This window comes from Martinezella calliandrae (assembly GCF_030272695.1).
In the GTDB taxonomy this organism is placed as follows: Bacteria; Pseudomonadota; Alphaproteobacteria; order Rhizobiales; family Rhizobiaceae; genus Rhizobium; species Rhizobium calliandrae.
In genome coordinates, this window is sequence record NZ_JARFYN010000052.1 from 1 (window position 1) to 46,015 (window position 46,015).

A 46,015-nucleotide genomic window follows, 5' to 3' on the forward strand; every position below is an offset into this window, starting at 1 on the left:
GCCCTTCCGCAGTTGCGCTTCTCTTCGCTCGCCATGACCAGCTCACGGTGGGACTTCCACCCACAAGAATGCGCCCATGCTGGACGCACCAACAAAAAACCGGGCGGCCTAGGCCACCCGGTCTAAATTATTTCACATGCCGAGCTGGAACCTTATTCTTCGGTTCTGCCTTCGTCGCTGTTCGACACCTCGGCGTCGCCCATTTGAGCATCGTCCTCAGCGCCATTGTCGACCGCGTCATCCTCGCCCTCCGGCTCGCTGATGCGCTCGACCGAAACCACCTTTTCGTCCTTGGCGGTCGAGAAGATGGTAACGCCCTTGGTGGCGCGGCTGGCGATACGGATGCCGCCGACCGGAACGCGGATCAATTGACCACCATCCGATACCAGCATGAGCTGATCGCCTTCGTCGACCGGGAAGGCGGCGACAAGTTCGCCGATCTCGCTGGTCTTCGACGTATCGGTGGCACGGATACCCTTGCCCCCACGGCCGGAGATACGGAAATCGTAGGAGGACGAGCGCTTGCCGAAGCCCTTTTCAGAGACTGTCAGCACGAATTGCTCCAGCGCCTTCAGTTCCTCATAGCGTTCATCGCTAAGCTGTCCTTCTTCGGTGACTTCCTCTCCGACCAGCGCGATCTCCTCGTCCTCGCCAGTGGTCGAGCGACGGTCGCTGGCGGCACGCTTGAGATAGGCGGCGCGTTCCCAAGGCTCGGCATCGACGTGGTTGACAATGGTCATCGAAATGATGCTGTCGCCCGGCGCCAGTGTGATGCCGCGAACGCCGATGGAATTGCGGCCGGCAAAGACGCGGACGTCAGAAACCGGGAAGCGGATGCACTGGCCGAGCGCCGTCGTCAAAAGCACGTCGTCATGTTCGGTGCAGGTCTCGACTGAGAGGATTTCGTCGCCCTCTTCCTCGAGCTTCATGGCGATCTTGCCGTTGCGGTTGACCTGTACGAAGTCCGAGAGCTTGTTGCGGCGCACGGTGCCGCGCGTCGTCGAGAACATGACGTCGAGATTGTCCCAGGTGTCCTCGTCCTCGGGCAACGGCATGATGGTGGTGATGCGCTCGCCGGGCTCCAGCGGCAGCATGTTGATCAGTGCCTTGCCGCGTGACTGCGGCGTGCCGATCGGCAGGCGCCAGACCTTCTCCTTGTAGACGATGCCGTGCGACGAGAAGAACAGAACAGGCGTATGCGTGTTGAGAACAAATAGCCGGGTAACAAAATCCTCGTCACGCGTCGTCATTCCGGAGCGGCCCTTGCCGCCGCGGCGCTGGGCGCGATAGGTGGTCAAAGGCACGCGCTTGATGTAGCCGAGATGCGAAACGGTAACGACCATGTCCTCGCGGGCGATTAGGTCCTCGTCGTCCATCTCCAGACCGCCATCGACGATTTCGGTGCGGCGCGGAGTGCCGAACTCATCGCGAACAGCGATAAGTTCTTCTTTTACAATGGCTTGAATACGGACACGCGATGAGAGGATCTCGAGATAGTCCTTGATTTCCGCGCCGATCTTGTTGAGCTCGTCGCCGATTTCATCGCGGCCAAGGGCCGTCAAACGGGCAAGACGCAGCTCGAGAATGGCGCGCGCCTGTTCTTCTGAAAGATTGTAAGTGCCGTCTTCGTTGATACGGTGGCGAGGATCGTCAATTAGCCGGATAAGGGACTCAACATCTTCCGCCGGCCACCGGCGGGTCATCAGCTCTTCGCGCGCCGACTGCGGATCGGGCGCCCGACGGATGACACGGATCACTTCATCAATATTGGCAACCGCAATCGCGAGGCCGACCAAGACGTGGGCGCGTTCGCGCGCCTTGCGCAGCAGATATTTGGTGCGGCGGCTGACCACGTCTTCGCGGAAGGAGACGAAGGCCCTCAGCATGTCGAGAAGGGTCAACTGCTCCGGCTTGCCGCCGTTTAGCGCCACCACGTTGGCGCCGAAAGAAGTCTGCAGCGGCGTGTAGCGATAAAGCTGATTGAGGATGACTTCGGCATTGGCGTCGCGCTTCAGCTCGATCACCACGCGGTAGCCCTGGCGGTCGGACTCGTCGCGCAGGTCGGAGATGCCTTCGACGCGCTTTTCGCGCACGAGCTCGGCCATCTTCTCGATCATCGACGCCTTGTTCACCTGATAAGGAATCTCGGTGATGATGATCTGTTCGCGGTCGCCACGCATCGGTTCAATCGTCGCGACGCCGCGCATGACGATGGAACCGCGTCCCGTCTCGTAGGCAGAGCGGATGCCGGCACGGCCGAGAATCTTCGCGCCGGTCGGGAAATCCGGACCCGGGATGATCTGCATGATCTCCGGCAGTTCGATCGCCGGATTATCGATCAGCGCGATGCAGCCGTCGATGACTTCAGAAAGGTTATGCGGCGGAATGTTCGTCGCCATGCCGACGGCGATGCCGCCAGAACCGTTGACCAGCAAGTTCGGGAACTTCGCAGGCACGACGACGGGTTCGCTCAACGTGCCGTCATAATTCTCGCGGAAATCGACGGTTTCCTTGTCGAGATCGTCGAGTAACGAATGCGCCACCTTCTGCAGGCGGCATTCCGTATAACGTTCAGCCGCCGGCGGATCGCCGTCGACGGAGCCGAAATTGCCCTGGCCGTCGATCAGCGGCAGGCGAAGCGACCAGGGCTGCGCCATGCGGGCGAGCGCATCATAAATCGCAAGGTTGCCGTGCGGGTGGTATTTACCCATCACGTCACCGGTGACGCGGGCGCATTTCACATATTTCTTATTCCAGTCGATCCCGAGTTCCGACATGCCATACAAAATGCGCCGATGGACGGGCTTGAGACCATCGCGAACATCGGGAAGCGCGCGGCTGACGATCACGCTCATGGCGTAATCGAGATACGACCGCTGCATTTCCTCCATGATGGAAATCGGCTCGATGCCTGGCGGGAGCTTCCCGCCGCCGGGTGGTGTTTGCTCAGTCAAAACAGATCACGATCTCTTTTAGAATCACTGCGGAATTTATAGCCGAAAGGCCCAGCCAGCGCCAATTTTGACCGGTGCTTTTGAACAGGCTTTTGCCCTCTTAACCCGCCAAATCGAACATTTCCGTGGCAGAACGCCTCAGTCGCGCCGCATTGTGCTTTGCGAAACGTCATTCCTCGCATATCAATGGGCAAACAACAAATAGAAACATGTGCCGGGGATCATATGGCGAGCGCGGACACGCTGATCAATGCCTTCACAACGCTGCTCGTCACGGTCGATCCACCAGGTCTTGCTCCACTTTTCATCGGACTTACAACCGGCATGAACCGGGCTCAACGCCACCAAGTGGCATTGCGCGGCTCGCTGATCGCCTTCTTCATTCTGGCGGCCTTTGCCCTGTTCGGCGCCAGCGTGCTCGGCATCCTCGGCATTTCCATCGGCGCCTTCCGCATCGCTGGCGGCCTGCTGCTCTTCTGGATCGCTTTCGAGATGGTCTTCGAGAGGCGGCAGGACAGGAAAGAAAAGACGACGGAAGTCGCAATAACCAAGGATCATATCCAGAATATCGCGGTATTTCCCTTGGCTCTGCCGCTGATCGCCGGACCGGGCGCCATCTCAGCAACCATCCTGTTGGCCGGTTCGCTGCAGACCACGTTCGACCGAGCTCAATTGATCCTCGTCATCGCCGTCAATCTTGGGCTGGTCTTCGCCGCTTTGACGATCTCGGACAGGCTCGATCGCATGCTCGGAGCAACCGGCCGCGCCATCCTGACGCGACTGCTTGGCGTCATCCTCGCCGCACTCGCTGCTCAATTCGTCGTGGACGGTGCTCGGGCAGCCCTCAAAGTCGCATAAAAAAGGCCCGCCAGGAAAGGCGGGCCGTTCAGCCCCATTCGGCATGGCCAACCGATCAAGGTGGCGCGATCAAAACGGGATATCGTCGTCCAGATCACGCGAGAAATTGCCGCCGCCGCCACTTGCGGCGCCGCCACGGCTACCACCGGCACTGCGGCCAGAAGATTGCGACGAAGGCTGACCGTAGTCGTCACCGCCAAAGTCGCCGCCATAACCACCACCAAAGTCGCCACCGCGTCCACCGCGACCGCCTTCGACCGCGCCGCCGCCTTCACCGCGGCCATCCAGCATGGTCAGCGTCGAATTGAAGCCCTGCAGCACGACCTCGGTCGAATAACGATCCTGGCCGTTCTGGTCCTGCCATTTGCGCGTCTGGAGCGCGCCCTCGATATAGACCTTGGCGCCCTTCTTCAGATATTGCTCGGCGACCTTGCAGAGACCTTCGTTAAAGATCACCACGCGGTGCCATTCCGTCTTTTCCCGGCGCTCGCCGGAATTGCGGTCGCGCCAGGTTTCCGACGTTGCAATGTTGAGGTTGGCGATCGGACGGCCGTCCTGCGTACGGCGGATTTCCGGGTCCGCCCCGAGATTTCCAACCAGAATTACCTTGTTCACACTGCCGGCCATGTTACCTACCCTGCTTGCCGCCGATCGACGGCTCTGAAACTCTATCCACGCACCTTAGACCATTGCCACTATCAGGCGCTATTTAAGCGGCACCATCTGCGGCGGTCATCCACAGACATTATATGACATGCAGCCTTGACCCAAAGGCAAATTTGTTCTTTCTTTGTTCTAATTCACCTCTATGATCCTGTCAACCGAATCGAAAACCTGGCGCTCCCTTTGTTTTCAGCCTCGACTCACGGGCGGTCATCACTAAATAAGGGCAGACACCAAGGGACCAACAGACGACGATGAGCGAACTGAAGACTATTTCCATACGTGGCGCGCGCGAGCACAATCTCAAGGGCATCGATCTCGATCTGCCGCGCAACAAGCTGATCGTCATGACCGGCCTCTCAGGCTCCGGCAAGTCCTCGCTCGCCTTCGACACGATCTATGCCGAAGGACAGCGCCGCTATGTCGAGAGCCTGTCTGCCTATGCGCGGCAGTTCCTGGAGATGATGCAGAAGCCTGACGTCGATCAGATCGACGGCCTGTCGCCGGCGATTTCGATCGAGCAGAAGACTACCTCGCGCAATCCGCGCTCGACGGTCGGCACCGTCACCGAAATCTACGACTATATGCGCCTGCTCTTTGCTCGCGTCGGCGTGCCTTATTCGCCGACCACGGGCCTGCCGATCGAAAGCCAGACGGTCAGCCAGATGGTCGACCGCGTGCTCACCTTCGGCGAAGGCACCCGGCTCTATATCCTGGCGCCGCTCGTGCGCGGCCGGAAGGGCGAGTATAAGAAAGAACTGGCGGAGCTCATGAAAAAGGGCTTCCAACGCGTCAAGGTCGACGGTCAGTTCTACGAGATCGCCGATGTCCCCGCACTCGACAAGAAATACAAGCACGATATCGACGTCGTGGTCGACCGTATCGTCGTCCGGCCCGACGTCTCGGCGCGCCTGGCGGACAGCTTCGAAACGTCGCTGCGCCTTGCCGATGGCCTCGCTGTCGCGGAATTTGCCGACAAACCCCTGCCGCCGGAGGAAACCGCGGCCGGCGGCTCGGCCAATAAGTCGTTGAACGAGACGCATGAACGCGTTCTGTTTTCGGAAAAGTTCGCCTGCCCGGTCTCCGGCTTCACCATTCCGGAAATAGAGCCGCGGCTGTTCTCGTTCAACAATCCCTTCGGCGCCTGCCCGGCCTGCGACGGCCTCGGTTCGCTGCAAAAGATCGATCCTGCCCTGATCGTGCCGGAACCGGAGCGGACGCTGCGCGACGGCGCCATCGCGCCCTGGGCCAAGTCGACATCGCCCTACTACAATCAGACGTTGGAAGCGCTCGGCAAGCATTACGGCTTCAAGCTTGGCAGCCGCTGGAGCGAATTGTCCGAGATGGCCAAGGATGTCATCCTTAACGGCACCGAGGACAAGATCGAGTTTCATTACGCCGATGGCGCCCGGTCCTACACGACGCATAAGAATTTCGAAGGCATCGTACCGAACCTCGAACGCCGCTGGAAGGAAACGGACTCCGCCTGGGCGCGCGAGGAGATCGAGCGCTTCATGTCGGCGGCCCCCTGCCCGGCCTGCAACGGCTATCGCCTAAAGCCGGAAGCGCTGGCGGTAAAGATCAACAAGCTGCACATCAGCCAGGCGGCGGAAATGTCGATCCGCGTTGCCCGCGACTGGTTTGAAGCGCTACCTGAGACGTTCACTGACAAGCAGAACGAGATCGCCGTGCGTATCCTCAAGGAGATCCGCGACCGCCTACGTTTCCTCAATGATGTCGGCCTCGAATATTTGAGCCTGTCGCGCAATTCCGGAACCTTGTCCGGCGGCGAAAGCCAGCGCATTCGCTTGGCCTCGCAGATCGGCTCGGGCCTGACGGGCGTGCTCTATGTTCTCGACGAACCGTCGATCGGTCTGCATCAACGCGACAATGCCCGCCTGCTGGAAACGCTGAAACATCTGCGCGACATCGGCAACACGGTGATCGTCGTCGAACATGACGAGGATGCGATCCTTTCGGCGGATGATGTCGTCGACATCGGTCCCGCCGCCGGCGTGCATGGTGGCCAGGTAGTGGCACACGGCACGCCGCAGGACATCATGGCCAATCCGAAGTCGCTGACCGGCAAATATCTCTCCGGCGAGCTCGGCGTGCCGGTTCCAGACGAGCGCCGCAAGGTCAAGAAGGGCAAGGAGATCAAGGTCATCGGCGCGAGAGGCAATAACCTCAAGAACGTGACGGCCTCGATCCCGCTCGGCGTCTTTACCGCGGTCACCGGCGTTTCCGGCGGCGGAAAGTCGACGTTCCTGATCGAGACGCTCTATAAATCGGCCGCCCGCCGCGTCATGGGCGCGCGCGAAATCCCGGCCGATCATGATCGCATCGATGGCTTCGAATATATCGACAAGGTGATCGACATCGACCAGTCGCCGATCGGCCGGACACCGCGATCGAACCCGGCAACTTATACGGGCGCCTTCACGCCGATCCGCGATTGGTTCGCCGGCCTGCCGGAAGCCAAGGCGCGCGGCTATCAGCCCGGTCGCTTCTCCTTCAACGTCAAGGGTGGGCGCTGCGAAGCCTGCCAGGGCGACGGCGTCATCAAGATCGAAATGCACTTCCTGCCAGACGTCTACGTCACCTGTGACGTCTGCCACGGCAAGCGTTACAACAGGGAAACTCTGGACGTCACCTTCAAGACCAAGTCGATTGCCGATGTGCTCGACATGACAGTCGAAGAGGGCGTCGATTTCTTCGCCGCCGTTCCCGCCGTGCGCGACAAGCTGCAGTCCCTGAAAGATGTCGGTCTCGGCTATATCAAGGTCGGCCAGCAGGCCAATACGCTTTCGGGTGGCGAAGCGCAGCGCGTCAAGCTAGCCAAGGAGTTGTCGAAGCGATCGACCGGTCGCACGCTCTATATCCTCGACGAGCCAACCACCGGCCTGCATTTCCACGACGTCGCTAAACTCCTGGAAATGCTGCACGAACTGGTCAACCAGGGCAATTCGGTTGTTGTCATTGAACACAATCTCGAGGTCATCAAGACCTCCGACTGGATTCTCGACTTCGGTCCTGAAGGTGGCGACGGTGGCGGGGAAATCGTCGCCGTGGGCACGCCCGAGACGATCGTCAAGGAGAAGCGCTCCTATACCGGTCAGTTCTTGAAGGAATTGCTGCAGCGGCGGCCGATGAAAAAGGTGGCGGCGGCGGAGTGATCTAGCCGGGCCAATCAATGGAGGAGAGAATGACCACCAAAGGCACGATCCGAACCGGCATCGGCGGCTGGACCTTCGAGCCTTGGCGCGGGACATTCTATCCCGACAAGCTGAAGCAGAAGGACGAGCTCAATTTCGCCAGCCGCAAGCTGAAGGTGATCGAGGTCAACGGCACTTATTACAGCACGCAAAAGCCGGAGGTTTTCGCCAAATGGGCCGCCGATGTGCCGGATGGTTTCATCTTCTCCCTCAAAGCGACGCGTTTCGTCACCAACCGGCGCGTGCTCTCCGAGGCAGGCGAATCGATGCAGCGTTTTCTCGGATCCGGCATCAGCGAATTGGGCCCCCACCTCGGGCCGCTACTTTGGCAGTTCGCGCCGACCAAGAAATTCGATGCGGATGATTTCGAGGCGTTCCTGAAATTGCTGCCGGACAAACAGGATGGCTTGGCACTGAAGCATGTCGTCGAGGTCAGGCACGATACGTTCAAAGTGCCGGAATTCATCGCTTTGCTCGCCAGGTACAATGTCGCGCCGGTTTGCGCCGAACATTTCGAATATCCGATGATCGCCGATGTGACCGCCAATTTCGTCTATGCCCGCCTGCAGAAGGGTTCCGACGATATCAAGACCTGCTATCCGCCGAAGGAATTGCAGGCCTGGGCGAAGCGGTTGGAAACATGGGCCGAGGGCGGGATACCCGATGATTTGCCGTTGATCGATCCTCTTCGCAAGGTCAGGACCGAGCCGCGTGACGTCTTTGCCTTCATGATCCATGAGGGCAAGGTCAATGCGCCGCATGGCGCGATCGCGCTGCAGGAAGAGGTGGCGAAATAGCTGTTCCTAGAAGGGCGTGACGTGGGCGACGAGGTCTTCAGCCGTCAGCCCTTTTCCCGCCCGCTGCCCGGCCACGCCATGCAGCCAGACAGCGGCTGCCGCGGCTTCGAATGCGGGGGTCCCTTGCGCCAGAAGTCCGCCGATGACGCCGGCAAGCACATCACCTGAGCCGGCGGTGGCAAGCCATGACGGGGCATTGGCGTTGATCAGCGCCCGGCCGTCGGGTGCGGCAATGACGCTATCAGCGCCCTTATAGACGATGGCGGCATGAGCCCTGGCTGCCGCCGCCCTCGCCTTCTCGACCTTGCCCAACCTATTGTCCGCAGCGATATCGGGGAAAAGACGGGCGAACTCACCCTCATGCGGCGTCAACACCAGACGCGTCGGACCATCCGCAAAAGCATCGAATAAAGGCTGCGGATCATCGCGAAACGAAGTGATGCCGTCAGCATCAAGCACCAGATGGCGTTGACCGAGAGCCAACACAAATTGACGAGCCTTCTCGCCCGCGCCGAAGCCGGGACCGAGGACGAAGGTCGAGAGGCGCTGATCGGCGAGCCAGGCGCGCAAGGCGGTCTCGTCATCGACTGCATGCAGCATGATCGCCGTCAATAGGCCGGCATTGACGGCCAGTGCCTGTTCCGGCGAGGCGATGGTGACGAGCCCCGCCCCCGCCTTCAGTCCCGCCATCGCCGCCATGCGCGCCGCGCCCGTCGCGCTCGCGCCGCCGGAAAAGACCACGAGATGGCCACGCTTGTATTTGTGGGTGTCCGTGTCAGCCACAGGCAGGTCCGCCTGCCATTGCGCCGGCGTATTTTCGGCGGTCATGCCGTTTGCCTGCGCGCGGACAATGCGCGCGGGAATGCCGATATCGAAAACCTCCAGGATGCCGCAAAGGTCCCGCCCCGGCATCAAAAGATGTCCGGGCTTGCGGGTCATGAACGTGACCGTGCGTACGGCGCGGAAAGCGGCGCCGAGAACCTGGCCGCTACGACCATCAAGGCCGGAGGGCAAGTCGACGGCGATGACGGGAAGACCGGCTTGCGAAACCTTTGAGATGATTGCCGCGACTTCATCGGGGACGTGACGGGAAAGGCCGGCGCCGAAAATCGCGTCGATGACGATATCCCCAGGACGCGGCAAATAGTGCGCCGTTGTCTCGCCAACGACCGGACAATCCGCGAAGGCGCGAGCTGCATCGCCTTTCAGCTTTTTGGGATCGCCGAGATGAAAGAGCCCGACCTCTGCTCCGCTTTGCTCAAGTGCACGCGCCGCGACATAACCATCGCCGCCATTGTTGCCGGGACCGCAGAGAACGACATATCGCAAGGCCCCGGGGAAGTGCCGGAGAGCGCTCGCGGCCACCGCCTGGCCCGCCTTTTCCATGAGACCATAGGAAGAGATAGCCGACGCTGCCGCCGCTCGATCGACGGCAGCCATGTCATCGGGTGAAAGAAGCAGATCGGCGAGCGGTAACAACATGACGGACCTATTGAATGCGAAACCTGCCTGAAAAACAACCATCATTGCGCGGCTGAATTTGATTAATTTTTATGCATTTGCACAATATTGACCCACAAAGATTTAAATTATTGCGGAGGCATGGCTGTGAGGAATACAGCACTTTTTTCCAGAATTTCGCAAATCGCAGCCATCTCAGTGCGAAATCGCTTTCATTTTTCCGAAAAATCCTCATCAATCCGAGTTCTCGGCGTCAATTCGCTGAGATTTTTTACGGCAGGCCCCTGTGAACTGGCATGATACGTGCATCAGGTTGGTCAAGCGGGAGTAGTCCTGCTGTAACGGGAGAAGCGGAGAGACATTTTCTCATGAAAAAGATCGAAGCGATCATTAAGCCTTTCAAGCTCGACGAAGTGAAGGAAGCCCTTCAGGAAGTCGGCCTGCAAGGCATCACTGTCACGGAAGCGAAGGGCTTCGGTCGTCAGAAGGGCCACACAGAGCTCTACCGTGGTGCCGAATACGTCGTTGACTTCCTGCCCAAGGTTAAGGTCGAAGTCGTATTGGCCGACGAAAATGCGGAAGCGGTGATCGACGCTATCCGCAAGGCCGCGCAGACCGGCCGTATCGGCGACGGAAAGATTTTCGTCTCCAATGTGGAAGAGGTCATCCGAATCCGCACTGGGGAAACAGGTATAGACGCAATCTAATCGGCCCGGCCTTTTCTGGCCGCGGCCCATAATCGTCATCTAAGTCAAGGGAAAAAATTTTAATGACGACCGCAAGCGAAATTCTCAAACAAATCAAGGATAACGACGTCAAGTTCGTTGACCTGCGGTTCACGGATCCCAAGGGCAAGCTGCAGCATGTCACCATGGACATCGCCTGCGTCGACGAAGACATGTTCGCAGATGGCGTCATGTTCGACGGCTCCTCGATTGCGGGTTGGAAGGCCATCAACGAATCCGACATGGTGCTGATGCCCGATACCGATACGGTTCACATGGATCCGTTCTTCGCGCAGTCCACCATGGTCATCCTCTGCGACATCCTCGACCCAATCTCCGGCGAAGCCTATAACCGCGACCCGCGCGGTACCGCCAAGAAGGCAGAAGCCTATCTCAAGGCATCCGGCATCGGCGACTCGGCCTTCTTCGGTCCGGAAGCTGAATTCTTCGTCTTCGACGACGTCAAGTACAAGGCCGATCCCTACAATACCGGTTTCAAGCTCGACTCCAGCGAATTGCCGTCGAACGACGATACCGACTATGAAACCGGCAACCTCGGCCACCGTCCGCGCATCAAGGGCGGCTACTTCCCGGTTCCGCCGGTCGACAGCGCCCAGGACATGCGGTCGGAAATGCTGACGGTTCTCGCCGAAATGGGCGTCGTCGTCGAAAAGCATCACCACGAAGTCGCCGCCGCTCAGCACGAACTCGGCATCAAGTTCGATACGCTGGTGCGCAACGCCGACAAGATGCAGATCTACAAGTACGTCGTTCACCAGGTTGCCAATGCCTACGGCAAGACGGCGACCTTCATGCCGAAGCCGATTTTCGGCGACAACGGCTCGGGCATGCACGTTCACCAGTCGATCTGGAAGGGCGGCAAGCCGACCTTCGCGGGCGATGAATATGCAGGCCTCTCCGAGAACTGCCTCTATTACATCGGCGGCATCATCAAGCATGCCAAGGCGATCAACGCCTTCACCAACCCGTCGACGAACTCCTACAAGCGTCTTGTGCCTGGCTATGAGGCTCCGGTCCTGCTCGCCTACTCGGCTCGCAACCGCTCCGCCTCCTGCCGCATTCCGTTCGGCAGCAACCCGAAGGCAAAGCGCGTCGAAGTTCGCTTCCCGGACCCGGTCGCCAATCCATATCTCGCCTTTGCCGCAATGCTGATGGCCGGCCTCGACGGCATCAAGAACAAGATCCATCCGGGCAAGGCCATGGACAAGGATCTGTACGACCTGCCGCCGAAGGAGCTGAAGAAGATCCCGACGGTTTGCGGCTCGCTGCGCGAAGCGCTCGAAAGCCTGGACAAGGACCGTAAGTTCCTGACCGCCGGCGGCGTCTTTGACGACGACCAGATCGATGCCTTCATCGAGTTGAAGATGCAGGAAGTCATGCGCTTCGAAATGACACCGCATCCGGTCGAATACGATATGTACTACTCGGCATAAGAACCGAGGTGAAAGCCCCGGTTACGCCGGGGCTTTTGTTTACTGGCAAGCGTGAGGCAGACGCATTTCGGTCACGGCTGCCTTGCTGGACGTCACAATTCGTGTGTCGCGGAATCGAACAAAACTGGGCCCGCGGCGTTGATCGAATGTGACGGTTAGATGAAGGAATCGGGGCAAAATCCTTGATATCGGTGGTGAAACCCACCACATGATTGCTTGAAAGGAAGTCGCCATGAAACAACGAACTGCAAAATTCAATATCGGCGACGTAGTGCGGCACCGGATGTTTCCCTTCCGTGGTGTCATCTTCGACGTCGACCCGGAATTCGCCAACACCGAAGAGTGGTGGAATTCCATCCCGGTGGAAGTGCGGCCGAGCAAGGACCAGCCCTTCTATCACCTTCTCGCCGAAAACGACGAGACTGAATACGTCGCATACGTGTCCGAGCAGAATCTGATCAGCGACGAGAGTGGCGTGCCGCTTCGCAACCCCCAGATCGCTCAGATCTTCGATAAAGCCCCCACAGGCGAGTTCAAGCCCAAGATGAGCTTCGCCCACTAGGCGCAAATTATATGTAGGTTTTTCGAAAGGGAAGACGCCCCAACGTCTTCCCTTTCGTGTTTGTGGACATAAGGCAACAAAAAAGCCCAGCGCAAAGCCGGGCCTTTTCATGAAATCCTGAATGCGTCTAAGCTTACTGCTGCTTGGCGGCCTTCTGAGCGTCTTCCAGCTTCTTGCGGGCTTCTTCAGCCTTTTTCTGCATGCTGTCCTGCAGGCTCTTCTGGCTCTCGGCCAGCTTCGAATCGGAAATCGCTGCGCCGTCATAGGCCGCGCCGAAACCCTCGAGCGAGATCTTGATCGGGTTCGGAGCGCGACGGAAGTTGATCGAGGTGAAGGTGACGTCGGTGCCCTTCTTCAAAGACGCGATCATTGCATCGGTCAGCGGCACTTCGGCAGTGCACTTATCGGGAAGGCAGACGGCGTAATCGATCTTCTGGCCCTTGCCGCCGTCAACCTGCATGGTGATGCCTGGAGCGATCAGACGTGCGGTCGGAACGGAAATCTGCAGGATCTTGCGGTTGACCTTGCCGTCGATGGCGATGAGGCCGACTGCGGTCACCAACTGGCCGTTGTTGGCCATGATCAGGTTCTGAACGATGCAGATATCGGCGTCGTCCTGCTTGGTGCATGTCTTGTACCAGCCGAGGCGCGGCTGGTTGGCGTTGGCGCCACCGTCGGCGGGAGCTGCGTCTGAGGCATCCTGAGCGAAAGCAGCAGCCGGAAGCGCTGCACCGATCATAAGAGCCAGAGCAGAGAGTCCTGCCCGCATTTTGTTGTCAGTCTTGAACATCATAGCGAAAGCGCCTCCTGAAATCCGATGCGGGACGACAGCCTGCCGCCCCATGCCAATCGGGTCAATCCGCCGTCCACCTGTCGAAAGATTAAGGCAAATGCATGACCCGAGAAACCCGGCACCCCTGTTACATCGCACGGGCGACGATATCCAGCTTTTCTTTGGTCTTTTCTGTCGAGACCCAAGAATTACCCCAGTTGCGTGTTGGAAACGGCACTGTCGTGATAAGTTCCTCCAGAATCATGCACCCTACCGGAAAGGATGCCATGCGAGCGCTCCAGATCGCTATTTTCCTGTTTTTCTCAGCATTCTTGAGCGCGGCGGCCGCCCAGCCGCTCTATGGTATCGCAATGCATGGAGATCCCGCCTTGCCGGCGGATTATGCGCATTTTCCCTACGTCAATCCCAACGTCAAAAAGGGAGGCCATATCAGCTATGGTGTTGTCGGCACCTTCGATAATCTCAATCCCTTCATTCTGAAAAGCATGCGCACGACCGCGCGTGGCATGTGGGATCCGGAATACGGCAATCTCGTCTACGAATCGCTAATGCAGCGCTCGCGCGACGAGCCCTTCACCCTCTACGGTCTTTTGGCTCAAACGGTCGAATGGGACGACAGCCGCAGCTATATCCAGTTCAACCTCAATCCGAGCGCGAAATGGTCGGACGGGCAGCCGGTGACACCCGAGGATGTGATTTTCACGTTCCAACTGCTGCACGACAAGGGACGCGTGCCATTTTCATCCCTGCTCGATAGCGTTGCCAAGATCGAGAAAGTCGGCGACCACGGCGTCCTCGTCCGTTTCAACGACAAGGCCAATCGCGAAACGCCGCTGATGATCGCTTCCTCGCTGCCGATCCTGCCGAAACACGCGACAGACCCTGATGGTTTCGACCGGACGACGCTCAGCATCCCGATCGGTTCCGGCCCTTACAGGGTCAAGAGCATCGATCCCGGCCAACGCATCGTTTTCGAACGTAATCCCGACTATTGGGGCAAGGATATTCCGTCGAAGGTCGGCGTCGACAATTACGACGAGATCGCCGTCAATTATTATTTGCAGGACACCACGCTGTTCGAAGCCTTCAAGAAGGGCGATGTCGACATCTATCCTGATGGCAGCCCGGGCCATTGGCAGCAGGCCTATGACTTTCCTGCCGTGACCTCCGGCGCCGTCGTCAAGGACGTTTTCACGCCGGAATTGCCGAGCGGCATGCTCGGTTTCGTCTTCAATACGCGCCGGCCGATCTTTGCCGACAAGAAGGTGCGGCAGGGCCTCGCGCTGGCCTTCGACTTCGAATGGGTGAACCGCAACCTCTCCTCCAATGCCTATGTGCGCACGCAGAGCTACTGGCAGAACTCCGACCTGTCGTCGTTTGGCGTGCCGGCGGATGCGCATGAACTCACCATGCTCGGCCCGCTCAAGGATCGCATCGATCGCGATGTGCTTGATGGCACCTTCAAGCTGCCGGTCAGCGATGGTTCCGGCCGCGACCGTGCCATCCTGCATAGAGCCGTGGATCTGCTGAAAGAAGGCGGCTACACGATCAAGGGCGAAAAAATGGTCGACAGCACCGGGCGGCAACTCAGCTTCGAGATCATGACGCAGAGTGCCGACCAGGAGCGAATCGCGATCGCCTTTCGCCGCTCACTCGCCCTACTTGGCATTGCGGTGACGATTCGCACGGTCGATGATTCGCAATATCAGCGCCGGACGATCAGCTTCGACTATGACATGATCATCAAGTCCTATCCCTCCTCGCTATCGCCGGGTACCGAACAACTCGGGCGCTGGGGTTCGGCGGCAGCCAAGACCGAAGGCAGCTTCAATTTCGCAGGCGTCGCCGACCCGGATGTCGATACGCTGATGTCGCATTTCCTGACGGCCCACTCGGCCGAGGATTTCCGCGACGCCGTGCGCTCCTTCGACCGCATTCTGATCTCGGGCTATTATCTCGTGCCCCTCTACCATATCGACCAACAGTGGGTGGCGCGACGCAGCCGTATTGCCCATCCCGACGTCCTCCCGCTCTATGGCTACCAGCTGCCCGTCTGGTGGGACGCATCGGTACAATAAAGCGCTTCCGCCGCAAAATGTTACCGGTTCCTTTTCGGTAACCGGTTGAAGCGGTCAGCCCAACGGCCTAGATGGGGTCCTAAACCCCAATTGAGCGGAAGGATTGAGCCATGGAACGCATCACGATCGATATCGTCTCGGACGTCGTATGTCCGTGGTGCTATCTCGGAAAGGCTCGGCTGGAGCTGGCGATCGCCGAGGTCCAGGATGAAGTGGGCGTCGACATCAACTGGCGGCCCTATCGCCTCAATCCCGATTATCCGCCCGAAGGCGTCGACCACAAAAAGGCGCTCGAGCAGAAACTCGGTGGCGCGGAGCGTGTCGCGCAGGGGCACAAGATGCTGACCGATCTCGGCCGCGAAGTGGGCATCAACTTCGATTTCGACGCCATCAAGATCAGCCCGAACACGCTCGACGCACATCGCCTCATCCAATGGGCGGGGACCGAGGACCGAGAGAAACAGGAGAAGGTGGTCAGCGCCCTGTTCAAGGCCAATTTCGAGGAAGGCCGCAATGTCGGCGACCACGCCGTGCTGCTGGATATCGCTGAAAAGGCTGGGCTCGACAGATCGGTGATTGCCACCCTGCTCTCCTCCAATGCCGACCGCGATCTTATCGTCGGCGAAATCGACGCGGCCCAGAAGATCGGCGTCACCGGCGTCCCCTTCTTCATCTTCGACCAGCAATACGCCGTCAGCGGCGCGCAGACGCCGGATGTATTGGCCGGGGCACTGCGGGATATCGCCAAGATGAAAGCGGAAGCTCACGCCGGAATGAACTAAGCGGGATTGCGCTTTTCGATTATGGCTGTAAGCACTTCCGCAAATCTATTCGCCGATCTCGGAAGTCATCATACGATAGCTGGCATCAGGCCCTTGCCAGTAATCCCGAAGCCATCGCCCGGAAGGCGTCTATTGCCTTGGGCAGCACGTCCGTCGGATTATCGCTGGCAGCAACCCAGAGGGCGGCATTCAGCGCTGCACCGGAAAGCAGCCGAGCTGCCGCTTCGGCATCGACCGGCTTGACCATTTCTTGATCCAGAAGCTTTGACACCGTCTGCCGGGTTCCCGCGAGGCAGCTGTTCTGACTGGGCCATTTCGAGGGGTCGCCGAGCACCGCCGGACCGTCGAGCAGGACGATGCGCTGGACCTCGGGATCAAGCGCCATCTTGATATAGGCTTCGCCTTCGGCAAGCAGACCTTGCCAGTCACCGCCCGCCTGCGCGCCGATTTCCTTCGCCCGCAACGCCAACTCATTGTCAATCTGGTAGGCGACGGCGGCGAGCAATCCGCGCTTGTCTCCGAAATGATGATAGAGAGCGCCCCTCGTCAGACCGACATCCGCAGTCAACTCGTCCATCGACGCCCCCGCAAACCCTTTTTCGGCAAATGATGGGACCCCTGAGCCGGATTTTGAAAAGCAGGTCCAGCTCGCCTTCGACAATCTGAGAGCAACCCTGGAAGCAGCAGGCTGCACCTTCGACGACATTATCGATGTCACCACGTTTCACACCGATCCTGAGCAGCAGTTCGGCGCGATCATGACCGTCAAGAACCGGGTCTTCAGCGAAAAACCTTATCCGAACTGGACGGCTGTCGGCGTCAACTGGCTGGCGGGCTTCGATCTCGAAATCAAGGTTATCGCGCGCGTTCCGGATGCTGGGGAGGCTCGCAAGCTGCAGGCGGCGTAAGGTATAGTCGGATTTCGACCCGCGTCAGAAAATGGCCGACGCGGGCCGGAAGTCATACCGAGGCTAAATTGACGCAACCACGCTTCAGGCCGTTGCGACATCTGCCAAAGTCACCATTCTTCTTCGGCGATTATGCTGCGGATTTAGATGATGACCGCGTCCACCCGCCTCGATCTAGGCGACATTAGCTCAGCAAGCGCTTCACTGATTGGCCTCAGGCCATTCTTGGCGGCATTCAATTGGTGAATGGCTTTCCCTACTTCGCCAACTCAGCCAGCTGCGTCATGACAACGGCCGCTCCCTGCAGCCGCTTTTCCGGCGTCGGAAGATCGCGGGTCAAGAACACGCTCTGGTCGGGACGGATCTTTGCCATGGTGCCTTGCTTGGCGATATAGCCGACGAGGTTGGCGGGGTTCGGGAATTCCTTGTTGCGGAATTGCACGACGACGCCCTTCGGGCCGGCGTCGAGTTTCTCGACATTGGCGATGCGGCAGAGCGACTTGATGTAGACGATCTTCAGGAGATGCTGCACTTCGATCGGCATCGGCCCGAAGCGGTCGATCATTTCGGCACCGAAACTGTCTATCTCCTTGATCTCGGTGATTTCTCCGAGACGGCGATAGAGCGCCATGCGCAGATGCAGGTCCGGTACGTAGTCGTCGGGGATCATGACGGGTGTTCCGACGGAAATCTGCGGCGACCAGCCGGTATCCTGGATTTCATCAACGCCCTTGACCTCGGCAACGGCCTCTTCGAGCATCTGCTGGTAAAGCTCGAAGCCCACTTCCTTGATGTGACCGGACTGTTCCTCGCCCAAAAGGTTGCCAGCACCGCGGATATCGAGGTCGTGGCTTGCAAGCTGGAAGCCGGCGCCGAGCGTGTCGAGCGATTGCAGCACCTTCAGGCGGCGCTCCGCGGTCGTCGTCAGCACCTTGTTGACCGGCAGGGTGAACAGCGCGAAGGCGCGGACCTTGGAGCGACCAACGCGGCCGCGGAGCTGATAGAGTTGCGCAAGGCCGAACATGTCGGCGCGGTGGACGATCAGCGTGTTGGCCGTCGGAACGTCGAGACCTGATTCGACGATGGTGGTCGACAACAGCACGTCGTAGCGGCCCTCATAGAAGGCGTTCATGATGTCTTCGAGCTCACCGGCCGGCATCTGGCCATGGGCCACAGCCACTTTCAGCTCCGGCACATCGGACTGCAGGAAGGCGTGGATGTCGGCAAGATCGGCCAAGCGCGGGCAGACATAGAAGCTCTGGCCGCCGCGATAATGCTCGCGCATCAGCGTCTCTCGGATGACAAGCGAATCGAAGGGCGAAATGAAGGTGCGGACTGCCATGCGGTCGACCGGCGGCGTGGTGATGAGCGACAGCTCGCGCACGCCCGTCATGGCAAGCTGCAGCGTGCGCGGGATCGGCGTTGCCGACAGCGTCAGCACATGCACATCGCTCTTCAGCTCCTTCAGCCGCTCCTTATGCTTGACGCCGAAGTGCTGTTCCTCGTCGATGACCAGCAGCCCAAGATTGGCGAACTTGATGCCGGCGCCCAGCAGCGCATGCGTGCCGACGACGATATCGGTCTTGCCTTCGGCGACCTCTTTCTTGGTCAGCGCCAAGTCCTTGGAGCCGACGAGACGCGAGGCCTGCTGGATGCGGATCGGCAGGCCGCGGAAGCGCTCGGAGAAGGTCTTGAAATGCTGGCGGGAGAGCAGCGTCGTCGGAACGACGACTGCCACCTGCACGCCGTTCATGGCGGCCACGAAGGCGGCGCGCAGGGCCACTTCCGTCTTGCCGAAACCGACGTCGCCGCAGACGAGGCGATCCATCGGACGGCCGGCGCCCAGATCGTCGCGCACCGCATCGATGGCATTCATCTGGTCTTCGGTCTCGTCATAGGGGAAGCGGGCGGCGAACTCGTCGTAGAGCCCCTCCGGCGAGGTCAACACCGGCGCGTGCCGCGTCAGGCGTTCGGCGGCAACGCGGATCAGTGCACCGGCCATATCGAGCAGGCGCTTCTTGAGCTTGGCCTTGCGCATCTGCCAGGCGCCGCCGCCGAGCTTGTCGAGCTGCGCCTCGGTGCCCTCGCCGCCGTAGCGCGACAGAAGATCGATGTTTTCGACCGGCAGGAAAAGCTTGGCGTCGTCGGCATATTGCAGCTCGAGACAGGCATGCGGTGCACCGGCAGCCTCGATGGTGCGCAGGCCGACGAAGCGACCGATGCCGTGTTCGGCGTGAACGACGATGGAACCTTCGTCGAGACCGGCTACTTCCGAGATGAAATCGGCGGCGCGCTTGCGGCGCTTGGAGCGGCGCACCATGCGGTCGCCGAGAATGTCCTGCTCGCCGATGACGACGAGATCGCCAGCCTCGAACCCAGCCTCCAGGCTGAGCACGGCCGCGGCCGCCTCGCCCCTTGCCAGGGTGTTGAGGTCCTTGAAAGCCTCGATTGTCTTGACGCGGGCAAGCCCGTGTTCGGCAAGCACCTGCAACAGGCGATCGAGCGAACCTTCCGTCCAGGCCGATATCAAGACCTTGCCGCCGGCGGCGCGGCGATCGGCGATGTATTTGACGACCGCGTCGAAGACGTTGACGCGCTCGCTGTCGACGCCATCGGTGGAGGATCGTGCCCAGCGCTGCCCTTGACGGGCATCGACGCTGACGACGCGACGAGCCTCGCCCTCGTGTTCATCGAAGGGCGAGATACGGATGGCATTAAAAGCGTCGAGCGCCTTGGCGAAGGTGCTGCCGTCGAGATAGAGCTGGCCGGGCGTTACGGGCTTGTAGGGCGTGCCCTGCGCCATCTGGCCCTTGGCCGCCTGACCGGAATTCAGACGAGCATCGTAATAGTCGAAAACGAGTTTGGAGCGCTCTTCGGCGGCTTCGCGCACCGTATGGTCTGTGACCAGCCTGAAGCCTCGGAGGTAATCGAAAACGGTTTCCAACTTCTCGTAAAACAGCGGCAACCAGTGCTCCATGCCGGCATATCGACGGCCTTCGGAGACGGCGACATAGAGGGCGTCGTCGCGTGTCGCCGCGCCGAAAGCGGAAAGATAGTTCTTGCGGAAACGGCTGATCGTATCCGGAGAAAGGGTCACCTCGCTCATCGGATTGAGGTCGAGGGAGCGGATCTGGCCGGTGGTGCGCTGGCTGGCGGGATCGAAGCTGCGAATGCTTTCCAGCGTGTCGCCAAAGAAATCGAGGCGTACGGGCTCTTCCGTGCCCGGAACGAAGACATCGAGGATGCCGCCGCGCACGGCATATTCGCCGACTTCACGCACGGTCGCGACACGATCGAAACCATTGCGCTCCAAACGGCCGGCAATATCGTCCATGCGTACCTGATTGCCCGGCCGGGCCGAAAAGGTCAGGCTCTCGATCACATCTTGCGGCGCCACCTTCTGCAGCATGGCGTTGACCGTCACCAGGACGATAGCCGCATGCGGCTTGCGATGGTGGGCTATCAGGCCGGAAAGCGCCGCCAGACGGCGGGCAGAAGTGTCCGAGCTCGGTGAAACGCGGTCATAGGGAAGGCAGTCCCAGGCGGGCAGCGTCAATACCGGAATGTCGGGTGCGATGAAACCGAGCATCTGTTCGACGTCGACCATGTGCTGGCCTTCGGACATGACATAGGCAACCGGTTGGCCCGTCCTTGCCAGCTCTGCGAGCAGAAAAGGTTCGAGGCCAGCTGGCACGTGGCCGACCGTCAGCGGCTCGCTTGCCGCGATCAGTTTCTTCGCATCGAAACCGGGAATCATTTGGTTAGTCCGAACCTTTCGGCGATCTCTTCGAAATCGGGCTTATAGGACGCCAGGCGCTCAAAGAGCGGAGTTTGCAGATGTTGCGGCGTCGGCTGGCTACCGAGGATCCACCTTAGAAGATCATTGTCCTCTTCGGCCATGATGCGCTCTAATTCATCAAGCTCGGCCTCGGTGAGCCCCGGTAATTCGTTATCGGCGAACTGGCCGAAGACAAGATCCATCTCGCGGATACCGCGATGCCAACAGCGAAACAGGATGCGCCGGCGGCGGGGATCAAGATCGGCACTGCTGAGTGTCAGCCCAGTCATCAAAAACACCTTTATGTTGATGCGTCTCTATAAAACCAGGCTTGAAAGGTGGGAACCGGTTTTTCGGAAAAAAGCATCCGGTATGCAATTTTCCGGGGAGTGTGTGCCTTCAAACAGCCTCCGCAACCGTCGGGCCTTGCCAAGCCTACCTCTCCGTCGCATTTTGCCGGCCATGCGCCCCACCATCCTCGATCCGCTGTTTGCCTCCGTCTCTTCGCTTCCCGGCGTCGGGCCGAAGATCGCGGAGTTGCTGGTCAAGCTGCTCGATCGGGAAAGCATCGACGATTGCCGCGTCATCGATCTGCTCTTTCATGCGCCGCATTCCATCATCGACCGGCGCGAGCAGCCGGGTATTGCGCGGGCGCCGCAGGGCGCGATCGTCACCATCAGAGGCCGCGTCGACCGCCACCAGCCGCCGCCGAACGCGCGCAGCAATGTGCCCTACCGCGTCTTCCTGCATGACGAAACCGGCGAGCTCGGCCTGGTCTTCTTTCGCGGCAAGGCGCAATGGCTGGAAAAGCAATTGCCGATCGGTGAGTTGATGACCGTCAGCGGCAAGGTCGACTGGTTCAACGGCCGCCCGTCGATGGTGCATCCGGACTATATCGTGCGCGAAAGCGAAACGGAAAACCTGCCGCTGGTCGAACCGATCTATCCCCTGACCGCCGGGCTCTCGCCGAAGTTTCTGCGCAAGACCATCGAAGCGGCATTGACGCGCATGCCGGAGCTGCCGGAATGGGATGCTGCGGCGCTCACGCAAAAGCAGGGATTTTCCCCGATATGCGACAGCTTTCACATGCTGCACGCGCCGCGTGACGCGGCCGATATCGACCCCCAGACGCCGGCCCGCCGCAGGCTTGCCTATGACGAATTCCTGGCTGGTCAACTGTCACTTTCGCTTGTGCGTCAACGCCTACGGAAAGTTGCGGGAAAGCCCGTGCATCCAACGGGAGAAATCAGCCGGAAATTATTGGAATCCCTGCCTTTCTCCATGACGAATAGTCAAACGAAAGCCATCGCTGACATCCTGAAGGATATGGCCGGCACGGAGCGCATGCTGCGGCTATTACAGGGCGACGTCGGTGCCGGCAAGACGCTGGTGGCACTGATGGCGATTGCTGCCGTCATCGAAAGCGGAGGCCAAGCTGTGCTGATGGCGCCGACGGAAATCCTCGCGCGGCAACATCACGCGACGATCTCGAAGTTCGCCGCCAGCGCCAATCTTTCCGTCGAAGTGCTGACCGGGCGCACCAAGGGCCGCGAACGCGACGCCATCCTGGACCGCATCGCCTCCGGCGAGGCGCAGATTGTCATCGGCACGCACGCGCTGTTTCAAGACAGCGTGACCTATGCCAATCTCATGCTGGCGGTCGTCGATGAGCAGCACCGCTTCGGTGTCCACCAGCGGTTGCGGCTGACAGCGAAGGGCATCTCGCCGCATATGCTGGTCATGACGGCAACGCCGATCCCGCGCACACTCGTGCTCGCCGCCTTCGGCGACATGGACGTTTCTAAGCTCACGGAGAAGCCCGCCGGCCGCAAGCCGATCCAGACGATCACCATTCCGAGCGAGCGAACCGGCGATATCGTAGCCCGACTGAAGAGCGCTCTAGGAGAAGGTAAAAAAGCCTATTGGATTTGCCCGCTTGTGGAGGAATCCGAAGGCTCCGATTTAATGTCGGTCGAGGAGCGGCATGCGACCCTGACCAAGGCCCTCGGTGACGGGATCGGGCTCATTCATGGCCGCATGAGCGGACCGGAGAAGGATGCCGTGATGATGGCCTTCAAGAACGGCGAGACCCGTCTGCTGGTCGCCACGACCGTCGTCGAGGTCGGCGTCGATGTATCCGACGCGACAATCATGGTCATCGAGCATGCCGAGCGCTACGGTCTCGCGCAGCTGCACCAATTGCGTGGGCGTGTCGGACGCGGCGACCAGGCGTCCACCTGCATCCTGCTCTACAAGGGTCCACTGGGTGAAACCGGCCATGCGCGGCTGTCGATCATGCGCGACACCGAGGACGGCTTTCGCATCGCCGAGGAGGATCTGAAGCTGCGTGGCGAAGGCGAGTTGCTTGGCACGCGCCAATCGGGCACGCCGGGTTTCCGCATCGCCAGCCTCGAAGCCCATGCCGATCTTCTGGAAGTCGCCCGCAGGGACGCCGCCTATCTTATTGAGCGCGATCCGGAGCTTACGAGTGAGCGTGGCATGGCGGTGCGCACCCTGCTCTACCTTTTCCGCCGCGACGAGGCGATCCGCTTCCTGAGAGCGGGATAGATGGATGGACGCGGCGATCGCGTCCATCCATGTCGGAGGCCTTTACCTCACCGAAAGACCGGGGATCGTCACCTGGAATACCTGGAACATGGTATCGACATCGGCGCCGCCATCAGCCTTATAGGCAGCGCCGACCTGGAAGCCGTCCTGGGTCAGGAAGTCGTTGTCGTTTGCGACGAACAGGAAGTAGTCATCCGGCAGCTTCGGATCCTGGACGCTGGCGAGCGACATGGCTTCCCACTTCTCGGAGAGGTTGTTTTTATCGTTCGGCGCCCCATTGTGGAGACCGAAGCGAGCCAGATCAGCGCTGTCATTGATGTCGATGAACTGGCTCACGGCCGCCGGCTTCACCGAAGTGTCGACGACACCCTTCGGAGCAACCGGCTTGTCGGCGTCGAACGCGGTGCCGTGAATGTCGGTGGCGGCCGAGACATCGACGATGTCGATGCTGCGGTAGAGCGACTTTTCGCCCTTCTGGCCGTAACCGTTGCCGCTGTCGCGAGCCAGCATGAGGAAGTTCGTCGGCGACAGGGCCACGATCTCGCTCTGGGCGGCAACGACCGTCTTGCCCTTGTCGTCTTTAAAGACCGGCAGCGGAACCACATATTCGTGCACCAGCTTCAGATGCGCCAGGTCGGCGGCATCATAGACCATCGCGCGGGTGTTCTGTCGGGTCGAGCTGGAATCGCCGCCGTCCTGACGCGCCGCCGACTGCAGTACTGCGATCAGGAACTTGCCGTCGGGGGTCATCGACATGCCCTCGAGACCTTGGTTGTTCTGGCGGCCGCTGGTCGGATCCTTCGGATCGGGAGCCGTTTCGCCGGGACCCGGATTGTTCGAAGCGAAGTTCACTTTACCCTGGCGCATCGGCAGCAGTGCGGCCGGCGGCTGCGTGGCCGACATCATGTGGCCATCAGCGGCAAAGCGATAGATATAGGGACCGTATTCGTCACTGATGAACATCGTGCCGTCGGGCAGACGGACGATGGCTTCATCGTCGAGCGCGATTTTGCCATTCGGCGCTTCGGGCAGCAGCGGCATGTCGCCTTCGGGTTGACGGGTCCCGTTAGCGGGGTCGAGGCCGGTCGTGTCGGCGCCCTTGTTGTCGGTCAGCAGCACGGTATCGGCGAGTTTGGCGACGACGCCAGACTGTTGCTTGCCGGCCGGCGGTGTTGCGCCCGGAGCAACCGGCGTCAATTGGACGTCAATGGTGTTGACACGCGCACGATAGTCGGTGGTGCCGACTACATTGTAACCGCGATCCGGCAGCAGCCACAGTGAACCCCTATAGGAACCATCGGCATTGCGCACCCAGCTCTTGGCGTCGATCGACATGCCCGAACCCGAACCGAAAGTCTCACCGAACTTGTCGCGCTGATTGGCAGGGATGCGGCCAATGGCAACGCGGCCCTTGTTGACCAGCGTGACGCCGCCGGCTGTGATGGAATTGTCTGCAAGGGCTGCAACCGGCGCGGCGAACACGAATGTGGCGAGCGCTGCCGACAACAGCGGCAAAGTCATTGAACGCAAGTCTTTCACGGCAATATCCTCCTGATGAAAAAGCTCTTTTTGGAACGGCATTCACCTCCGGACCCGGCCGAAAGCCGCGTCGAGCGATGGGTGTCCGGTGTTGTTGATCCCAGACATTCGATAATGAGATGCGCCCGTCTTCCCTTCCGGCACACGGGTTTAAGACGGCAACATGATAGGGACATGACAACTCGCCCAACACGCGTGGGCGATATAAAGCCGATCGGAAAAAGAGCGCCCGCTCTAGGTCAACGTCTTTACGGGAAGAGGTGCTGGCGGCAGCTCCTTGCCAATCAGCTTTTCCCGATATTCCGGCGACACCAGACCGCCGGAGATCAGCAACTTGGCGCCGTCTTCCGGGCTCATGTCCAGGATCGTGATTTTTTCGCGCGGAACGAAAACCAGGAAGCCGGCCGTCGGCACCGGCGTCGGCGGCAGGAAAACGGCCACCATGTCATGCCCCATGGCATTGAACTTCGAGGCGATTTCGCCCTTGGCGTCGGTCGAGATGAATACCATCGACCAGAGGCCGGGGCTCGGATATTCGATCAATCCCACCTTCTTGAAAGACGTGCCCTGCTCCTTGAGCACGGTTTCGAAAATCTGCTTCACGCTCTTATAGATCGTCCGCACCAGGGGCACGCGATGCACGATCGATTCGCCGAAGCGGACAATGCTCTGGCCGATCAGGTTTTTGGCAAGGAAACCGACGATCGTGATGAAAATCATCGCGATCACCAGACCGGTGCCCGGAACGGCGAAATTCAGATAGCTCTCGGGATCGTAGCGCGCCGGAATATAGGGCCTGACCCAGCTGTCCGCCCAGTGGACCACCGACCAGGTGAGCCAGAGCGTAATAGCGATCGGCGCGCAAATAATCAGGCCCGCCAGGAAATTGTTTCTAATCCGCGTCGCCACAGACGTCTTGATGGGTATCTCAGTCATTCGCCGTTCGAAAACTCCGTTCCGTCGCCACCGCTAACCGGCAAATTCTCCCCACCAACTCCCATGTCAAACGTGCCAGAAATCGGCGCGTCGCACAACCCGGCAGTCACGCCCGCCCCCGGGTCAAAGCCCAGTTCACGACGACGTTATCCAAGGATAAACAGTTGGGAATGCGCCCTATTCCACGGTCACCGACTTGGCGAGATTGCGCGGCTGATCCACATCCGTGCCCATGAAGACAGCGGTGTGATAGGCGAGCAGTTGGATCGGCAGCGAGAAGATCATCGGCGCGATGATTTCGTCGACGACAGGCAGCGTGATCGTCGCCATGGTCGGTAAGGTCGAGGCGGCCGCCCCTGCCTCGTCCGTGATGAAGATGATGCGGCCGCCACGCGCTGCCACCTCCTGCATATTGGAGACGGTCTTATCGAAAAAGCGGTCAAAGGGCGCGATGACGATAACAGGCATGTTCTCGTCGATCAGCGCGATCGGACCATGTTTCAGCTCACCGGCGGCATAGCCTTCGGCGTGAATATAGGAGATCTCCTTGAGCTTCAGCGCGCCTTCCATGGCGAGCGGGAAGCTGGTGCCACGGCCGAGATAAAGCACATCGCTGAACTTGGAGATTTCGCGCGAAAGGCTTTCCATCTGCGGCTGGATGATGTTCAGCACCCGAGCCATGATGCGGGGCATTTCCACGAGGTGGCCCACCATCGCCTGTTCGTCCTCAGCACTGACCGTACCGCGCGCCTTGCCGGCGACGATTGCCAAGGACGCCAGGACGGCGAGCTGGCAGGTGAAAGCTTTGGTGGAGGCCACGCCGATTTCGGGACCGGCCATGATCGGGAACACCGCATCGGATTCGCGCGCGATGGTCGATTCCTTGACATTGACGACGGCACCAATCTTCAGCCCATGATCCTTGCAGTAGCGCAAGGACGCAAGCGTATCGGCCGTCTCGCCAGATTGCGAAATGAACAGCGCGGCCTGCGAGGAAAATAGCGGCATTTCGCGATAGCGGAATTCGGAAGCGACATCGATCTCCACCGGCAGGCGGGCATAGCGCTCGAACCAATATTTGCCGATCAGGCCGGCGAGATAAGCCGTGCCGCAGGCTGAAATCGCCAGGCTGGACACGGCATTGAAATCGATCGGCGAGGCATTCGGGCGCACCCGATGACTGCCGAAATCGACATATTGGCTGAGCGCATGGGAGATCACCTCCGGCTGCTCATAGATTTCCTTTTCCATGAAATGGCGATGATTACCCTTGTCGACCACATAGGCGGTCGCCTGCGATATCTGCCGGGGGCGGCTGACCTCCTGGCCGTTGAAGTCGACGATGGTGGCACTGCCACGCGTGACGATCGCACAGTCACCATCGACGAGATAGGTGATCTCATTGGTGAAGGGCGCCAGGGCAATGGCATCGGAGCCGAGGAACATCTCGCCGTCGCCGAAACCGATGGCGAGCGGCGGCCCGCAGCGTGCTGCCATCAGCATATCTGGATCGTTCTGGAACATGACGACCAGTGCATAGGCACCGGTGACCCGGTTCAGCATCTTCAGCATGGCCGCACGTGGATCGAGGCCACGACGGACATATTCCGCCAGAAGATGCGCGACGACTTCCGTGTCCGTCTGCGTGGCGAACACCTTGCCTTCGGCCTTCAATTCCTCGCGCAATTCCGAGAAATTCTCAATGATACCGTTATGGACGACGGCGACGCCTTCGACGAAATGCGGATGGGCGTTGGTCTCATTGGGAACGCCATGGGTCGCCCAACGAGTGTGAGCAATGCCGGTGACGCCGGGCAGCGGCTCGATGTCCAGGCGTTTTTCGAGGTTGAAGAGTTTTCCTTCGGCGCGGCGGCGGTCCATGACCCCGTTGTGGATGGTCGCAACACCGGCCGAATCATAGCCGCGATATTCGAGATGCCGCAAAGCATCCACCAATCGTCCCGCAACAGGCATCGTTCCGACAATCCCGACAATCCCGCACATGCACTTCTCCGTCTGGCCCAAGAAAATTGGAGCAAGTCCTAATGATTCTAGCAGTTTTCTCAATTGCCGCGACGGTCACTTTCGGTTTCCGACCGTTACGCGGCCCTACACTTTCGGCTTAGTGGCTGCCCTTCTTCGCCGCCTTTATGGCAAGAGCCCGCTCGCGAATGACCCTGGCCCGACCAGGTTTTACCTCCTGGCGGGCACGGCCGAAAGCAAGCGCTTCGGCGGGGACGTCCTCGGTGATGACGCTGCCCGAGGCGACATAGGCGTCGTCGCCGATGCTGACGGGCGCAACGAGCGAGGAATTCGAGCCGATGAAGCTGTTTGCACCAATGTGGGTCTCGTACTTGTTGACCCCATCATAGTTGCAGGTAATCGTGCCAGCGCCGATATTGCTGCCAGCACCGACCGTCGCGTCGCCGATATAGGTCAGATGGCTGACCTTCGCGCCCTTGCCGATCTTGCCGTTCTTCACCTCGCAGAAATTGCCGACTTTCGAGCCATCGGCAAGGTCAGCCCCGGGGCGCAGGCGCGCGAACGGGCCAACCGTGGCGCCGGTGCTGACATGGGCGCCTTCGACATGCGAAAAGGCATGAATGACCGCGCCGCCCTCGATGACTGCGCCTGGACCGAAAACGACGTTCGGCTCGATCAGCGCGTCCTTTCCAATCACCGTGTCATAGGCAAGAAACACCGTTTCCGGCGCAATCATGGTGACGCCCGAGAGCATCAGCTCATGACGCCGCCGCTCCTGCCACAGGCGTTCGATGACAGCAAGTTCTGCGCGGTTGTTGCAGCCGGTCATTTCCACTTCGGGGGCGTCGACGGCAACCGCACGGCCGCCTTGCGAGCGAGCGATCTCGACGAGATCGGTGAGATAATATTCGCGCTTGGCATTATCGTTGCCGATGCGCTCAAGCAGATCGAGTGCCTTGCGGCCGTTGATCGCCATCAGCCCGCTGTTGCACCAAGTCACCGCAAGCTCGGTATCGGTCGCATCCTTTGCCTCGCGGATGGCGATCAGCTCGCCATCCTTGACGAGCAGGCGGCCGTAAGCGTTCGGATTTTGCGTATGAAAACCGATGACGACGATATCATTGCCTGCGGCAAGCCCTTCGCGCGCGGCGCGAAGCGGCGCATCGGTCAGAAGCGGTACATCGCCGTAAGCCACCAGGATATCGTCATACCCCTTGGCGATCGCCTGACGAGCGGCGAGCACGGCATGGCCGGTGCCGAGACGCTCCTTCTGCAGATAGGCCTCCACCTTGACGCCGCCGATCGCGGCCGCGGCCGTCACCTCTTGCGCATCACGGCCGACGACGAGTGCGGCAGTGGAAATGTCGGTCTTGGCGATCGCTTCCATCACATGCGCAATCATCGGACGACCGGCGATCGGGTGCAGGACCTTGGAGATCGACGACTTCATACGAGTGCTGTCACCGGCGGCGAGGATTATGGCGAGGCAGGTGCGTTCCATTTCAAGCTCCGAAAGATATGGTCCGACAAGGCCCATGAATAGGCGTCGTGTTCTCATAGCAACTAGTTGAGCGGTGAACTACGGCGAAATTAGACGTAGGCATTAAGCGTCAGCGAGCGCCGCGAAAGCTTCGTGGACATGCTGGCGGCCGTCGAAAATGACGAATTCCATCGCCTTGTGCGCAGCCGGTCCATCGCCGGCCGCAATGGCCTCCACTATGGCCATATGCGTGTCGGCAATATTGCTAAAGCCATTGCTGGAGGGCGGCGCGCTCATACGGAACATCCCGACGAGGGCCGCCTCGATAAGACCACCGAGCGAACGCATGAAGGGATTATGCGAGGCTTCCGTGATCGCCAGGTGAAAATGAAGATCGGCGATGGCGAGACTGTCGGAGGTGTGTTCCGGCGCAGCCATGGCCGTTGCGAGCCCCCTCAGATGCTCGATTTCCTCAGCGCTGGCGCGCTCCGCCACGAGGCTGGCCGCAAAAGGCTCGAAAGCCAGACGAATATCATAGAGATGGAGCAGGAACTCCTCGTTGACGCCGCTTTCGAAGTGCCAGGCCAGCACCGCGGAGTCGAACATATTCCAATGGATCTTTTCGGTGACGCGAGTTCCGACCCTGGCACGCGGAACCACCAATCCCTTTGCCGCCAGGGTCTTCATGCTCTCGCGCAGTACCGTTCGCGACACCTTGAATCGCTGCAGAAGTTCGCTGTCGCCAGGAAGGATGCTGCCGATCGGAAAGACGCCCGACACGATTGCTTTTCCAAGATCATCCACGACCTGAGCATGGCTCGTTCGTGATTTTCCTTCGGTTTTCCTGGTCTCAAGCAATCTACCGCGCAAATACTCTGTCCTTCCCTTAGGCGTAACGTCGATTGAAGCGGGAAAGCAGCAGAAGTCCCTTCTGCATCAGAATAAACGCAAAGAGCAAGAGCCCAATCAAGATCTTAGTCCACCAACTGGAGAGTGTTCCGTCAAAGGTGATATAAGTCTGGATCAATCCCTGTATGAGAATTCCGATGAGAGTTCCTCCGACGAACCCTGCTCCCCCCGTAAGCAATGTTCCGCCTATAACCACGGCAGCAATGGCGTCGAGCTCGACGCCAACCGTAGCCAGCGAATATCCCGCCGACGTATAGAGCGAAAAAACGATTCCGGATAGGCCGGCTAGAAAGCCGGACAGGGCATAGATCTGGATTGTCGTTCGCCCGACTGGAACGCCCATCAACTGAGCCGTCTGCACCCCGCCGCCCATTGCGTAGACGTTGGCTCCGAAACGCGTGCGATGCGCCAAAACGATACCCCCGGCAAAGACGATCAGCATGATGCCGCCGATCAGCGTCAGACGGCCACCGCCCGGCAGCAGCAGATAAAGATCGCTCAGTTGCGAATAGAAATCATGCTCGATCGGGATGCTGTCGATCGACAGGACGAAGGCGATACCGCGCGCAAGAAACATGCCCGCCAGCGTAACGATAAAGGGCGGCATGCTGAGATAGTGAATGATGGCGCCCATGCCTGCGCCAAAGATTGTCGTGATGACCAGGACAATTGCAAAGGCGATCAGCGGATGGATCGAGGTGTCCCTTAGAATGATCGCCAGGAATACGCCGGTAAAGGCAATGACCGAACCGATCGACAAATCGATGCCGCCGGACAAAATGACGAAGGTCATGCCAACCGCGGCTATGCCAAGAAAGGCGTTATCCGTCAAAAGATTACCGACGACGCGCGTCGACAGCATGGTCGGAAACTGCAGAACGCAGCCGGTATAGGCCAGCAGGAAGATGATGATCGTCACGAGCAAAGGAAGATATTTCGAATTCACTTTGTCTGCTCCTCACGGATCATCTGCGCTGCGCCCCGCCGGCGCCAGAAAAACGCGCTAATGGATTGCAGGGCCGGAGACTGGATGACCAGGATGATGATGACGATGACAGCCTTGATCACCAGATTGAATTCCGGCGGGAAGCCCGACAGCAGGATGCCGGTATTGACCGACTGTATGATCATTGCGCCGATCAGCGAGCCGACGATGCTGAAGCGGCCGCCAAGAAGCGAATTGCCGCCGACAACAACCGCCAGGATCGCGTCCAGTTCGAGCCAGAGGCCAGCATTGTTCGCATCTGCGCCCTTGATATCGGCGGAGACGATGATGCCGGCGATCGAGGCGCAAAGGCCGCTCAGCGCGTAGACGGCGATCAAGAGCACCGGAGTCTGTATGCCCGACAGGGTGCTGGCCCGCCGATTGATGCCGATTGCCTCGACCAGCATGCCAAGCGCCGTCCGTCTTACCAGAAGAATAACCGCCGCCGCCACCAACAACCAGATGACGACAGGCATGGGCAGTGTGGAAAAGGACCCGCTTCCCAAGAAGATGAGCCCCTCATCGTTGAAGGTCATGATGACGCCTTCGGTGATCAATTGGGCGATCCCACGACCCGCTACCATCAGCACCAGCGTAGCGATGATCGGCTGGATATCGAGAACGGCGACCAGGAACCCATTCCATAGCCCGCATGCGAGCCCGACCGCGAGGGTCAATATCAGCGTATAGGCGAGCGAATCCCCGGAGACGATGGCGGATGCCGCGACCGCACCGCAAATTGCGATCACCGCGCCGACTGAGAGATCGATGCCCTTGGTGGCGATGACCAGCGTCATACCAATGGACAGCAGCGCTACGGGCGCACCGCGATTGAGGACATCGATGATGCTGCCGTACAATCTTCCGTTCTGCAGTTCCAGATGAAAGAACTGTGGGAACATGATGAAATTCAAAAGAAGAATGGCCGCCAGCGCAATGAGCTGCGGAGCCAATCGAAGCAAGGCGGCCTTGATCTGGGAACTCATGCGTCCTCCCGCTTGCTCTGAGCCGTTGCTATGGCATCGACGATATGATCGGCGGTGATCTCGTTGCCGGCGAGCTCTGCAATATGCTCGCGGTCGCGCAGCACGATGACGCGGGAACTATAGGCCACTAATTCTTCCAATTCAGAGGAAATCACGACAAGGGACATTCCCTGACGGCACAAATCTTCGATCAGGCGGATGATCTCGGCATGCGCACCGACATCGATGCCGCGCGTCGGCTCGTCAAGGATCAGGAAATTGGGATTGGTCGCAAGCCAGCGTGCCAGAATGGCCTTCTGTTGATTGCCGCCGGACAAGAGTTTGATCGGCTTTTCGCGGTCGGTGGTGCGAATATCCAGCGCCCTGATATAGCGGTCGGCGATTGCGTTCTGCTCGCCGCGCGGCAGCGGACGTGCCCAGCCGCGGCGAGCCTGGAGCGCCATGACGATGTTTTCGCGGATGGACAGATCGCCGATGATGCCGTCCGTCTTGCGGTCCTCCGGGCAAAAGCCGAACCCGTTCTTGATGGCGGCGCGCGGCCCAGAGAGGGCGACCGTTTTTTCCTCGATCCTTGCCTCGCCGCTGTCGGCACGCTCGATGCCGAAAAGCACCTCTGCGGTTTCCGTGCGCCCGGAGCCCAAGAGACCGGCAACTCCGACCACTTCACCGACGCGAACCTCCAGATCGAACGGTTTGATCTTGCCGCGCTTGCCGAAACCGGTGAACCGGTATTTTACCGCCCCACTTTCACTGACCGCCTCTTTGGCGGTTGCTTCGGCTTGGGCAAGTTCGCGGCCAAGCATCATGGCGATCAAGGTTTGGCGCGAAAGGCCCTCCGCATCGCGGGTACCGACAAGGCGTCCGTTGCGAAGGACGGTTATACGATCGCAAATTTGATAGACCTGTTCGAGAAAGTGCGTAATGAAAACAATGCCTAATCCACGCTGCTTCAGATTTCGGATAATCCCGAAAAGCATGGCGACTTCCTGCGTGTCCAGGCTCGCGGTCGGCTCGTCGAGGATCAGAACCTTTCCGGAGAGGTCGACAGCACGGGCAATCGCAATCACCTGCTGAATTGCAACGGAGAAGCGATCAAGCTGCCGGCTGACATCGATATCTATGCCGTATTGCGACAACAGCTCTTTCGCCATGCTGTTCATCACGCGGCTGCTGACCATGCCGAAGCGCCGCGGCTGGCGGCCAAGAAATAGATTTTCCGCCACACTCAGGTTCGCAAGGAGGTTCACCTCCTGATAGACCGTTCCGATGCCAAGTTTCTGCGCCGCCAGTGTGTCGTACGGGTCGATTTCGGCACCGTCGAGAACGAGGCTGCCTTGATCGCGGCGGTAGGCACCGGTCATGCACTTGATCAGGGTCGATTTTCCGGCACCGTTTTCACCGAGGAGCGCATGGACTTCCCCCCGCAGCAATGTGAAATCGACATGATCAAGGGCGGTGGAACCGGGAAAATATTTGCAGAAGCCGGTAGCAGTCAAAAGGCGCTCGACATCGTGAGCCATGGAGCAAGAATTTCCTTGGATTGAGCTTTCATGCAAAAACGCGCGGAACATGCCGCTCGCTTAAAGCGCCGTGCGTTCACGCAAACACACTAAGGTCGCTCTAAATCTTTCAAAACTAGAGCACCTTGTCCGCTTCGGCAGTTCCGCGCTGAAGTATCCACACCGGCCGCTTGCCGGCCGATGTGGCTCGCTTTTTCTACATCAGTAGCCCTGGCCCTTCTTCTCCTCGTAGACCTTTTGCGGGTCGTCAGCCTGCGTATAAAGCTTGGACTCGGTCTGGATCCACTTCGGCGGCTCCTTCTTGGTCTTCAGATAAGCATCGAGCGCATCAAAGGCCGGGCCGGCCATGTTCGGCGTCAGTTCCACCGTTGCGTTTGCTTCGCCGGCTGCCATGGCCTTGAAGAGGTCCGGAACCGAATCGATGGATACCGTCAGGATATCCTTGCCCGGCTTCAGACCAGCTTCCTTGATCGCCTGGATGGCGCCGACCGCCATGTCGTCGTTATGAGCATAGAGCGCGCAGATATCCTTGCCACCATTTTCGGCTTTCAGGAAGCTTTCCATGACTTCCTTACCCTTGGCGCGCGTGAAATCGCCCGTCTGGCTACGCACGATCTTCAGATTGTCATGGCCCTTGATGGCTTCTTCGAAGCCCTTCTTGCGCGCGATCGCCGGCGAGGAACCGGTGGTGCCCTGAAGCTCGACGATGTTGCACTTCTTGGCCCCGACGGTCTTCACAAGCCAGTCGCCGGCAACCTTGCCTTCGTGAATTTGGTCGGAGGTGACGGCGGTCAGGTAGAGATCCTGCGGTGCGTTGATCGTGCGATCAAGCAGGATAACCGGGATCTTGGCTTCCTTTGCTTCCTTCAGAACGGAATCCCATCCCGTTTCGACGACGGGAGCCAGTAGAATCGCGTCAACACCCTGTGCGATGAAGGAGCGAATAGCCTTGATCTGGTTTTCCTGCTTTTGCTGAGCGTCGGCGAATTTGAGATCGATGCCGCGCTTCTCAGCTTGCTGCTTGGTAACCGTCGTTTCTGCCGCGCGCCAGCCCGATTCCGAGCCGATTTGCGAAAAGCCGACGACCAAGTTTTTTGCCGACGCAGACGTAAACATGCAGGCAGCGAGAATCGTGGCACTCACGAGTGCAGTCTTCAATTTCATGATGTCCTCCCAATTGGCCGTCTTCTATGGCCAAGGGGAAAAAATCATATAGTAATACTTTTGTAAATCGACATTCTGTGATGCAGTGCAACAAAAAAGGGCGCCTTGGGCGCCCTTCTTCAACCCTCGCGATTTCGGCCAGATTTATTTAGCAGCCGGAAGCTTATCGTCGACGCCTTCGATATAGAAGTTCATGCCGAGCAGAGTGGCGTCATCTGCCTTTTCACCGGCCTTAAGCCAGGGTGTGCCATCCTGCTTGTTGATCGGGCCTGTGAACGGTTTGAGCTCGCCGGACTTGATCTTGGCTTCGGTCTCTTGCGCCATCTTCTTCACGTCGTCGGGCATGTTGGTGTAGGGCGACATCTTCAGGATGCCGTCCTTCAGGCCGTCCCAGTTCTGTTCGGCCTTCCAGGTGCCATCAAGAAGCGCATGGACGCGTTTGGAGTAGTAGTTACCCCAGGTGTCGACGACAGCGGTCAACTGCGCATGCGGGCCAGCGCCGATCATGTCGGAAGCCTGGCCAAAGGCATGGATGCCACGTTCCTCGGCCACCTGCATCGGCGCGGTGGTGTCGGTGTGCTGGGTCAGAATATCGACGCCCTGGTCGATCATGGCCTTGGCGGCGTCAGCTTCCTTGCCCGGGTCGAACCAGGTGTTGACCCAGATGACCTTGAGCTTGAAGTTCGGATCGACCGAGCGTGCGCCCTGCGCGAAGGCGTTGATACCCATCACCACTTCCGGAATAGGGAAGGAAGCAATGTAGGCAGCCCCGTGGTTCTTCGACATCTTGGCGGCAATCTGACCCAGGATGTAGCGGCCTTCGTAGAAGCGCGAATTGTAGGTCGCCAGGTTCGGGCCGCTCTTGAAGCCGGTCGCATGCTCGAACTTGACGTTCGGGAACTTCGCGGCGACCTTGGCGGTCGCATCCATGAAGCCGAAGGAAGTGGAGAAGATCAGCGCGCAGCCGGAGCGCGCGAGACGTTCGATAGCGCGCTCGGCGTCCGGGCCCTCCGGAACGTTTTCGAGATACGGCGTATCGATCTTGTCGCCGAACTCCTTCTGGATCTGCTGGCGGCCGAGATCGTGGGCCTGCGAATAACCGCCGTCCGTGTGCGAGCCCACGTAGACAAAGCAGATCTTGGTCGGCGCCGCTTCTGCCGCAGCGCTAAAGCCGATAATGGCAGCAGCCGTGGTGGCGAGTGCGAGTGCTAGTTTTTTCATGGTTACCCCTGCTGGTTTGACATGTTTACGAATTCCGTCCGGTTGTTCTTCTTAGCGCTCCGGAACGAAGGCCTTGCCGAGCGACGCTGGCGTATTGATCAAGGTCGCGCGGCGATTTTGAGAGATGATGACGAGAACCACAATAGTCGACGCATAGGGCAACATCGACAGAAATTGTGAGGGAATGCCGACGCCGAAGCCTTGGGCGTGAAATTGTAGGATCGTCACCGCGCCGAAGAGATAGCCGCCCGCCAGGACGCGCATCGGCCGCCAGGACGCGAAGACAACGAGCGCGAGTGTCACCCAGCCGCGACCGGCCGACATGTTCTCGACCCATTGCGGCGTGTAGACCAGCGACAACTGCGCGCCGGCAAGCCCGGCACAGGCGCCGCCGAACATGACGGCGAGATAACGTGTGCGGATGACATCGACGCCGAGGGCATGGGCGGAGTCGTGGCTATCCCCGACAGCGCGCAGCTTCAGGCCGGCGCGGCTGCGGAAGAGGAACCAGCTGACGCCGATGAGTAGCACGATCGAGAGATAGAAGGTCAGGTCCTGCTTGAAGAGCACCGACCCGACGACCGGAAGGTCCGACAGCACCGGCAAGACAATTGCGCGCAGCTGCACCCCAGGTACGCTGACATAGCCTTCGCCGATCATGCCAGAGAGGCCGAGTCCGAGGATCGTGAGCGCCAGGCCCGTCGCCACCTGGTTGGTCACCAGCGTCAGCGTCAGGAACCCGAACAGCAGCGAAAACAACGCGCCGGCGACAATGCCGGTAGCAAGGCCCACATAAGGTGATCCGCTCATCTGCGCGCCGACGAAGGCTGCGACCGCGCCCATGATCATCATGCCTTCGACGCCGAGATTGAGCACACCGGAGCGCTCCACCACCAACTCGCCGAGACCGGCGATAACGAGCGGCGTCGAGGCCGTGATGATCGTCAGGAGGATGGCTTCAAAGACGCTCATGCCGCACCTCCCCGAACCCGCGACCAAATCAGTCGGATCTTGTAGTAGATCAACGTATCGCAAGAAAGCACGAAGAACAGCAGCAGTCCCTGGAAGACGCTCGCCGCCTTGGCCGAGATGCCGGGCGACAATTGGGCCGCCTCGCCGCCGAGATAGGTAAGCGCCAGCACGAAGCCGGAGAGGATTGCGCCGAGCGGATTGAGACGTGCGAGGAAAGCCACGATGATGGCGGTAAAGCCGTAGCCCGGCGAAATCGCCGGCTGCAGATGGCCGATCGAGCCGGAAACCTCGGAAATGCCGGCAAGACCGGCGAGCGCGCCAGAGAACAGAAAGCCGAACCAGACCATTTTCCGGGAGGAGAAGCCGGCAAAGCGCCCTGCCCGTGCGGATTGGCCGAGAACGGTTATCTCAAAGCCCTTCAGCGTGTATTTCATCATGAACCAGGCAAGGATCGCCGCGACGATGGCAAAGACGATCCCCCAATGAGCACGACCGGAATCCGCCCAGATCGCCGGCAGCGTCGCCTCCGGCGGAAAATCGATGCTTTGTGGGAAATTATGGCCCTGCGGATCGCGCCACGGCCCGCGCGAGAGCCAATCCAGGTAGAGCTGCGCTATATAGACCAGCATCAGACTCGTCAGGATCTCATTGGTGTTGAAATGCGCCTTTAACAACGCCGGAATGGCGGCATAAAGCGCACCGCCCACGGCGCCGGCGAGCAACATCAGCGGCAGCACCATCGGCGAATGCCAATCGGTGAAAACGATCGGAATGTAGGAGCCGGCGACCGCGCCGATGGTGAATTGGCCTTCCGCGCCGATGTTCCAATTGTTGGAGCGGTAGCAGACGCAAAGGCCGACAGCGATGAGGATCAGCGGTCCGGCCTTGATCGCCAGTTCGTGCAGCGACCAGATTTCCAGCAGAGGCTCGACGAAGAAAGCGTCCAGCGCCTCCACAGGATCCTTGCCGAGCACGGCGAACATGATGGTGCCGGCGATCAGTGCAAGCGCAAGGGCAAGCAGCGGCGACAGGAAGCCGAACAGTTTGGAGACCTGCAGGCGCCTTTCGAGTTCAATGCGCATGCGAAGGCTCCGAATGGGTCTTGGATTCATGCAGGCCACCCATCAGCAAGCCGATCTTCTCGCGCGTCAGCTCGCCGACGGGGTAGGAAGGCGACAGCCGCCCCTCCGAGATCACGGCGACGTCGGTCGCCACTTCGAATATCTCGTCGAGATCCTGGCTGATGACCAGAACGGCCGATCCGGCGCTGGCAAGATCGACCAGCGCCTGGCGGATGCGGCTCGCCGCGCCGGCATCCACACCCCAGGTCGGCTGGTTGACGACCAGGACGGCAGGCTGCCGGTCGAGCTCACGTCCGACGATGAATTTCTGCAGATTGCCGCCCGAAAGCGATCCGGCCGTCGGGTCGTCGCCGCTCTTGCGTACGTCCATGGCTTCAGAGATGCGACGAGCCGCCTGTTTGACGGCACGGTGCTTGATAACTTTCAAAAAGCCGCCGCCGAGGAACGCCTTTCGGTCGGACTGGCCGCGCGCCAGTATGAGATTGTCGGAAAGCTTGAGGCTGGTAACGGCGGCATGACCATGCCGCTCCTCGGGCACGAAGCCCGCACCGAGAAGGCGGCGCGCGTTGATGCCCCTGGTGCCGACCGCCTGGCCGCGTACCGAGATCAGTTCGTCGGAGGCGACGGTATGCTCACCGGAAACGACGTCAAACAGCTCCCCCTGCCCATTGCCGGCAACACCCGCGATTGCCAGAATTTCACCGGCGCGAACACGGAGCCAAACATCCTTCAGCGACATCGCAAAAGGCGTGCGCGCCGGCACCGTAAGGCCAGCCACCTCGAGCTGAATGTCACCCTTTTTCTGGATGCCTTCATGGCGCACGCTCGCAACATCGCTGCCGACCATCATGCGCGCGAGCGAAGCGGGCGTTTCCCGCCGCGGGTCACAGAAACCGGTCAGTCGGCCGTGACGCAGCACGGTGGCGCGCGAGCAGATGCGTTGCACCTCTTCCAGACGATGGCTGATATAGAGGACCGAACGGCCTTCGTCGCGAAGCTGGAACAGCGTTTCGAACAGACGGTCTGCTTCCTGCGGCGTCAGCACCGAGGTCGGCTCGTCGAGAATGATCAGCTTCGGATTCTGCAGCAGCGCCCGGACGATTTCGATGCGCTGGCGCTCGCCAACGGAAAGGTCTGCGACATGCGCACCGGGATCGAGCGGCAGGCCATAAGCTCGCGACAGCGTCGCCGCCTCCTCGGCAATCCTGCCAATCGGGATTCTGTCATCGAGGGAAAGGGCGATATTTTCGGCGACCGTCAGCGCTTCGAACAACGAGAAATGCTGAAACACCATGCCGATGCCGAGCTTGCGCGCCTCACCCGGCGATCCGATCGAGGTGACCTGTCCCTCCCAGGCAATCTCGCCTTCAGTGGGCTCCAAAACGCCGAACAGCATCTTGACCAGAGTGGATTTGCCTGCACCGTTTTCGCCGAGCAGAGCATGAATCTCGCCCGGTTGAATTTCCAGATCAATTCCATTGCAGGCAGCAAAGCTACCGAACAGCTTCGTCAGCTTGCGAACCGACAGTAACGCGCCGGTTGCCGGCACATCGGATGACGACACGATCCCCTCATTTCTTTCCCACATCCTGCCCATTGGATCTATGGGATCAGCAGCGTAGTTCCACTCGTTTTTCTTGTTTCCAGATCCGTGTGCGCGCGCCCCGCATCGCTCAACGGATAAGTCTGGTTGATATTGATACGCACTTTGCTGCCTTGCACAACAGCAAATAATGCCCTTGCGCTGGCTCTCAGCTCCTCGGGGGTTGCGATATAAGCGAAAATACTCGGCCGCGTGGCAAAAAGCGAGCCCTTCTGATTGAGGATCGCAAGGTCAAAGTTCACAATCGGGCCAGAGGATTGACCAAACGTCACCCACATGCCGCGCGGCTTCAGGCAATCGAGAGAATGCGGAAAGGTGTCACGGCCGATCGAATCGTAGACAACATCGACACCCTTGCCGCCTGTGATCTCCCGAACGCGGTCGACGAAACTTTCGCTGCTGTAATCGATGACATGGTCATAGCCATTAGCCAGCGCCAGTTTGACCTTGTCCGGCGAACCGGCCGTTCCGATCACCGTGGCGCCAAGCGCCTTTGCCCATTGACCGGCGATCAATCCGACGCCGCCGGCCGCGGCATGAAACAAAAGCACCGTTTCGGGTCCTACCTTGAAGGTGCGGTTGAGGAGATATTCAGCCGTCATACCCTTCAGCATCATTGATGCTGCGGTCTCGAGCTCGATATCATCCGGCACCTTGACGACATAGCGCGCTTCGATGTTGCGTTCGACGCTATAGGCACCATCGCCGCCAACATAGGCAACACGATCGCCGACGGAAAAATCGCTCACGCCCGGTCCCACGGCTGATATCGTGCCGGCCGCTTCCTTGCCGAGTGGCAGCGGGAAATATGGCGCCTTGTAGAGACCCGTGCGGAAGTAGATATCGACGAAATTAAGTCCGATTGCGGCATGGCGGATCTGCACCTCACCGGCGCCTGGCGAAGGCAGATCGACCTCCTCCAGCTTCATGACCTCCGGACCGCCGTTTTGGTGAATGCGAATGGCCTTTGTCTTCCTCATTGCCTGCAAATCCTAATGACGCCCAATGGACGGGAAAAACTGCAACACGGCGCCGATGCAATAGAGATAGAGGCCGCTGACGACAAACAAGACAACGGCCCATTGCGGCATGACGAAATGCATCAGCAACGAATACATGCCGAGCGCGGACCAGAACAGGAATATACCGAGATTGAGCGGCCGTAGCCGCTTGACCCTAACAGGATGCAGAAAATTGATCGGCAGGAATGTCAAAACCACCGAAACGCCGACGAGGACCAAGGCGGTCGTCGCACTGGCGCCGATAACGAAGAGTGTGAAGATCACCATGTTCCAGACGACCGGGAAGCCGGAGAAGAAATATTCATCCGTCTTCATGCCGGTGTCAGCATAATAAATGGCGCTGGATACGACGATCATCCCCGCCGCGACGAAGGACCAGGGCTCACCGATCATGCCGCTTTCATAAAGCGCGAAGGCTGGTAGAAGCACATAGGTTACATAATCGATAATGTTATCCAGCGTATCACCCGACCAATTCGGCAACACTTCCTTGACGCTGACCTTGCGGGCGATCGGTCCATCGATGCCATCGACAAGCAATGCCAGACCGAGCCACCAGAACATATCGATAAAGCGATGTTCCGCCGCCGCGACGACGCCGAGGAAGGCAAGAAACGAACCGGATGCCGTCAATATATGCACGGAGAACGCACGAATCTCCGCGTAAGGCACCCGCTTGTAGTTGAAGATTTTCATGCGCCCCGTCACTCGCCTGCTTATCTACCTGCCCCGGCAGGCGACTTTTTCTTGCTAATATGCACCCTTTGCACCGCACTGCCAGCGCAAAAACGTTCATGGCGCCACAGGCTAGCGCGAGTTCCTGTCATTTTCATCCGTTGCGATGTTTCATCCCATGGATTTCAACAGGCTAAGCGTCTATTTTCGGATGTAAAGACTATGAGGCATCGATATGAAGCAAGTTGAAATAGCCGTCATTGGCGGCGGTCTGGCGGGGATGATCGCAGCGATCGCGTTGGCGCGCAGCGGGCGAGCTGTTGCGCTCGTGGCGGCGGCGCATCACAAGGCCGACCGGCGGACCACGGCGCTGATGGATCAATCGATTCGCTTCCTCGAGCGGCTGGCGCTGTGGGAGAGGATTGCGCCTTCCACCGCCGCCTTGACGACGATGCAGATCATCGACGGTACGACACGGCTGTTGCGCGCGCCGACCGTCGCCTTTCGTGCTTCGGAGATCGGCCTCGATGCCTTCGGCTACAATATCCCGAACGACTTTCTGCTCAACGCCCTCAGTGAAGCCGTGAAGGCGGAAGGCAATATCAGGATTATCGAGACCAGCGCGGCAGGGATCGCCATTCGCGATGATGGCGTCACCGTTACGCTGGAGGATGGCGAGACTGTCGATGCGGCTTTTGCCGTCGGTGCGGACGGGCGCAATTCGATGGTGCGGGAGACGGTCGGGATCAAGGTCAAGCGCTGGTCCTATCCGCAATCGGCCATGGTGCTGAACTTTGCCCATTCCCTGCCACATCAAAACATGTCGACGGAATTCCACACCGAAAGCGGGCCGTTCACCCAAGTTCCCCTGCCCGGCAACCGCTCCAGCCTCGTCTGGGTGCAGAAGCCGGCGGACGCCGCCGTCAATGCCGAGAAATCGCTGGAAGAGCTCGGCCGCGTGATCGAGGACCGCATGCAGTCAATGCTCGGCAAAGTCACGGTCGAAGATAGCGTACAGGTCTGGCCGCTGTCCGGCATGACGGCCTACAGCTTCGGCAAGGGACGGGTCGCGTTGATAGGCGAATCCGCCCACGTCTTTCCGCCGATCGGCGCTCAGGGGCTGAACCTCAGCCTGCGCGATATATTGACGCTTGTCGAAATTCTGGCGAGCCCCAGCGGACAGCCAATTTCAGCATCCGCCGGTGACAGCTTCGACCGCCGCCGCCGGATCGACATCGTCAGCCGCACGGCGAGCGTCGATCTGCTGAACCGCTCGCTGCTGACGGATTTCCTGCCCGTACAGATGCTACGGGCGGCCGGGCTGCACGTCCTTTCGGCCATTCCGCCGCTGCGCAACCTCGTTATGCGCGAGGGCATCGAGCCTTGCGGCAGCCTGCGCGGCTTTCCCTCGATATTACCGGAAAAGCTGCGGCGGTAGGGCACCGGAACCGGCTTTGATCAGGTAAAGCACCACAAAGACGGTCGCCACCGAACGGGCGGAGGTGATCAGGATCGTGGCGGAAGCCCGCTCCTGCCAGACGCCATATTGTTGGCCGATGACGAGTACATTCGTCGCCCTCGGCAAGCCTTGCGAAAACCACCGCCGAACCAATCCAGATCGGATCGAAGCCGTCGATTACAAATAAAAGGCGGGTGTGCTTAACCGATTTGCATCAGGATGGGAAAGGTCTGCTGAAACCAGATCGCCATGTCGCTGACATAGCCGAATATGAATGCCAGGCCGGTCAATACGAGCAGCCCGCCCATGACCTTTTCGACAGTGCCGAGATGGCGGCGAAAGCGGACAAGGAAGCTCATGAAGGCGCCGGAAAAACCCGCGGCAATCCAGAAGGGGATGGCAAGGCCGAGCGAATAAATGGCGAGCAGCCCTGCGCCGGCGCCGATCGTCTCACGCGAAGCCGCAACGCCGAGGATCGCCCCGAGTACCGGGCCGATGCATGGCGTCCAGCCGAAGGCGAAGGCGAGGCCCATGATATAGGCGCCCGTCAGCGTCGCCGGCTTGCCGCCGCCTTGAAAACGAGCCTCGCGGGCAAGAATGCCGAGCCGGAAAACGCCAAGGAAATTCAGGCCCATGATGACGATGATCAGGCCGCCGATTTTCGAAAGAATATCGAGATGCTGACGCAGCAGAATGCCGATCGAGGATGCGCCGGCACCGAGCGCAATGAATACCGTCGCAAATCCGAGCGTGAAGAACAGCGCCGAAAACAATACATTGCCGCGAACGCTTGGCCCCACCGCCACAGCCGCCCCACCGCCACGGAATTGCTCGACGGAAATGCCGGCCATATAGCAGAGATAAGGTGGCACCAGCGGCAATACGCAGGGCGAAAGAAAAGACAGCGCTCCTGCGAACAAAGCGCTCAGAAGCGAGATATCTGCAAGCGACACGATAGACTCCGGCTATGTCATTCCATCGTCTTACTAGCGTCACGACAGCCGGAAGGCCAATCACCTTTTCGCGGGTGGCGCGGACGACGCCGTGACATTGGCCATCGAATGAAGCCGAAATAGAACTCACGCCCCTTACGCTCAATAGCGACATTTCCCAAAAACAGATCCCGATGGACGAAGCGGCTTATCGCCGATCTAAAATAGACAAGCCACATCGGGCCTCCTGGAACTGCCAGTCAGACAGCCTCCTGCATTCTGGCCTATATTCTGGGCTATGACGCCATGTCGCGGCGTATACGGATGGCGGAAGCGGTTCACCAATTGGGGGCCTTTTCACATACCGCTAATATCCGAATTTACCTGCTTCGACATGGACAGCATTGTTTCCAATTGTCCAATGACTGCAAGGAGCGTGTTATGGCGCCTGTCGATACAGAGCATTTCGAAGCCTTGAGGGTCGAAAATGGCAACCCCCTTGGCATGATTCCCGCGCATGATTCGTCGGCCGATGCGATGAGGCACAAATCCGAGAATGTGTTGCGGCTAAAGGCGGAAGGAAAGTCGACGGATTGCATCGCCCGCGAGGCAGGCGTCAGCCGATCGACCGTGACCAGGTTCATGCGTTATGTGGAACGAGCGTCTGCCGGGTAGTGGCGAGGCAAAACATCGCTGATTCCGCGATGCGCCCATCGCAAGTCGCTGATTTTCGCGAGTTTTTTGGTGAGAGCGATGGGATTCTAATCCATGACCTACTGATTAAAAGGCCGTGAAAACACCGCAGAAAATAAGGCTTATATCATTTTATGCGCCATTTATGCGCCATGAAACATGCGGCAACGCCGGTCTATCCGCGTAAAGTTGGTCAGCAATCTTGTCCATAGCCTCGGCATGGGCCTCGCTGGGGAACATGTGGCCGTACCGGTTCATGGTGATTGCGTATGTCGAATGGCCGGCAAGCGTCTGCACCGCCTTGGGCTGCAGTCCGGCTTCGATCCACATCGACACCGCGAAGTGTCTCAGTGAGTGCCAGCCGAAGTCCTTGACTTCTGCCTTCGCGACGAGCGGCTTCCAACGGCGCTTAGTGAACAGCGTATGTCGTGTGAATCCGCCCGCGGAGTCCTGAAAAACGAAGTCGTCGTCACTAGCCTTCATCTTTTTGCGACGAGCGGCTAGTTCATCCGCCTTGCTCAATGGCACAGTGCGCTTCCCCGCTTCCGACTTCGTGGTGTCGAAATCGCCGAAGGCGTCGACGCGCGTTTCAACGGTAACAGTGCGCTTCTTGAGATCTAGGTGGCGCCACCTCAGCGCCCACTGCTCACTTGCTCGCAATCCGGTCGATGCGGCGGCGGTACCACCTTCTCGCTGCCCTGCCCACGCTTGGCTGTAATGCGGACACCCTTTGCGGCATTAGTGGCGACCCAATCTTCTCCGATGGCATAGGCTAGGGTCCGGGAGAGCGCGCCGACGACACGACGCACCGTTGGAATGCCTACCTCGACATCCTTCATCTTGTCGACAAGCTCGTTGACCGCGCGCGTGGTGAGTTCGGCAAGCTTCGTACCGCCAAGCTCTGGCTCTACATAGGCGCGCAATTGGCCCGACGGCATCGCGGATCAGTACAAAGCGATGATCTGGGAAATGAAAAAGGATGGGACCTGGAACAAGCTCCTGAAGGCCCATGGCGACCGGGAAGTCCTTGATGCGGTCATCAATGGATATGAACGTCCGCGAGATCGCGGACCGCGTCAGTTCAACAACCGAGCGGCCCTTGCAAACGCCCTTCGCAAGATGATGTACCAGAGCGCAGGTCAACCGCCAAGGCGTCTGGGGCCAGGGCTATCGCATTTGAGCGATGACAGTTCTTGCGAATTCGTCGGACCATCCGGATCGTTTTCGTTTGCGTCGAATGGAGATATTCGGCCTTGCG

The 46,015-nt window shown here is 59.5% G+C and carries 36 protein-coding genes and 2 pseudogenes; 12 read left to right on the plus strand and 26 right to left on the minus strand.

Annotated elements, in window-relative coordinates; genetic code table 11:
• Positions 1-152: 152 nt before the first annotated feature.
• Entirely contained in the window at positions 153-2,954 is a 2,802-nt protein-coding gene (gyrA, locus tag PY650_RS28340; protein WP_285883014.1) for a DNA gyrase subunit A, read from the minus strand.
• Positions 2,955-3,179: 225 nt separating this feature from the next.
• Here gyrA and PY650_RS28345 point away from each other — a divergent pair, with 225 nt between their 5' ends.
• A complete protein-coding gene (locus PY650_RS28345; protein ID WP_285883015.1) occupies positions 3,180-3,812 on the plus strand; it encodes a MarC family protein in 633 nt (210 codons plus the stop codon).
• 69 nt (positions 3,813-3,881) lie between these two features.
• On the opposite strand, the gene PY650_RS28350 is transcribed toward PY650_RS28345, so the two are convergent.
• Positions 3,882-4,439 carry a single-stranded DNA-binding protein gene (locus PY650_RS28350; protein WP_285883016.1) on the minus strand — a complete coding sequence of 186 codons (558 nt, stop codon included), beginning with the start codon at positions 4,437-4,439 and terminating at the stop codon, positions 3,882-3,884.
• Positions 4,440-4,729: 290 nt separating this feature from the next.
• Between PY650_RS28350 and uvrA the strand changes: the two genes are divergently transcribed.
• Together uvrA and PY650_RS28360 are read left to right on the plus strand one after the other, a co-directional pair.
• Positions 4,730-7,651 carry an excinuclease ABC subunit UvrA gene (gene uvrA, locus PY650_RS28355; protein WP_285883017.1) on the plus strand — a complete coding sequence of 974 codons (2,922 nt, stop codon included), beginning with the start codon at positions 4,730-4,732 and terminating at the stop codon, positions 7,649-7,651.
• Positions 7,652-7,680: 29 nt separating this feature from the next.
• A complete protein-coding gene (locus PY650_RS28360) occupies positions 7,681-8,487 on the plus strand; it encodes a DUF72 domain-containing protein (protein ID WP_285883018.1) in 807 nt (268 codons plus the stop codon).
• 6 nt (positions 8,488-8,493) lie between these two features.
• Here the strand turns inward: PY650_RS28360 and PY650_RS28365 are convergent, their stop codons facing one another.
• The gene (locus tag PY650_RS28365) at positions 8,494-9,969 is read right to left on the minus strand and encodes an NAD(P)H-hydrate dehydratase (protein WP_285883019.1); all 1,476 of its coding nucleotides are present in this window, start codon (positions 9,967-9,969) and stop codon (positions 8,494-8,496) included.
• A 347-nt stretch (positions 9,970-10,316) separates the two neighbouring features.
• On the opposite strand from PY650_RS28365, the gene PY650_RS28370 reads away from it, so the two are divergent.
• From PY650_RS28370 to hspQ, 3 genes are all read left to right on the plus strand, one after another.
• Positions 10,317-10,655, plus strand: a complete 339-nt coding sequence (locus tag PY650_RS28370) for a P-II family nitrogen regulator (protein WP_003539626.1) — start codon at positions 10,317-10,319, stop codon at positions 10,653-10,655.
• 62 nt (positions 10,656-10,717) lie between these two features.
• Positions 10,718-12,127, plus strand: coding sequence for a type I glutamate--ammonia ligase (gene glnA, locus PY650_RS28375; RefSeq protein WP_285883020.1), 1,410 nt, complete (start codon positions 10,718-10,720; stop codon positions 12,125-12,127).
• Positions 12,128-12,359: 232 nt separating this feature from the next.
• Positions 12,360-12,689, plus strand: coding sequence for a heat shock protein HspQ (hspQ, locus tag PY650_RS28380; protein WP_285867525.1), 330 nt, complete (start codon positions 12,360-12,362; stop codon positions 12,687-12,689).
• A gap of 133 nt (positions 12,690-12,822) precedes the next feature.
• Here the strand turns inward: hspQ and PY650_RS28385 are convergent, their stop codons facing one another.
• The gene (locus tag PY650_RS28385; protein WP_285883021.1) at positions 12,823-13,482 is read right to left on the minus strand and encodes an invasion associated locus B family protein; all 660 of its coding nucleotides are present in this window, start codon (positions 13,480-13,482) and stop codon (positions 12,823-12,825) included.
• A 266-nt stretch (positions 13,483-13,748) separates the two neighbouring features.
• On the opposite strand from PY650_RS28385, the gene PY650_RS28390 reads away from it, so the two are divergent.
• Complete coding sequence (locus PY650_RS28390) at positions 13,749-15,560, plus strand: extracellular solute-binding protein (protein WP_285883022.1); 1,812 nt, start codon at positions 13,749-13,751, stop codon at positions 15,558-15,560.
• A 110-nt stretch (positions 15,561-15,670) separates the two neighbouring features.
• On the plus strand, positions 15,671-16,342 hold the full coding sequence (locus PY650_RS28395; protein WP_285883023.1) for a DsbA family oxidoreductase: 672 nt from the start codon (positions 15,671-15,673) through the stop codon (positions 16,340-16,342).
• 85 nt (positions 16,343-16,427) lie between these two features.
• Here the strand turns inward: PY650_RS28395 and PY650_RS28400 are convergent, their stop codons facing one another.
• Complete coding sequence (locus PY650_RS28400) at positions 16,428-17,048, minus strand: TetR/AcrR family transcriptional regulator (protein ID WP_432761595.1); 621 nt, start codon at positions 17,046-17,048, stop codon at positions 16,428-16,430.
• Between PY650_RS28400 and PY650_RS28405 the strand changes: the two are divergent.
• Positions 16,942-17,250: pseudogene (locus PY650_RS28405) on the plus strand (RidA family protein); the annotation flags it as partial. The gene PY650_RS28400 and the pseudogene PY650_RS28405 overlap by 107 nt on opposite strands.
• Before the next feature lie 256 nt (positions 17,251-17,506).
• Here the strand turns inward: PY650_RS28405 and mfd are convergent.
• Complete coding sequence (gene mfd / locus PY650_RS28410; protein ID WP_285883024.1) at positions 17,507-21,007, minus strand: transcription-repair coupling factor; 3,501 nt, start codon at positions 21,005-21,007, stop codon at positions 17,507-17,509.
• Entirely contained in the window at positions 21,004-21,318 is a 315-nt protein-coding gene (locus PY650_RS28415; protein ID WP_285883025.1) for an FAD assembly factor SdhE, read from the minus strand. The genes mfd and PY650_RS28415 overlap by 4 nt, the downstream gene beginning before the upstream one ends.
• 172 nt (positions 21,319-21,490) lie before the next feature.
• On the opposite strand from PY650_RS28415, the gene recG reads away from it, so the two are divergent.
• The gene (gene recG, locus PY650_RS28420) at positions 21,491-23,596 is read left to right on the plus strand and encodes an ATP-dependent DNA helicase RecG (protein ID WP_285883026.1); all 2,106 of its coding nucleotides are present in this window, start codon (positions 21,491-21,493) and stop codon (positions 23,594-23,596) included.
• A 42-nt stretch (positions 23,597-23,638) separates the two neighbouring features.
• Here recG and PY650_RS28425 read toward each other — a convergent pair whose 3' ends face one another.
• The 15 genes from PY650_RS28425 to pcsA all read right to left on the minus strand — a co-directional run bounded on the left by PY650_RS28425 (position 23,639) and on the right by pcsA (position 41,694).
• Positions 23,639-25,117, minus strand: a complete 1,479-nt coding sequence (locus tag PY650_RS28425) for an esterase-like activity of phytase family protein (RefSeq protein ID WP_285883062.1) — start codon at positions 25,115-25,117, stop codon at positions 23,639-23,641.
• A 252-nt stretch (positions 25,118-25,369) separates the two neighbouring features.
• Positions 25,370-26,071 carry a DUF502 domain-containing protein gene (locus PY650_RS28430; RefSeq protein WP_285883027.1) on the minus strand — a complete coding sequence of 234 codons (702 nt, stop codon included), beginning with the start codon at positions 26,069-26,071 and terminating at the stop codon, positions 25,370-25,372.
• Positions 26,072-26,248: 177 nt separating this feature from the next.
• Entirely contained in the window at positions 26,249-28,075 is a 1,827-nt protein-coding gene (glmS, locus tag PY650_RS28435) for a glutamine--fructose-6-phosphate transaminase (isomerizing) (protein WP_285883029.1), read from the minus strand.
• A gap of 118 nt (positions 28,076-28,193) precedes the next feature.
• On the minus strand, positions 28,194-29,555 hold the full coding sequence (glmU, locus tag PY650_RS28440; protein WP_285883030.1) for a bifunctional UDP-N-acetylglucosamine diphosphorylase/glucosamine-1-phosphate N-acetyltransferase GlmU: 1,362 nt from the start codon (positions 29,553-29,555) through the stop codon (positions 28,194-28,196).
• Between the two features lie 102 nt (positions 29,556-29,657).
• Positions 29,658-30,404, minus strand: coding sequence for a FadR/GntR family transcriptional regulator (locus PY650_RS28445; protein ID WP_285883031.1), 747 nt, complete (start codon positions 30,402-30,404; stop codon positions 29,658-29,660).
• Positions 30,405-30,420: 16 nt separating this feature from the next.
• Positions 30,421-31,389, minus strand: coding sequence for a galactofuranose ABC transporter, permease protein YjfF (yjfF, locus tag PY650_RS28450; protein ID WP_285883032.1), 969 nt, complete (start codon positions 31,387-31,389; stop codon positions 30,421-30,423).
• Complete coding sequence (locus PY650_RS28455) at positions 31,386-32,414, minus strand: ABC transporter permease (protein ID WP_285883034.1); 1,029 nt, start codon at positions 32,412-32,414, stop codon at positions 31,386-31,388. Before PY650_RS28455 ends, yjfF begins: the two co-directional genes overlap by 4 nt.
• Positions 32,411-33,934, minus strand: coding sequence for a galactofuranose ABC transporter, ATP-binding protein YtfR (gene ytfR, locus PY650_RS28460; RefSeq protein ID WP_285883036.1), 1,524 nt, complete (start codon positions 33,932-33,934; stop codon positions 32,411-32,413). The genes PY650_RS28455 and ytfR overlap by 4 nt, the downstream gene beginning before the upstream one ends.
• 201 nt (positions 33,935-34,135) lie before the next feature.
• Positions 34,136-35,098, minus strand: coding sequence for a galactofuranose ABC transporter, galactofuranose-binding protein YtfQ (gene ytfQ / locus PY650_RS28465; protein ID WP_285883039.1), 963 nt, complete (start codon positions 35,096-35,098; stop codon positions 34,136-34,138).
• 144 nt (positions 35,099-35,242) lie between these two features.
• Positions 35,243-36,319: a BMP family ABC transporter substrate-binding protein gene (locus tag PY650_RS28470; RefSeq protein ID WP_285883041.1), complete on the minus strand. Its 1,077-nt coding sequence runs from the start codon at positions 36,317-36,319 to the stop codon at positions 35,243-35,245.
• Positions 36,320-36,370: 51 nt separating this feature from the next.
• Positions 36,371-37,291: an ABC transporter permease gene (locus PY650_RS28475; RefSeq protein WP_285883043.1), complete on the minus strand. Its 921-nt coding sequence runs from the start codon at positions 37,289-37,291 to the stop codon at positions 36,371-36,373.
• The gene (locus tag PY650_RS28480; RefSeq protein ID WP_285883045.1) at positions 37,288-38,373 is read right to left on the minus strand and encodes an ABC transporter permease; all 1,086 of its coding nucleotides are present in this window, start codon (positions 38,371-38,373) and stop codon (positions 37,288-37,290) included. Before PY650_RS28480 ends, PY650_RS28475 begins: the two co-directional genes overlap by 4 nt.
• Entirely contained in the window at positions 38,363-39,937 is a 1,575-nt protein-coding gene (locus PY650_RS28485) for an ABC transporter ATP-binding protein (protein WP_285883047.1), read from the minus strand. The genes PY650_RS28480 and PY650_RS28485 overlap by 11 nt, the downstream gene beginning before the upstream one ends.
• 38 nt (positions 39,938-39,975) lie before the next feature.
• Positions 39,976-40,956 carry a quinone oxidoreductase family protein gene (locus PY650_RS28490; protein ID WP_285883048.1) on the minus strand — a complete coding sequence of 327 codons (981 nt, stop codon included), beginning with the start codon at positions 40,954-40,956 and terminating at the stop codon, positions 39,976-39,978.
• Between the two features lie 12 nt (positions 40,957-40,968).
• Positions 40,969-41,694 carry a phosphatidylcholine synthase gene (gene pcsA, locus PY650_RS28495; RefSeq protein WP_285883050.1) on the minus strand — a complete coding sequence of 242 codons (726 nt, stop codon included), beginning with the start codon at positions 41,692-41,694 and terminating at the stop codon, positions 40,969-40,971.
• Positions 41,695-41,908: 214 nt separating this feature from the next.
• Here pcsA and PY650_RS28500 point away from each other — a divergent pair, with 214 nt between their 5' ends.
• Entirely contained in the window at positions 41,909-43,111 is a 1,203-nt protein-coding gene (locus PY650_RS28500) for a UbiH/UbiF family hydroxylase (protein WP_285883052.1), read from the plus strand.
• On the opposite strand, the pseudogene PY650_RS28505 reads toward PY650_RS28500, so the two are convergent.
• Positions 43,088-43,319, minus strand: a pseudogene (locus tag PY650_RS28505) (AEC family transporter); the annotation flags it as partial. The gene PY650_RS28500 and the pseudogene PY650_RS28505 overlap by 24 nt on opposite strands.
• A 13-nt stretch (positions 43,320-43,332) precedes the next feature.
• Positions 43,333-44,085 (minus strand): cytochrome c biogenesis CcdA family protein, encoded by a 753-nt coding sequence (locus PY650_RS28510; RefSeq protein ID WP_285883054.1) that lies wholly within the window; start codon positions 44,083-44,085, stop codon positions 43,333-43,335.
• Between the two features lie 420 nt (positions 44,086-44,505).
• Between PY650_RS28510 and PY650_RS28515 the strand changes: the two genes are divergently transcribed.
• Complete coding sequence (locus tag PY650_RS28515; protein WP_285883056.1) at positions 44,506-44,739, plus strand: helix-turn-helix domain-containing protein; 234 nt, start codon at positions 44,506-44,508, stop codon at positions 44,737-44,739.
• 150 nt (positions 44,740-44,889) lie between these two features.
• Here the strand turns inward: PY650_RS28515 and PY650_RS28520 are convergent, their stop codons facing one another.
• Positions 44,890-45,417, minus strand: a complete 528-nt coding sequence (locus PY650_RS28520) for a site-specific integrase (RefSeq protein WP_285883058.1) — start codon at positions 45,415-45,417, stop codon at positions 44,890-44,892.
• Positions 45,390-45,695, minus strand: a complete 306-nt coding sequence (locus PY650_RS28525; RefSeq protein WP_285883060.1) for a hypothetical protein — start codon at positions 45,693-45,695, stop codon at positions 45,390-45,392. Before PY650_RS28525 ends, PY650_RS28520 begins: the two co-directional genes overlap by 28 nt.
• Between the last annotated feature and the right edge of the window lie 320 nt (positions 45,696-46,015).

Coding starts and splice junctions, on each gene's coding strand:
- PY650_RS28525 (WP_285883060.1), bottom strand. CDS start 45,695: ATGCCGTCGGGCCAATTGCGCGCCTATGTAGAGCCAGAGCTTGGCGGT.
- PY650_RS28350 (WP_285883016.1), bottom strand. CDS start 4,439: ATGGCCGGCAGTGTGAACAAGGTAATTCTGGTTGGAAATCTCGGGGCG.
- PY650_RS28360 (WP_285883018.1), top strand. CDS start 7,681: ATGACCACCAAAGGCACGATCCGAACCGGCATCGGCGGCTGGACCTTC.
- PY650_RS28430 (WP_285883027.1), bottom strand. CDS start 26,071: ATGACTGAGATACCCATCAAGACGTCTGTGGCGACGCGGATTAGAAAC.
- PY650_RS28415 (WP_285883025.1), bottom strand. CDS start 21,318: ATGACTGGGCTGACACTCAGCAGTGCCGATCTTGATCCCCGCCGCCGG.
- PY650_RS28370 (WP_003539626.1), top strand. CDS start 10,317: ATGAAAAAGATCGAAGCGATCATTAAGCCTTTCAAGCTCGACGAAGTG.
- PY650_RS28385 (WP_285883021.1), bottom strand. CDS start 13,482: ATGATGTTCAAGACTGACAACAAAATGCGGGCAGGACTCTCTGCTCTG.
- recG (WP_285883026.1), top strand. CDS start 21,491: ATGCGCCCCACCATCCTCGATCCGCTGTTTGCCTCCGTCTCTTCGCTT.
- PY650_RS28470 (WP_285883041.1), bottom strand. CDS start 36,319: ATGAAAAAACTAGCACTCGCACTCGCCACCACGGCTGCTGCCATTATC.
- PY650_RS28395 (WP_285883023.1), top strand. CDS start 15,671: ATGGAACGCATCACGATCGATATCGTCTCGGACGTCGTATGTCCGTGG.
- PY650_RS28490 (WP_285883048.1), bottom strand. CDS start 40,956: ATGAGGAAGACAAAGGCCATTCGCATTCACCAAAACGGCGGTCCGGAG.
- uvrA (WP_285883017.1), top strand. CDS start 4,730: ATGAGCGAACTGAAGACTATTTCCATACGTGGCGCGCGCGAGCACAAT.
- ytfR (WP_285883036.1), bottom strand. CDS start 33,934: ATGGCTCACGATGTCGAGCGCCTTTTGACTGCTACCGGCTTCTGCAAA.
- glmS (WP_285883029.1), bottom strand. CDS start 28,075: ATGTGCGGGATTGTCGGGATTGTCGGAACGATGCCTGTTGCGGGACGA.
- PY650_RS28365 (WP_285883019.1), bottom strand. CDS start 9,969: ATGTTGTTACCGCTCGCCGATCTGCTTCTTTCACCCGATGACATGGCT.
- PY650_RS28400 (WP_432761595.1), bottom strand. CDS start 17,048: ATGTCGTCGAAGGTGCAGCCTGCTGCTTCCAGGGTTGCTCTCAGATTG.
- PY650_RS28475 (WP_285883043.1), bottom strand. CDS start 37,291: ATGAGCGTCTTTGAAGCCATCCTCCTGACGATCATCACGGCCTCGACG.
- PY650_RS28500 (WP_285883052.1), top strand. CDS start 41,909: ATGAAGCAAGTTGAAATAGCCGTCATTGGCGGCGGTCTGGCGGGGATG.
- mfd (WP_285883024.1), bottom strand. CDS start 21,007: ATGATTCCCGGTTTCGATGCGAAGAAACTGATCGCGGCAAGCGAGCCG.
- PY650_RS28515 (WP_285883056.1), top strand. CDS start 44,506: ATGGCGCCTGTCGATACAGAGCATTTCGAAGCCTTGAGGGTCGAAAAT.
- hspQ (WP_285867525.1), top strand. CDS start 12,360: ATGAAACAACGAACTGCAAAATTCAATATCGGCGACGTAGTGCGGCAC.
- ytfQ (WP_285883039.1), bottom strand. CDS start 35,098: ATGAAATTGAAGACTGCACTCGTGAGTGCCACGATTCTCGCTGCCTGC.
- glmU (WP_285883030.1), bottom strand. CDS start 29,555: ATGGAACGCACCTGCCTCGCCATAATCCTCGCCGCCGGTGACAGCACT.
- PY650_RS28480 (WP_285883045.1), bottom strand. CDS start 38,373: ATGCGCATTGAACTCGAAAGGCGCCTGCAGGTCTCCAAACTGTTCGGC.
- PY650_RS28425 (WP_285883062.1), bottom strand. CDS start 25,117: ATGACTTTGCCGCTGTTGTCGGCAGCGCTCGCCACATTCGTGTTCGCC.
- PY650_RS28345 (WP_285883015.1), top strand. CDS start 3,180: ATGGCGAGCGCGGACACGCTGATCAATGCCTTCACAACGCTGCTCGTC.
- PY650_RS28455 (WP_285883034.1), bottom strand. CDS start 32,414: ATGAGTTCCCAGATCAAGGCCGCCTTGCTTCGATTGGCTCCGCAGCTC.
- pcsA (WP_285883050.1), bottom strand. CDS start 41,694: ATGAAAATCTTCAACTACAAGCGGGTGCCTTACGCGGAGATTCGTGCG.
- glnA (WP_285883020.1), top strand. CDS start 10,718: ATGACGACCGCAAGCGAAATTCTCAAACAAATCAAGGATAACGACGTC.
- PY650_RS28390 (WP_285883022.1), top strand. CDS start 13,749: ATGCGAGCGCTCCAGATCGCTATTTTCCTGTTTTTCTCAGCATTCTTG.